The sequence below is a fragment of the Marinobacter sp. genome (assembly GCF_039977835.1).
Taxonomy (GTDB): domain Bacteria; phylum Pseudomonadota; class Gammaproteobacteria; order Pseudomonadales; family Oleiphilaceae; genus Marinobacter.
In genome coordinates, this window is sequence record NZ_JBDWCL010000009.1 from 1 (window position 1) to 57,671 (window position 57,671).

53 protein-coding genes and 1 tRNA gene (1 of these 54 running past the window's edge) are annotated in these 57,671 nt (G+C 57.7%); 36 read left to right on the forward strand and 18 right to left on the reverse strand.

The window, feature by feature from the left end:
- The 5 genes from ABJM11_RS03915 to ABJM11_RS03935 form a co-directional block, all read left to right on the forward strand.
- On the forward strand, positions 1-1,618 hold a 1,618-nt coding region (locus tag ABJM11_RS03915; protein ID WP_348292939.1), incomplete at its 5' end, for a type VI secretion system tip protein TssI/VgrG.
- A complete protein-coding gene (locus ABJM11_RS03920; protein WP_348292941.1) occupies positions 1,611-2,393 on the forward strand; it encodes a DUF4123 domain-containing protein in 783 nt (260 codons plus the stop codon). The genes ABJM11_RS03915 and ABJM11_RS03920, both read left to right, overlap by 8 nt.
- A gap of 14 nt (positions 2,394-2,407) precedes the next feature.
- Positions 2,408-7,255, forward strand: a complete 4,848-nt coding sequence (locus ABJM11_RS03925) for an RHS repeat-associated core domain-containing protein (RefSeq protein WP_348292942.1) — start codon at positions 2,408-2,410, stop codon at positions 7,253-7,255.
- 17 nt (positions 7,256-7,272) lie between these two features.
- On the forward strand, positions 7,273-7,629 hold the full coding sequence (locus tag ABJM11_RS03930) for an SMI1/KNR4 family protein (protein ID WP_348292943.1): 357 nt from the start codon (positions 7,273-7,275) through the stop codon (positions 7,627-7,629).
- 23 nt (positions 7,630-7,652) lie between these two features.
- Entirely contained in the window at positions 7,653-8,021 is a 369-nt protein-coding gene (locus tag ABJM11_RS03935) for a hypothetical protein (protein ID WP_348292944.1), read from the forward strand.
- On the opposite strand, the gene ABJM11_RS03940 is transcribed toward ABJM11_RS03935, so the two are convergent.
- From ABJM11_RS03940 to ABJM11_RS03950, 3 genes are all read right to left on the reverse strand, one after another.
- Positions 8,018-8,581: an RNA 2'-phosphotransferase gene (locus ABJM11_RS03940; RefSeq protein WP_348292946.1), complete on the reverse strand. Its 564-nt coding sequence runs from the start codon at positions 8,579-8,581 to the stop codon at positions 8,018-8,020. The genes ABJM11_RS03935 and ABJM11_RS03940 overlap by 4 nt on opposite strands.
- Positions 8,582-8,882: 301 nt before the next feature.
- A complete protein-coding gene (locus tag ABJM11_RS03945) occupies positions 8,883-9,518 on the reverse strand; it encodes a hypothetical protein (RefSeq protein WP_348292947.1) in 636 nt (211 codons plus the stop codon).
- The gene (locus ABJM11_RS03950; RefSeq protein WP_348292948.1) at positions 9,506-10,270 is read right to left on the reverse strand and encodes a transporter substrate-binding domain-containing protein; all 765 of its coding nucleotides are present in this window, start codon (positions 10,268-10,270) and stop codon (positions 9,506-9,508) included. Before ABJM11_RS03950 ends, ABJM11_RS03945 begins: the two co-directional genes overlap by 13 nt.
- A 170-nt stretch (positions 10,271-10,440) precedes the next feature.
- On the opposite strand from ABJM11_RS03950, the gene ABJM11_RS03955 reads away from it, so the two are divergent.
- Positions 10,441-10,911, forward strand: coding sequence for a hypothetical protein (locus ABJM11_RS03955; protein WP_348292949.1), 471 nt, complete (start codon positions 10,441-10,443; stop codon positions 10,909-10,911).
- A gap of 87 nt (positions 10,912-10,998) precedes the next feature.
- On the opposite strand, the gene ABJM11_RS03960 is transcribed toward ABJM11_RS03955, so the two are convergent.
- Complete coding sequence (locus ABJM11_RS03960) at positions 10,999-11,928, reverse strand: DUF1853 family protein (RefSeq protein ID WP_348292950.1); 930 nt, start codon at positions 11,926-11,928, stop codon at positions 10,999-11,001.
- 31 nt (positions 11,929-11,959) lie between these two features.
- On the opposite strand from ABJM11_RS03960, the gene ABJM11_RS03965 reads away from it, so the two are divergent.
- From ABJM11_RS03965 to ABJM11_RS03980, 4 genes are all read left to right on the forward strand, one after another.
- Complete coding sequence (locus ABJM11_RS03965) at positions 11,960-12,400, forward strand: VOC family protein (RefSeq protein WP_348292951.1); 441 nt, start codon at positions 11,960-11,962, stop codon at positions 12,398-12,400.
- 98 nt (positions 12,401-12,498) lie between these two features.
- Positions 12,499-13,905 (forward strand): mannose-1-phosphate guanylyltransferase/mannose-6-phosphate isomerase, encoded by a 1,407-nt coding sequence (locus ABJM11_RS03970; RefSeq protein WP_348292952.1) that lies wholly within the window; start codon positions 12,499-12,501, stop codon positions 13,903-13,905.
- Between the two features lie 48 nt (positions 13,906-13,953).
- Entirely contained in the window at positions 13,954-15,363 is a 1,410-nt protein-coding gene (locus tag ABJM11_RS03975) for a hypothetical protein (protein WP_348292953.1), read from the forward strand.
- Positions 15,335-15,712, forward strand: a complete 378-nt coding sequence (locus tag ABJM11_RS03980; protein ID WP_348292955.1) for a hypothetical protein — start codon at positions 15,335-15,337, stop codon at positions 15,710-15,712. Before ABJM11_RS03975 ends, ABJM11_RS03980 begins: the two co-directional genes overlap by 29 nt.
- Before the next feature lie 57 nt (positions 15,713-15,769).
- On the opposite strand, the gene ABJM11_RS03985 is transcribed toward ABJM11_RS03980, so the two are convergent.
- Positions 15,770-16,351 carry a cold shock domain-containing protein gene (locus ABJM11_RS03985; protein WP_348292957.1) on the reverse strand — a complete coding sequence of 194 codons (582 nt, stop codon included), beginning with the start codon at positions 16,349-16,351 and terminating at the stop codon, positions 15,770-15,772.
- Positions 16,352-16,537: 186 nt separating this feature from the next.
- Here ABJM11_RS03985 and ABJM11_RS03990 point away from each other — a divergent pair, with 186 nt between their 5' ends.
- A complete protein-coding gene (locus ABJM11_RS03990; protein ID WP_348292959.1) occupies positions 16,538-16,756 on the forward strand; it encodes a SlyX family protein in 219 nt (72 codons plus the stop codon).
- Here ABJM11_RS03990 and dapE read toward each other — a convergent pair whose 3' ends face one another.
- From dapE to map, 6 genes are read right to left on the reverse strand one after another with little or no spacing between them, the layout of a single operon-like run.
- The gene (dapE, locus tag ABJM11_RS03995) at positions 16,757-17,905 is read right to left on the reverse strand and encodes a succinyl-diaminopimelate desuccinylase (RefSeq protein WP_348292960.1); all 1,149 of its coding nucleotides are present in this window, start codon (positions 17,903-17,905) and stop codon (positions 16,757-16,759) included.
- Positions 17,892-18,920, reverse strand: coding sequence for a 2,3,4,5-tetrahydropyridine-2,6-dicarboxylate N-succinyltransferase (dapD, locus tag ABJM11_RS04000; protein WP_348292962.1), 1,029 nt, complete (start codon positions 18,918-18,920; stop codon positions 17,892-17,894). Before dapD ends, dapE begins: the two co-directional genes overlap by 14 nt.
- A gap of 17 nt (positions 18,921-18,937) precedes the next feature.
- Positions 18,938-19,282 (reverse strand): ArsC family reductase, encoded by a 345-nt coding sequence (locus ABJM11_RS04005; RefSeq protein ID WP_348292963.1) that lies wholly within the window; start codon positions 19,280-19,282, stop codon positions 18,938-18,940.
- Entirely contained in the window at positions 19,279-20,481 is a 1,203-nt protein-coding gene (gene dapC, locus ABJM11_RS04010) for a succinyldiaminopimelate transaminase (RefSeq protein ID WP_348292964.1), read from the reverse strand. The genes ABJM11_RS04005 and dapC overlap by 4 nt, the downstream gene beginning before the upstream one ends.
- Entirely contained in the window at positions 20,478-23,123 is a 2,646-nt protein-coding gene (locus tag ABJM11_RS04015; protein ID WP_348292966.1) for a [protein-PII] uridylyltransferase, read from the reverse strand. The genes dapC and ABJM11_RS04015 overlap by 4 nt, the downstream gene beginning before the upstream one ends.
- Positions 23,124-23,894, reverse strand: a complete 771-nt coding sequence (map, locus tag ABJM11_RS04020; RefSeq protein WP_348292967.1) for a type I methionyl aminopeptidase — start codon at positions 23,892-23,894, stop codon at positions 23,124-23,126.
- Positions 23,895-24,177: 283 nt separating this feature from the next.
- On the opposite strand from map, the gene rpsB reads away from it, so the two are divergent.
- The 21 genes from rpsB (at position 24,178) to ABJM11_RS04125 (ending at position 45,950) form a co-directional block, all read left to right on the forward strand.
- Positions 24,178-24,930 carry a 30S ribosomal protein S2 gene (gene rpsB, locus ABJM11_RS04025; RefSeq protein ID WP_348292969.1) on the forward strand — a complete coding sequence of 251 codons (753 nt, stop codon included), beginning with the start codon at positions 24,178-24,180 and terminating at the stop codon, positions 24,928-24,930.
- 95 nt (positions 24,931-25,025) lie between these two features.
- Positions 25,026-25,895: a translation elongation factor Ts gene (gene tsf / locus ABJM11_RS04030; RefSeq protein ID WP_348292970.1), complete on the forward strand. Its 870-nt coding sequence runs from the start codon at positions 25,026-25,028 to the stop codon at positions 25,893-25,895.
- 185 nt (positions 25,896-26,080) lie between these two features.
- On the forward strand, positions 26,081-26,809 hold the full coding sequence (gene pyrH / locus ABJM11_RS04035; protein WP_348292971.1) for a UMP kinase: 729 nt from the start codon (positions 26,081-26,083) through the stop codon (positions 26,807-26,809).
- Positions 26,810-26,851: 42 nt separating this feature from the next.
- Positions 26,852-27,409 (forward strand): ribosome recycling factor, encoded by a 558-nt coding sequence (gene frr, locus ABJM11_RS04040; protein WP_348292973.1) that lies wholly within the window; start codon positions 26,852-26,854, stop codon positions 27,407-27,409.
- 75 nt (positions 27,410-27,484) lie between these two features.
- On the forward strand, positions 27,485-28,255 hold the full coding sequence (uppS, locus tag ABJM11_RS04045; RefSeq protein ID WP_348292974.1) for a polyprenyl diphosphate synthase: 771 nt from the start codon (positions 27,485-27,487) through the stop codon (positions 28,253-28,255).
- Positions 28,256-28,278: 23 nt separating this feature from the next.
- Positions 28,279-29,118 carry a phosphatidate cytidylyltransferase gene (locus tag ABJM11_RS04050; RefSeq protein WP_348292975.1) on the forward strand — a complete coding sequence of 280 codons (840 nt, stop codon included), beginning with the start codon at positions 28,279-28,281 and terminating at the stop codon, positions 29,116-29,118.
- Positions 29,118-30,305, forward strand: coding sequence for a 1-deoxy-D-xylulose-5-phosphate reductoisomerase (ispC, locus tag ABJM11_RS04055; protein WP_348293103.1), 1,188 nt, complete (start codon positions 29,118-29,120; stop codon positions 30,303-30,305). The genes ABJM11_RS04050 and ispC overlap by 1 nt, the downstream gene beginning before the upstream one ends.
- Positions 30,306-30,353: 48 nt before the next feature.
- Positions 30,354-31,703 (forward strand): RIP metalloprotease RseP, encoded by a 1,350-nt coding sequence (gene rseP, locus ABJM11_RS04060; protein WP_348292976.1) that lies wholly within the window; start codon positions 30,354-30,356, stop codon positions 31,701-31,703.
- A gap of 43 nt (positions 31,704-31,746) precedes the next feature.
- Positions 31,747-34,065, forward strand: coding sequence for an outer membrane protein assembly factor BamA (gene bamA / locus ABJM11_RS04065; protein ID WP_348292978.1), 2,319 nt, complete (start codon positions 31,747-31,749; stop codon positions 34,063-34,065).
- A gap of 50 nt (positions 34,066-34,115) precedes the next feature.
- Positions 34,116-34,613: an OmpH family outer membrane protein gene (locus ABJM11_RS04070; protein ID WP_348292980.1), complete on the forward strand. Its 498-nt coding sequence runs from the start codon at positions 34,116-34,118 to the stop codon at positions 34,611-34,613.
- Positions 34,614-34,664: 51 nt separating this feature from the next.
- Entirely contained in the window at positions 34,665-35,690 is a 1,026-nt protein-coding gene (lpxD, locus tag ABJM11_RS04075) for a UDP-3-O-(3-hydroxymyristoyl)glucosamine N-acyltransferase (protein WP_348292982.1), read from the forward strand.
- Positions 35,691-35,701: 11 nt separating this feature from the next.
- On the forward strand, positions 35,702-36,139 hold the full coding sequence (fabZ, locus tag ABJM11_RS04080; protein WP_348292984.1) for a 3-hydroxyacyl-ACP dehydratase FabZ: 438 nt from the start codon (positions 35,702-35,704) through the stop codon (positions 36,137-36,139).
- On the forward strand, positions 36,139-36,930 hold the full coding sequence (lpxA, locus tag ABJM11_RS04085) for an acyl-ACP--UDP-N-acetylglucosamine O-acyltransferase (RefSeq protein WP_348292986.1): 792 nt from the start codon (positions 36,139-36,141) through the stop codon (positions 36,928-36,930). The genes fabZ and lpxA overlap by 1 nt, the downstream gene beginning before the upstream one ends.
- Positions 36,931-36,949: 19 nt before the next feature.
- Entirely contained in the window at positions 36,950-38,134 is a 1,185-nt protein-coding gene (gene lpxB / locus ABJM11_RS04090; protein ID WP_348292988.1) for a lipid-A-disaccharide synthase, read from the forward strand.
- Complete coding sequence (gene rnhB, locus ABJM11_RS04095) at positions 38,131-38,808, forward strand: ribonuclease HII (RefSeq protein ID WP_348292990.1); 678 nt, start codon at positions 38,131-38,133, stop codon at positions 38,806-38,808. The genes lpxB and rnhB overlap by 4 nt, the downstream gene beginning before the upstream one ends.
- Before the next feature lie 70 nt (positions 38,809-38,878).
- Positions 38,879-38,955, forward strand: a tRNA-Met gene (locus ABJM11_RS04100).
- An 84-nt stretch (positions 38,956-39,039) separates the two neighbouring features.
- Positions 39,040-40,791 (forward strand): protein adenylyltransferase SelO family protein, encoded by a 1,752-nt coding sequence (locus tag ABJM11_RS04105; RefSeq protein WP_348292992.1) that lies wholly within the window; start codon positions 39,040-39,042, stop codon positions 40,789-40,791.
- A 162-nt stretch (positions 40,792-40,953) separates the two neighbouring features.
- Positions 40,954-41,703 (forward strand): CLCA_X family protein, encoded by a 750-nt coding sequence (locus ABJM11_RS04110; RefSeq protein ID WP_348292994.1) that lies wholly within the window; start codon positions 40,954-40,956, stop codon positions 41,701-41,703.
- Positions 41,704-41,741: 38 nt separating this feature from the next.
- On the forward strand, positions 41,742-42,863 hold the full coding sequence (locus ABJM11_RS04115) for a DNA repair exonuclease (RefSeq protein ID WP_348292996.1): 1,122 nt from the start codon (positions 41,742-41,744) through the stop codon (positions 42,861-42,863).
- Positions 42,860-45,529, forward strand: coding sequence for an AAA family ATPase (locus ABJM11_RS04120; protein ID WP_348292998.1), 2,670 nt, complete (start codon positions 42,860-42,862; stop codon positions 45,527-45,529). The genes ABJM11_RS04115 and ABJM11_RS04120 overlap by 4 nt, the downstream gene beginning before the upstream one ends.
- Before the next feature lie 37 nt (positions 45,530-45,566).
- Positions 45,567-45,950 (forward strand): gamma-glutamylcyclotransferase family protein, encoded by a 384-nt coding sequence (locus ABJM11_RS04125; RefSeq protein WP_348293000.1) that lies wholly within the window; start codon positions 45,567-45,569, stop codon positions 45,948-45,950.
- Here ABJM11_RS04125 and ABJM11_RS04130 read toward each other — a convergent pair.
- The gene (locus ABJM11_RS04130) at positions 45,928-46,116 is read right to left on the reverse strand and encodes a DUF2892 domain-containing protein (RefSeq protein WP_348293001.1); all 189 of its coding nucleotides are present in this window, start codon (positions 46,114-46,116) and stop codon (positions 45,928-45,930) included. The genes ABJM11_RS04125 and ABJM11_RS04130 overlap by 23 nt on opposite strands.
- A gap of 117 nt (positions 46,117-46,233) precedes the next feature.
- Here ABJM11_RS04130 and ABJM11_RS04135 point away from each other — a divergent pair, with 117 nt between their 5' ends.
- Both ABJM11_RS04135 and ABJM11_RS04140 read left to right on the forward strand, forming a co-directional pair.
- The gene (locus tag ABJM11_RS04135) at positions 46,234-46,854 is read left to right on the forward strand and encodes a Crp/Fnr family transcriptional regulator (RefSeq protein WP_348293002.1); all 621 of its coding nucleotides are present in this window, start codon (positions 46,234-46,236) and stop codon (positions 46,852-46,854) included.
- 240 nt (positions 46,855-47,094) lie between these two features.
- Entirely contained in the window at positions 47,095-47,514 is a 420-nt protein-coding gene (locus ABJM11_RS04140; protein ID WP_348293003.1) for a fibronectin type III domain-containing protein, read from the forward strand.
- Here ABJM11_RS04140 and ABJM11_RS04145 read toward each other — a convergent pair.
- From ABJM11_RS04145 to ABJM11_RS04160, 4 genes are all read right to left on the reverse strand, one after another.
- Positions 47,498-50,074 carry a CHASE2 domain-containing protein gene (locus tag ABJM11_RS04145; protein WP_348293004.1) on the reverse strand — a complete coding sequence of 859 codons (2,577 nt, stop codon included), beginning with the start codon at positions 50,072-50,074 and terminating at the stop codon, positions 47,498-47,500. The genes ABJM11_RS04140 and ABJM11_RS04145 overlap by 17 nt on opposite strands.
- Positions 50,075-50,107: 33 nt before the next feature.
- Positions 50,108-51,745: a FecR domain-containing protein gene (locus ABJM11_RS04150; protein WP_348293005.1), complete on the reverse strand. Its 1,638-nt coding sequence runs from the start codon at positions 51,743-51,745 to the stop codon at positions 50,108-50,110.
- Between the two features lies 1 nt (position 51,746).
- On the reverse strand, positions 51,747-52,472 hold the full coding sequence (locus ABJM11_RS04155) for a response regulator transcription factor (RefSeq protein ID WP_348293006.1): 726 nt from the start codon (positions 52,470-52,472) through the stop codon (positions 51,747-51,749).
- 119 nt (positions 52,473-52,591) lie between these two features.
- Positions 52,592-54,757 carry a DNA topoisomerase III gene (locus ABJM11_RS04160; protein ID WP_348293007.1) on the reverse strand — a complete coding sequence of 722 codons (2,166 nt, stop codon included), beginning with the start codon at positions 54,755-54,757 and terminating at the stop codon, positions 52,592-52,594.
- A 123-nt stretch (positions 54,758-54,880) separates the two neighbouring features.
- Here ABJM11_RS04160 and ABJM11_RS04165 point away from each other — a divergent pair, with 123 nt between their 5' ends.
- Both ABJM11_RS04165 and ABJM11_RS04170 read left to right on the forward strand, forming a co-directional pair.
- Entirely contained in the window at positions 54,881-55,225 is a 345-nt protein-coding gene (locus tag ABJM11_RS04165) for a BolA/IbaG family iron-sulfur metabolism protein (RefSeq protein WP_348293010.1), read from the forward strand.
- Positions 55,222-55,845, forward strand: a complete 624-nt coding sequence (locus ABJM11_RS04170) for an L-threonylcarbamoyladenylate synthase (RefSeq protein WP_348293011.1) — start codon at positions 55,222-55,224, stop codon at positions 55,843-55,845. Before ABJM11_RS04165 ends, ABJM11_RS04170 begins: the two co-directional genes overlap by 4 nt.
- Before the next feature lie 5 nt (positions 55,846-55,850).
- Here ABJM11_RS04170 and ABJM11_RS04175 read toward each other — a convergent pair whose 3' ends face one another.
- Together ABJM11_RS04175 and ABJM11_RS04180 are read right to left on the reverse strand one after the other, a co-directional pair.
- Positions 55,851-56,504, reverse strand: coding sequence for a hypothetical protein (locus ABJM11_RS04175; RefSeq protein ID WP_348293012.1), 654 nt, complete (start codon positions 56,502-56,504; stop codon positions 55,851-55,853).
- Between the two features lie 129 nt (positions 56,505-56,633).
- A protein-coding gene (locus tag ABJM11_RS04180; RefSeq protein ID WP_348293014.1) for a DUF6351 family protein crosses the window boundary here: on the reverse strand, positions 56,634-57,671 show its 3' end. Its footprint extends 1,323 nt past the window's final position; the window shows 1,038 of its 2,361 coding nt (coding positions 1,324-2,361); the start codon falls outside the window, past its right edge; the stop codon is at positions 56,634-56,636.

Consider the following 57,671-nt stretch of genomic DNA (forward strand, 5'->3'; position numbering starts at 1 on the left):
CCGGGAAAGCGACCTGGCTTTTATCGAACGGCTGGCGGCCGAGGAAGGCTGGCACTACCGTTATAGTCACGGTGATGTGGAAGGCAACGACCAACCCGCCCTGATCATCGCCGACCACCACGGCGACGCTCCCAGGCTTGAGCTTGTGGAATACAACGGCAAGGCCGGCGGCAGCAGCCGCCAGAGCGCCGTCTTCCAGTTCAGCTACCGGGAGCGGATCAAGGCCGCCTCCGTGGCCATGAAGGACTACACCTTCAAAAACCCGGCTTACGCATTAATGCATGAACAGCAGGCCGACAAACTGAAAGGCCAGCGCGAAGACTACCAGCACTACGACTACCCCGGCCGCTTCAAACAGGACGCCAGTGGCCAGCCGTTCACCGAAAACCGTCTGGATGCCCTGAGAAACGACGCCACCACCGCCAACGGCCAGAGCAACCGCCCCGACTTCACCGTGGGTGCCAAGGTCGAGCTCACCGAACACGACAACCCGGCCCTGAACCGGGAGTGGCTGTTAACCAGCATCGCCCACACCGGCGAACAACCCCAGGCCCTGGAAGAAGACGGTAACAGTGGCGCTACCACCTACCACAACGCCTTCAATGCCATTCCGGCGGACCGCACCTGGCGCCCCCAGGTGGACCACCGGCCCCTGATGGACGGCCCCCAGATCGCCATCGTTACCGGCCCAGAAGGCGAAGAGATTCACTGCGACGAACACGGGCGGGTCAAAGTGCGGTTCCCCTGGGACCGTTACAGCAAAAACGACGAACACAGCAGCGCCTGGCTCAGAGTCAGCCAGGGCTGGGCGGGCGGCCAGTATGGCTTCATGGCACTCCCCAGAATCGGCAACGAAGTCATCGTCAGCTTCCTGGACGGCGACCCGGATCAGCCCATCATTACCGGAAGAACCTATCACGCCACCAACACACCGCCTTATGCGCTGCCGGAACATAAGACCCGAACCACCCTCAAGACCCAGACCCACAAGGGGGAGGGCAGTAACGAACTGAGATTCGAAGACGAAGCGGACAAGGAACAGATCTACATCCATGCCCAGAAAGACCTGGACCTGCTGACGGAAAACAACCGTACCGAGGTTGTTAAAAACGAAAGCCACCGAACGGTGGACAACAACGATTTCAGTCACATCAAGGGCAATGACCACTGCACCGTGAATGGCGAGAAGCGCGAGACCATCGGCGGCGACTGCAGCGAGAACATCGGCGGCACCTTCCACCAGAAGTCTGCCCAGGGCACCCTCAGCGAAGCCGGCACCGAAGTACACCACAAGGCCGGTGCCAAGGTAGTACTGGACGCCGGCGCCGAACTCACCATTTCCGCCGGCGGCAGCCTGCTGAAACTGGACCCGAGTGGCGTGACGCTGGCGGGCCCGGGCATCAAGATCAATTCCGGTGGGGCGCCCGGCAGTGGCTCGGGGCAGGGTGTTGTGATGGCGGAAATGCCACAGGACCTAGAAGGGCTTATACATGAAGCCGTTCAACCTGCAAGGCTCGCGGAAATGCCTCTTACCGCCCCCCAGTTCAATAACCTGATGTCGGATGCACCGTTCTGCGAAGAGTGTGTGAAGTGTCGTGACGGGGTCTGTGATGTCTGAGCCGTGTGATTTCCGGGCACAGTTGCAGGTTGCCAGCCAGCCAGCGGAAAACCCGAGTTCTGTGTACCTCGTCCTGAGCGGCACCAGTGCAGCCAAACCGGTACAGCACTTCTACGCAACCGATGGCCTGACGGCCCTCCCGCTATTTCAGGGCACCCAATATGCGGGCTGGCACGAAGTGATGCCCTTCCTCGTCCAGGTGACAGACACAAGCGAGTTCCTCGACTGGATTGGCGAAACTGACAGTGTGGATTGGGGATGGGGGCTCGTCAGCGATGCCTCCCTGGAAGAGGTGTTTGGGCATATTCGCAGCCTTACAAAGATTGTGCTGCCGGACGGGAAGGAGGTGTTTTTCCGCTACTGGGACGCCCGCTATCTTGGCGCCATTCTTTCGGGAGTTGACGATATCTGCCGCGCCAGACTGATGGGTCCTGCGCACGCCGTCGTTCTGCCGGACGGCAAGGTGACACATCATCCAGGCACGCCGGACCATTCAACATCACCGCCAGAATTTCCGTGGTTTTCCCTGCCGGCTGAAACCCTGGAGAAGATTGCCGTTCTCTGTTGGGAGTGTCTGGTGGATAACACTATTTCCGCCCTCAGCAAGAAGAAGCACTCCCCGCTGAACCAGTACCCGCAGCCCATCGCCCGCCAGAAAGTCGAGCGCCATTTGCGCCGCCTGACCGGCGGTGAGGTTGTTACCGAGCTCTCTTCGGAGCACGTGCAAACCATACACAATGCCCTGCTGCGTGAGGCACCCAAGGGCGTACACTGATTGAGGATGAATCAATGATCGAGTCACGGACGGCTCTTCAGACTTCAGAACAGACATCCGACGCGCTTCCGGATATCAATGCCATTACCCGCGAGCTGCGGGAATCCCTCACGGCAACCTATGACGAATGGCGTGATGGTTGGTTTTCTTCCGTTTTCATGGGCCATGAGCAGGTTCTGGAGGTAAACGGCGAGGGCAATCGTGAGGATGTCAGTGAGGACGAAGTGGTGTCGTCCACGGTGGCTCCCTGCGAAGAAACCCGCAAGATCAAGATTGCCCACTTCCATGAGAATGTAAGAAAGACCCCGATTCCCTCCACGCGCTTCGAAATCCAGGAAAATACCGGCTGGGTATTCGATAGCTGGGACACCATCCATAGCAGCACCACGGATGAAAACGGCGTCGCGGAAGTGCCGGTGGCACCGGGCAAGGAATACCGGGTTGTGATGTCCCCCGACGTCTCCCAGGCGGACCTGGACGCGCTCTATGATACCTACGAAGGCTTTGTAGAGCGGTGCTGCGCTTTGTTGGAGAACACCTGGAATAACGGCGCCCGCCAGGAATGGGAAAGTTATCTGTCGATGAGTTCCACTGAGCAGTCGCTAGCCGTCTACGGTCGCCTGCAGGAAGGTATCGCGGATGGATTCACAGGGGTACTGGATGATATACGCCGCATCTACGACGTGATTTGTGGTTTGCTGGACTACGACTTCAGTAACCTGCCGGAAGACCTCCAGGAGCAGATGGAAACCCTGAAAAAGGCCGACGACGCCTATCTCAAGGCGTGCCTGGTCGCCAACGACGAGATCTTCCTGTTCCTGGTGATGTACACCGTTCGCCAGTATTTCCGCCTGCTGTCGCCAACCCAGGTGGCAGAAGTGTCCGGTGAGCTGGTAGGGCAGATCCTGTTCGATGTGGTTGTCGGTCTCATCATTACCGGCGGCGCCGGGCTGGCCGCCAAGTATGGCGCGCGCATCGGCAGCAAAGCGGCTGCCAGCGCCATGAACGTGGCGGACAGCGCCCGTACCAGCAAGAACATCCTCGGTGAATTTCTTGGCCAGTTCGCCAAAGAATTCCAGGATTTCATGGAGGATATCAGCACCAATCACCGCACCATCCAGGTTGCCGGAGGCAGTCGCCTGAACCCGTCCAACACCCAGCGCGGCCCGGAGGTTCGCAACCGCAACGCCATGTACCAGCAGATTGCTGATGATGACGAGGTTGTGAACTTACAGTCTGGTGGCCGTGACCATGCCGCAGCCAGCGAGACCAGCAATGCTCCCGTGCGGGACGAGCCGTCGCCCTCTGAAACCGACCAGGGCCGGGTTACCCGGGACAACGAATCCACGGCAAAGGTGGAGGACCCGATAAGCACGGTTACCGGTGAAGAGGTGCTTGAGCTGACGGATGCGCGGCTCAGTGGTCCGTTGCCCTTCGAATTCAAGCGGGTGTACCGCTCCGGCAGCAGTGACCGCCGCCTGGACATGGGATACGGCTGGCGCCACAGCCTGAACCACAGCCTGAGTTTTGATGGCAGCGGCGTTACCTGGCACGACCACGAAGGCAAGAATACCCGCCTGCCAGAGCTCGACAGTGCCCCCTTCGGGACCAATTCCCAGACCGGCATGGCCGCCTGGAAAGAGGGCGAGCAGATTGTTACCTGCGCCGGGGAAAAAGCCCCGCGCTACCACTTCCGCCGGGAGGGCGACCGCGGCGTTCTGGTGCAGATTTCCGACCGCTATGGCAACAAGTTGCAGGTTGGCTATGATCTCCACGGTCAGCTCGAACGAGTAACCAGCGAGGCGGGCGATGCCCTGGCCTTCGAATTTGACGGCCCATATCTCAGGGCCGTTACCCGGCTGCGGCGCACGCTCGCAGACACTGGCTACCAATGGCATACACTTCGGACCGAGGGCCGCTACGAATACGATGACAGCGACGACCTGATTGCGGCTGAGGATGCGGTCGGTGGTATCGAACGCTACGGTTATGACAACCACATGCTGACCAGTCGTCAGCTTGCCGGTGGCTACAGCTTCTATCTGGAATGGGATGAAGCCTCGCCCAAAGGGCGCTGCGTTCACCAATGGGGCGACAGCGCCCAGGTTGATACCCGGTTTGAATGGGATGACGACAATCACACCTGCACCGTTAGCTACGTCGACGGCAGCAAGGAAATCTGGCATTACGATGGTCGCGCCCAACTGCAGGAAAAGATCGACCCGGACGGCGCCAAACACATCAGCGAATACGACGAGAAAGGCCGCCTGCAAGCCACTGTTGACCCCATGGGTGCGCGTACCGAATATCAGTACGACAAGAGTGGCCGGCTTCAGGGCAAAACTGGCCCGGACGGACAGCCCGTCCTGTTCACCTACCGCAAGGGGCGGATCGCGGAAATCCACCGCAATGGCCAGACCTGGGCGTTCGATTACACCCGCCACGGCGACCTTTCCCGCGAGACCGATCCAAAGGGGCGCGTAACCCGCTACAGCTACAACCCCCAGGGCCAGCTCACCCAGGTCCACCTGCCAGACGGACGAACCCACAAATGGGGCTGGAACAGCCACGGCCAGTTGATCGAGGAAACCACGCCCACTGGCGCTTTCTACCAATACCGGTACGACGAATTCGGCCAGCTGTTGGCCAAGAAAGATGCCCGCGGTGCTATTACCCGTTACCAGTACGATGGCCTGGGGCGGGTGACGGACGAAATTCTCTCCGGCAACCGGCGCCGACAGTACCACTACAATCACTACAACAAAGTGACGCGCTTTGTTGACGAGAAGGGTCGGGAAACCCGCTACGAGTACGGCAACAACCTACACCTGCTGACCCGACGCATCAACCCGGACGGCAGCGAACTGCGCTACCGTTATGATCATCACCGCTTCCTGCTCACCCACATCGAGAACGAACGGGGTGAAGAATATGGCATTGATTATTACCCGAACGGTCTGGTCAAACAGGAAACCGCCTTTGACGGCCATCGCACCGCCTACCAGTACGACCTGAACGGCCACCTGATTGAGAAGGCTGAGTACGGAACTGCCAGCGATGTCCTGCAAACCACGGCCTATGAGCGCGACGAACTCGGGCAGTTACTGAAAAAAGTGTTGCCAGACGGCCGTGAAATCCAGTACGGCTACAACGCCGACGGCAAGCTTACTGCCGTGGATGACGGGCACTGGCCGCTGGCTTTCGAGTACGACGAATTTGGGCTGTTGAAGACAGAACACCAGGGCTGGGCAACCCTGCAATATCGTTACGATGACATGGACCGTCTGAGCGGTATGGTCCTGCCCGATGGCCAGGCACTGGCCTACCAGCACGACAAATCCGGCCTGCTATCAGGCATCGACCTGAACGGCCAACCGCTGACCCGCCATCGTATGGCGGCCACCGGCGAGGAAATCGAACGGCAGCAGGGCGACCTGCTGAGCGCCTACGTCTACGACGAAGAAGGCCGCCTGACCCAGCACCGGGTTCACCAGGGCCGTATCAAGGACATCGCCGCCCAGCGGGATTACCAGTACGACCCGAACGGCAACCTCAAAGCCATCCAGGACAGCCGCAAAGGCCTGCGGGAATACGTCTACGACCCCATGGACCGGCTGGTTGGCGTGCGCGGTGACCTGTACGAACAACTGATCCATGACCCGGCCGGCAACCTGCTGGAACAGAGCCAGAGCCCTGCCAGCGGAAGCAGCGCAAATGTACGCGGCAACCGCCTCACCATGCACGGCGACTGTCACTACGAATACGACGACTTCGGCAACCTCACCGAAGAACGCCGGGGTAAGGATCAGAAACTGGTTACCCGCTACAGCTACGATTGCGAACACCGGCTGACCAGCGTCACCAAACCGGACGGCAGCACCTGGCACTACGAATACGACGCCTTCGGCCGCCGCATCTCCAAAACCAACGGCCTGACCCGGACCGAATTCCTCTGGCAGGGCGATCGCCTGATCGCCGAGGAAACCCGCGATCAGTACCGTACCTACATCTACGAGCCAGATACCTTCAAGCCCTTGGCCCTGTTAGATGGCTACGGTCCGGAACAGGCAAACATCTATTACTACCACCTGGACCACCTGGGCACACCCCAGGAACTGACCAACGCCCAGGGCGACCTGGTCTGGTCAGTGACTTACCGCGCCTACGGCAACGTAGTCCGCGCCCTGGTCAACGAAATCGACAACCCGATTCGCTTCCAGGGCCAATACCACGACCCGGAAACCGGCCTCCATTACAACCGCCACCGGTACTACAACCCCAACACCGGCCGCTTCCTGACCCCGGACCCGATCGGGCTTGCGGGTGGGTTGAATAACTACCAGTATGTTCCGAATCCGACGGGGTGGGTGGATCCGTTGGGGCTGGTGTCAGAGCTGAAAAATGGGCCTGATAAATCTATTAGAAACTCCATACAAACTTTTGATCCTAGGGACGTGGCGTTCTCTCAGAATACGGTTTCTTTTCATAAAATCGATAGAAAGACAGGTCAAACTTATACTTTTGATGATTTGGTTGAAAGTATGAGGCTAAATGGCTGGCAAGGGGACCCGGTTGATGTAGTGCGGATGCCCGATGGTGGTATCACTAGCATGGACAATACACGAATTTTGGCAGCGCGTCGGGCAGGTATAGATATACATGCAAGGGTTCGATCACTTAATGAAGAGCTAACACCTGGAGAGGTAATGCGGTTTACTAGAACAAATAGTCCTGAGCCAGCAACTTGGGGAGAGGCGATTCAATATCGTATTGAAGGCCAGGAGGGAGAGTATTATCGAGGAAGTTTCTGGCAAGTATTTCCTCGAGGCTCTCTATATGACCCCGAATTAACATATAAGTGATAATGGGATCTAGTGTTATGTATTTCATTGAAAAAAATGCTGTTAGTAAGGATTTTTCGTACCCGGATGACTATGTAAGCTTCGTTAACTCATGTCGGGAGCTCGAACGTCCGTGGTGGTTGCTTGGTAAACGCCCAAACTTCACAATGCGTTGTTTTAAAATACTAAATGAAGATTTGAGTAGTGAAAAAACTTTAATTCCTTTTGCTAAATCTGATGATAGTGGAGATATAGCCTGTTTTGACGGGGATGATAGCACTGGTAATCCAAAGATTTATTTTTACACTGGAGAGAGTGATCTCCGGTATGTTAATTGGGGCAGTAGGTATTCTATTGATAGTTTCAGTGATTTTTTGTCATCAATTGGTAATTAGTGTGTTTTAAAGATATTTCTCTAATGAATAATTGCAGTCTTGATCAATTGTTTACTCGGTCTGAGTCTCCTGGTTGGTTTCACTACCCGGAACAGTTTTTGCGGATAGTTGACCAAGGGTTATTGGACTTTGATCCTTGGATTATTTTACAAGGTGAAAGGCTTCGCACTCGGTTTAGAGGTATAAAGGAGCGTTATCCGGAAAGGCAGTTGGTACCATTTGCCCGTCGCGAGGACAACGATGATGTCGCTTGTTGGGAAAAGGGTAGAGCTGGTGTTGTTATTATCCATGACTTCGCCAGCCCTGGTTATGAGCTCAAGCAGGAATTGGCTAGCTTTTGGGATTGGCTAAGGAGTGCTTTAGAAGCAACAATAGAGTACGAAGGTAGCTAAAAATCTCCTCTGTTATAAAACCACAAAAATTCTGGCGGAACATGGTCAGTAAGCCATACTTGGTTATCCGAAAGATAGAAACTGTAGCCTTGTTTAAACATGTTTTCAGCATCGATTTTCAAGATAACAGGCTTGCCATACCGTTGGCCTACAGATGTGGCAATGTCGATATCTGTAGACAAATGGACGTGATGCCGTTGGCCTGGTTTTAACCCTTCTTGATTGATCGAATTTAAAAAGCGTGTAGCAGTGCCGTGAAACAGTTCTGGGGGAGGCTCACTCTGTATCAGCTTTAGATCAACTTCAACTGAGTGGCCTTGGTTAGCTCTTATTTTTTGCTCGTCATCTGAAATCTTAAACCGTTGTTTGCCACTAGTTTCAACAACTTTTTTTATCAGTGCCTCCGAAAGGACAATTTGAGGTTTCGCTTTGTTAATTAGCTCTGAGATGGATGCCCAACCATCAGGGTCTAAGAAAACTCCGATATCCTCGGGACAATGGCGAAGAACATAGCTGAGAAATTTACTGGTTCTTTCTAACTCGGACTTGGAAACCCTCATTGGCTCTTCTGTGCCCCTTTTCATATGTATTTGCAGTTCCAGGTTGGAGAAACGTGGCTAGAAACACTGATTTGACTCGTATATTTTCTCATTCTACACACCGCACCCTGCTCCCTTCATCACCTATCGAGCCGGAAAATCCGGAAGCGAGGTTGTAATCAGTTGCCAGATGCCGAAATGAGGCGGGTTATGAATAGCAGGGTAGCGTAAGAGCCGCCCCCTAAATTCGGATCTTGTGTTTCTCAGAGGTATCAGCAAACAGACCCATGAGATTCAAACCGAAGTGCAAAGGGGAGTGGGATCAGACTGTTATAGCACCAAGATGCCACAACAACCGGTCCAGACACCGGGCTCTCACCGCCGGATGCACTTTGGCTTCGGGGTAACACCTCACCAGCTCGATATGAGAGACCGCCTCGGAAGCGGGAAAATCGACGTTTTCGATCAATTGTCCTTCGTCATTCGACCAGACTCTGTTGCGGTCGGATTGCCTGTCGGATCCCAGGGGATCTCCCTCGGCATAAACGTTCAGGCAGCGCTTTACGTTCGCAGGTAGTTTTCGCGGATTCGATCCCCAACGGGTGGGCACCAGTCGGCCCAGTCCGCCGGCCGCAATGGTCACCAGTAGCGGAACCTCAATGCCTTGGCTGGTTAGCTCATGGGCCACTTTGACCGCCTGGAAACCACCCTGGCTGAAGCCAACCACCGCAATGGGCCGGCCGGTTTTGGCTGCACTGGCAAGATCGCTCGCGATCCGGCGGGCAGGATAGACATGGCCATAAACCGTCGTGTCTTCGTACCCGTAAGCTTGCAGAAACTTCGCCAGATGTTTTTCCATCAGCTCACGGGCGAACAGGCCATGAATGGTGGCTATGCGCGGGCCTGAATATTCCGGATGGAGCACCGGATAGCCCGGCTGCTTACCTACTCCCCACACGTTGAACCCTCATCCTCAACCACCAGATACCGAACTGGCAAATCTGGCAGTGAGGAGTCAATTAATGACTCCAGCCGGCCGGATTCGCGCAGCTCGCTCAAGCCGTTATTAAACTCTTTCAGATATCGCTCGTTGTCAGGTACCCGCCGGGACAGAATCAGGTAAAGATAGTCTGACTGCAACGGAGTGGAGTGAAAGGTAATCTTGTCTTCCAAGCCCAGCTCCCGCAGCATTTTGATGCCAACCGCCGGCTCCATGGGAAACAGGTCGATACGGCCTGCGGCCAGCTTGCGGAAGTTGGCTATGTCGGATGTGGTCTTTTCCGCATTAATGGTACCGGCGGCAACCGCTTCCTCGAAGGTTTCACCGTAGTTGTAGTCTTGGGTGAGGCCGATGCGATAGCTTTCCAGGTCCACTACCCGGCCCCAATCAAAGTCCATGCTCGTGCGGTGGAACAGAACATAGTGGTGGGCAACGATGGGGTCGCTGAAAAAGAAACTCCGGATCATTTCCGGGCGACAGGTCCAGGCTACGGAGCCGTCCCAGAGGCCTTTCTCAGCGAGCATCAGGGCCCGGGACCAGGGAAAGAAGCCGTAAGTTACCGGTGTGTCCTGTTTGGCAAAAGCGAGGGTTACTATGCGCGAGATTACCCCGAAGTGGGGTGGGTTGTATTCCATGTACGGCGGCCAGTGCCCAGAGGTGAGCCTGACGACCGTTTCTTTTTCATCGGCGTGAAGGTTGAGGGGGATCATGCAGGCTATTGCAGTGCCAAGTAGTACCCTGCGGAGTTGATTCAGCAACCGTCTGTGAGCGTGCGATCCATGCGGAGACATCTTTTTTTATCCAGAACGGGAACAAATAACAGTTTCGTGTTCAGAGATTAGCATGCGCCCGATTCTTTACAACTGATACGCATTCGCGGGTGCCACGGGAACGACTGACACAGCACAGGTGTTTCCACCTGGCCATCACACTCATCTGGGCTGAAGTGATCATTCACGCAGGTCTCGGCATCGTGCTCATCGGTTGGGAGAGTGGTTTTCACTACTACCTGCTGATGTTCATTCCTGCGCTGTTCGTGAGCATGCAACCGCGAGCAGCGGTAGTGGCGTTGGCAGGGTTATGGAGCTACTACGTTTCGCTCCATCTGTTGATGTGGTTTGTGGAACCGCTGCAGCCCATTGCGCCCGGTGCACTGCTTGGCGTTTACCTGTTCAACCTGAGCGTGGTGTTTGCCATGTTCGGTTATCTCTCGTTCTTCTATCTCACCATGGTGACAGCGGCCAACAGAAAATTACGGCGAATGGCCACAACGGACTCGCTAACCGGCCTCTTCAACCGCCGGCATATGACCTACCTTCAGCGCCGGTGTCAGCGAGTTTCGGGGGACTGACGATCTGAATTCGGCCATCAACAGGGCTGATCGTGCGCTCTATCTCAGCAAGGAACGTGGCCGCAACCGGGTAGAACTGGAAGCCGTCTAGCTCCGGTTCTGGCTGGATGAAGCGGGCCAGCTACCCGGAACAACGAAAACGCGTGATGTTTCCTGCCAGTAACCGTCAATCTGAGATCGCTCCAGCCTGGCAAACAGGCGGGGAATGCCGGCTGATCGGACAACCTCCAGTGCCTGCTCGGTCTGCCGGGCGTCGGGAGCCTGCCTCTGCCGCCACGGACCGAGCCAGTGCGGTTTGGTCAACGGCACCCATCGCTCTGTGCTGTTAGTCATTCCGTCCAGGTCCTCAATGTAGAGCCAGTTTCCCCGGAGGTGGTCCGGTGGTACGTCAGCGGGCGCTAGCAGTGTTTCGGCCAATGGATAGAAAAGGTAGCCGGGCATGAAGACCCGTGGCCGGACCGGTACCTCAATACCCAGTGACGCCAGCAGCTCACGGGTTTCGGGTCTTTGCGTCATCCGGCTCTGATGGTCGATCAGCCGCCGGGTTTTAATATCCAGGCGATCCTTTGAATTGGGCCCGAACCAGAGGGGTGTCTCCTGGCCAGCCCCACGGTGGCCAAGGTAGAACTTCACGGCAATCTCATGGTGTTCAACGGTATCGTTTGCCGGGTTGACGACGAGAAAGTCCAGTTCACCCAGGGTGATGCCGTTGTGTCTGACGGGCTGGTTCTTCAGCAGGATTTGCCATCCCAGCAGGTCTTCCATAAAGCATTGGTACAGGCGCTCGAAATATTGCCCCAGGCGGCGGGCCGGTTGCTCTGTCAGAGCGGCCGGGCCGGTGCCGGGGTTATTGTCCCAGGCCTGTAGTCGCTGCTCTGCATCTTCTGGCAGATGTTTTTCCGGAATAAATCCTGTCGGGGAGCTGATAAGCTGGGGGGTATGGCACATCCACGCCAGGTGGCGCACGGCTGGAACGCGGTATTGAAGATGGGCTGTGGTTTCAGGGCGTTGGCTCATGACGGCAGCATAACCCAACAGGAGACGCAAAATGCAGTATCTTCACACCATGATCCGTGTAAGTAATCTGGAGCAGACCCTACACTTTTTCTGCGGCCTGCTCGGTATGGTTGAAATTAACCGCAAAAGCAGCGAGAAAGGCCGCTTTACCCTGGTCTTCCTGGCAGCCGCTGAAGACGAGGCGCGGGCCAGGGAAGACAAGGCTCCAATGATCGAACTGACCTACAACTGGGACCCCGAAGACTATTCGGGTGGCCGCAATTTCGGGCACCTGGCCTACCGGGTGGACGACATCTATGGGTTGTGCAGTCACCTGCACGCCAACGGCGTTACCATCAACCGTCCGCCCCGCGATGGTCATATGGCTTTTATCCGGTCACCGGACGGCATCTCTATCGAATTACTCCAGAAAGGCGAATCCCTGCCCCCGAAAGAACCCTGGGCGAGCATGGAGAATACCGGCACCTGGTAACCGCTGTAGCCAAGGTGAAACCGGTTTAATTGCCGCCAGCGGGACAACCCGGCGGCCTTTGGGGTAAAATTCGCGAAAATTCAAGACAAGGACGACCTATGCTCGCAGTGATTCTTTCTGGTGGTTCCGGCACCCGCTTATGGCCGCTTTCCCGGGAAGCCTATCCAAAGCAATTTCTGCCGGTAGTCTCTGAAGAGACCCTGCTGGCGGAAACGATTGACCGTGGCCTTGCCATCGATGAAAAAGCCAGGGTAATGGCAATCACCAACGAGGAACATCGATTCGTTGTAGCCGCCCACCTGCAGGCTCAGGCACCAGAGCGCAGCGCCGGTATCATTCTTGAACCGGTCGGACGCAATACGGCGCCGGCAATCGCCCTGGCGGCCCTGGCGGCTGCCGAGGAAAACCCTGAGGAACTGCTGCTGGTAATGCCCTCAGACCACGTGCTTAAGAATCAGAAAGTGTTTCGCCAGGCTGTCAGCCAGGGCGCGGAAGCGGCCCGGGCGGGAAAACTGGTCACTTTCGGTATTGTGCCCAGCGCACCTCACACTGGTTACGGCTATATCAAGGCGGGCCAGGCTCACGGGGGCTTTAATGACGTGGCCGCCTTTGTGGAAAAGCCGGATGAAGAAACCGCCCGCCAGTACCTGGAAGAGGGCGACTATTTCTGGAATAGCGGTATGTTCCTGTTCCGCGCCGACCGTTATCTGCAGGAGCTGGAAAGCCAGCAGCCGGATATGCTCAAGGCCTGCCGGGCAGCCTGGAAAGAACGTAATGCCGACATGGACTTCACCCGGGTGGGGGCAGAGGCCTTCAAGGCATGCCCCGACGACTCTATCGATTATGCCGTGATGGAGAAAACCCATGACGCGGTAGTGGTGCCTCTGGATGCCGGCTGGTCAGATGTCGGTTCCTGGTCTGCGCTCTGGGATATCCAGCCTCACGATGAGAACAATAACGTGTGCCGGGGAGATGTGATCACCGAAGACGTTTCCGGTTCCTACATCCACTCCGAAGGTCGCCTGATTGCCGCGCTGGGCATCACTGACCACGTCATCGTTGAAACTGATGACGTGGTGCTGGTGGCCGACCGTAACCGGGTCCAGGAGGTGAAAAAGCTGGTTGCCCAGGTCAAGGCCCAGGGCCGTCACGAACACCGGTTCCACAAGAAGGTACATCGTCCCTGGGGCACCTACGAGGGCATAGCCATGGGCGAGCGCTTCCAGGTCAAGCGTATTACCGTCAAGCCCGGGGCGTCCCTGTCACTACAGAAGCACCATCACCGTGCTGAACACTGGGTGGTGGTCAAGGGAACGGCAACGGTCAATCGCGGCGACGACGTGTTGCTGCTGACGGAGGACCAGTCCACCTATATACCCCTGGGCGTCACGCACCGGCTGACCAATCCGGGCGTGATTCCCCTGGAGTTGATTGAAGTGCAGACCGGCAGCTACCTCGGAGAGGACGACATCGTGCGTTTTGAGGACACCTACAACCGGGTCTGATCAGATCGGCACCAGGAAGGTGCCATTGATAAACACAAGGAGAAGTGAATGGAAGACTGGCAAGGATGCCTGAGCCCCCTCTGTCAAACCGCACTGCAAAGGGCCCGGGACAGCGTCGCCCAGCGCGGTGGCTACGCCATCACCGTAGAGGATTTCCTGCTGGCGCTGCTGGATGGTGAGCCCGCTATAGGCGATTTCCTCCGTGGTTGTGGCGTCGACCTGGATGAACTGACCCGCACGATTCAGTGTGAACAACCTATTGTCACCGAAGTGGGGGGCGAGGGCCTGTTGGCCTCGCAACTCATATACTGGTTCTCCTGCGCCCGTGAACTGAGTGACGCCCCCTGGCTTGATTGGCCTATCCTGTTGTCGGTACTGACACGCAACACAGAACGTCTGCAGGAAAAAGCCTATGTTGCGGTGCTGGAACTGGTGAGCCGTTGGCCTGCAGCCGATGAAAGCCTGCGCGAGGCTGCCGGCCCCGCCGGCCCCGGCGATTCACCTGTGGTGATCACTGATCTCGAATGGCTGTCTCTGGCCGAGGACGTGGCCATTACCCTGGCCTCGGTTCCCGGTGCGCTGGTGTGGGTCCGTGGTGCAAGGGGCAGTGGCAAAACCAGCTGGTTGCAGGCGCTGTTGCCGTTTCTGGACTCGGGATTTGTCAGGATCGACCTTCGCAATGAAGCGGAAGTGATGACAAACGACAGCCCGTCACTACCCGCCTCTGGCACAGATCGAAGACTCTGTCCCGCGCTGATACTGGATAACATATCGCCGGTGGACCTGGTTGCCATGATGTCGGCAGAACTCAGTCTGGCCCGAAAGCTGGTCACCGGCTACCCGGGCCCCGTCATCCTGCTGGGGCCGGATTCACCAGGTGTTGGGAAAGCTGTTGAGCAGCTGGAACAGGCGCTGGGAAGGGATTTTGATATTTTCGATATGCCCGCTACCAGCCCGGCACAGAAGGCGGCCATTCTTACAGCTCACCAACCTGCCATAGAGCGGCACTGGAACATCGAACTGTCCCAGGCACTTATTCGCCATGCGGCGTCGAGCAGGAGCCAGTTGGTGGGTAATCCGGGTGGTATGCTCCAGTGGGTGGAGCGGGCGGCTGCCAGGCTAAAACTGTTTGCAGAACGCGGCTCCGTTGAAAGCCTGGCTCTTGCGGGGACCACAGACACGTTGAGGCGCCAGGCGCTGGTGGCAATGGCGCGACAGCAGCCACTGGAAGACTTGGAGCAGTCCCTCGAAAGCGCGGCTATTGAGCGGGCAGCGGTGGAAGTGGCGTGGCATGAACGCAAGGCGGAGGGAACGCTTCGCACACTGAAGGTGGAAGACCTTCGCCAGGAACTGGAGCGCTGGGTTGCAGCGCGTCCCGGCCCGGTCCACTATGTTGTCCATTGTGACCAACCGGTGGGAGAAACAGAGGGTGCGGGATCTCGAAATCTATATTCGTGACCTGGAGTCATCAGCCGTATCAGACTGGCTAGCCAATCATCTCGATGAGATTGAGCTCGCAGATGATTCGCAGGGCGACCGGGCAGTGAAGGGCAGGGCGTGGTACCGGGGGCATAGTGTTCGGGTCAGTCTGTACCCGGGTGCCGGCGGCAAACGCTTCACGTCAGTCATTCTGGAAGGGGAAGATTTGCCCTGGGCTTCGGATCTGGACTGCGCGCGCAGTGCGTGGCGTGCCATGGATACCGAGATTCGCTGCAGCCCTGGCGACTGGAAGGAAGGCGAACCGGTAGAAGACGAGCGTTGGTGGCGGCTGGATCAGCGGGGCGAACAGCTGGCAGTCTGGAACTGACCGAACGAAAGAGGGGTAGCCATTGGCTACCCCTCTTTCGATGCAAGGTACCGAAGGTCAGTCGTCGCTCAGGATAGACACATTGTCGGCCTGCAGGCCCTTGTCTGCTTCCACTACGCTGAACCGGACCAGCTGGCCCTGACGCAGTACACGGCGGCCACGGCCGCGAATTGCACGGAAGTGAACGAAGACTTCATCGCCGCTGTCACGAACAATAAAACCAAAGCCTTTTTTGACGTTGAACCACTTCACGGTACCCTCTTCGTCGCCTTCGGGGGTGGTGTCGTCGAAATCATCCTCGTCGTCGTAATCCGGCTCGGCTTGTTGGCGTGATGCTGCCTGACGCGGGGCTGCACTGGCGCGGGAGGTCTGCTGCTTCAGGGCTGACGGTTTTTTGGCTGCCAGAGCCACAGTCAGGAATCCTGCCAGGCCGAAAAGAACAACAGCAATAATATAGGCTGCGATGCCCTGGGCGCTGCCCAATACAAACGTGGTACTGGTTGCGTCCTCGCTAGTACCGGCCTGAGAGAGAATCTGGAAGAGTTCCGGGGTGAAAGTCACCAACAGAAAGCCAAGGATAAACGGTGACGGAATGGCGACCAGGAGAGCAAGAACGATCGCTTTTGCTGGGTTTTGCATGGACTGAAGTTTCTCCATTAATCAAACGCTAACGATAAAGAACCGGATATCGGGTAAAATCGGGTCTCCGGTCGGTGAAAACCGCCAGAATTCCATGAGGCATTGTAAATGCCTTCAAAATTCCCTGGCGGGCAAAAGCGGCATGATACCAGATAACAGGGAGCGCTGACCAAGCGGCATGAGCACATGAGCGATAAAGATGTACAAGCCCGGCTGGACGAGCTGGAAACCCGGCTGGCATTCCAGGACGACGTAATCCACACCCTCAGCGAGCAGGTGGCCCGTCAGGAGCTGGATATCCGGGAACTCTGGGAAGCGAAGAAGCAGCTGAACACACAGCTGAAGGAAGTGTCGTCGTCAAACATCAGAAAGGAGGAGGACGAAACGCCGCCTCCCCATTACTGATCAGGCCAGCAATTCAACAAGAATCTGCTCGTAAATTTCCGATAACGTATCCAGATCTGCGGCCTTCACGCACTCATTCACCTTGTGGATGGTGGCGTTGATGGGGCCGAGCTCCAGGACCTGTGCGCCTGTAGGCGCGATAAAACGTCCGTCCGACGTGCCACCAGAGGTGGACAGCTCGGTTTCCCGGCCGGTGACTGTATGGATGGCATTCTGCGCCGCCGACACCAGCGCGCCCCGGTCCGTAAGGAAGGGGCGGCCACTCAGGTGCCATTGTAGGTCATACTTCAATTCGTGGCGGTCCAGAATGGCCACAACCCGCTCCTCCAGGCTTTCCGCTGTGTTTTCCGTGCAGTAGCGGAAGTTGAAGTGCACCAGGCATTCACCGGGGATGATATTGCTGCCGGTGCCGGCCTCGATTCTGGTTATCTGGAAGGTGGTGGGCGGAAAGAAATCGTTGCCGTTGTCCCAGAATTCCTTCGCCAGGGCATCCAGCGCCGGGGCAACCGTATGTACCGGATTTTCAGCCAGGTGCGGGTAGGCCACATGGCCCTGGGTGCCTTGCACCGTCAGGTACCCGTGTAACGAGCCGCGGCGACCATTCTTGATTACATCGCCCACCTCGCGAGTGCTGGAGGGCTCACCGATCAGGCACCAGTCGATCTTCTCATTCCTGGCTTCCAGTGTTTCCATCACTTTCACGGTGCCATGCTGGGCAGGACCTTCCTCGTCGCTGGTGATCAGCAGGGCGATGGAGCCCCGATGATCCGGATACTTGTCGACGAAACGCTCGCAGGCCGTCACAAACGCCGCCAGGCTGCCTTTCATGTCTGCTGCGCCCCGGCCATGGAGAAAGCCATCATCAATCACCGCATCGAATGGTGGATGACGCCAGTTTTTCTCCGGGCCTGTGGGAACCACATCGGTATGGCCGGCAAAGGCGAGCAGCGGCCCATCCGAGCCCTTGCGGGCCCAGAGGTTGTCGGTGTCACCAAAGCGCAGCGACTCACCCTTGAAGCCGAGCGCCGATAACCGGGACATCATCAGGCCCTGGCAGCCGGCGTCGTCCGGTGTAACGGACGGCCGGCGGATCAGTTCAGCAGCCAGATCGAGGGTAGGTGAAAGGTTGGAGGAATTAGTTGTTGGCATGCAGCTCTTCATTCAGCTCAATGGCAGTCTTGTTGGTTTTGCATTCAACCGCGCCGGTCTGGCTGTTGCGGCGGAACAGCAGGTCTGGCTTGTCGGCCAGGTCCCGTGCCTTGATCACTTCAACCAGTTCGTTGTTGTCATCCAGCAATGCCACCTTGGTGCCAGCGGTAATGTACAGGCCTGCTTCCACCTTGCACCGATCTCCCAACGGGATACCGATGCCGGCGTTGGCGCCGATCAGGCAGTTCTCACCCACCGAAATGATGATGTTGCCGCCACCGGAGAGGGTGCCCATGGTGGAACAGCCGCCGCCAAGGTCCGAGCCTTTGCCAATCATAACGCCGGCGGAGATGCGGCCTTCGATCATGCTGGTGCCTTCGGTGCCGGCGTTGAAGTTGATAAAACCTTCATGCATCACGGTGGTGCCTTCGCCCACATAGGCGCCCAGGCGAACCCGCGCGGTATCGGCAATGCGCACGCCTTTCGGTACCACGTAATCGGTCATCTGTGGGAACTTGTCCACAGACTTCACTTCCAGGGTGCGGCCCTCGATGCGTGCCTTGAGCTGGCGTTCCGGCAGTTCGTTCAGGTCAATGGCGCCTTCACTGGTCCAGGCCAGGTTGGGGAGCAACCCGAAAATGCCGTCGAGTTTCAGTTCATGGGGTCTGGCCTGGCGGCTGGAGATCAGGTGCAGCTTGAGGTAGACCTCTGGAGTGCTGGAGGCGGTGTCGTCGGTGTCCAGCAGGGTAACCACCACCGGGCGCCGGCTGTCAGCGGCCTGTGCAGCCAGAGTCGACTGCTCCATCTGTCCGAGCTGGCGCAAACCGTCCGAAAGCGACTTGAGTTGTTCCGGTGTTACGGACAGTGCCTGATTGCCGCCCTGGTACTCCAGTACGTTACGAGCCACTTCGATGAGGCCGTTATCGGGGGTGATGACCGGCTGCTGGTAAAACACTTCCAGCCACTCGCCCTGCTTGTTCTGGGTGCCGATACCAATTCCGAATGCAAAACTCATTGATGTGCTCCTGGTTTTCAGTGTTTGAATCGTTCGGCCCATTCGTCGGCGTTAAAACCGACGCTGACTGTATCACCGTGCTCAACCACGGGCCGTTTGATGATGGATGGATTCTCCAGCATCAGGCGATGGGCGGATTGGGCGCCAATATTATCACGAACCTCGTCCGGAAGTTTGCGCCAGGTGGTGCCGCGACGGTTCAGCAGGACTTCCCAGCCGGCAGACTGTTCCCATTGGCTGAGCCGGCCGGTATCCAGGCCGTCTTTTTTGAAATCATGGAATTGGTAGTCGATGCCGGCGTCATCCAGCCATTTCCGGGCTTTCCTGACGGTGTCGCAGTTTTTGATGCCGTACAACTTCATGCTTTGTTCGCCTTTACAAATGTGACAATGCGCCTTGCCGCTTCGACGCATTCCTCAATCGGGGCTACCAGGGCCATCCGCACCCGGTTTTCGCCCGGATTATGGCTATCCACCGTGCGGGAGAGGTACCGGCCAGGCAATACATGCACATTCTGCTGCGCAGACAGTTCCCGTGCGAACGTCTCGTCGTCCATTGGGGTTTCCGGCCAGAGGTAGAAACCGGCATCGGGAAAATCCACGTCCATGACTTCACGCAGGATGGGCGCTACCGCTTCGAATTTTTCGCGGTAGGCGGCGCGGTTTTCCCGAACATGGTCTTCATCATTCCAGGCTGCAATGCTCGCCAGCTGGTTATGGATAGGCATGGCGCAGCCGTGGTAGGTGCGGTATTTGAGGTAGCCCTTCAGGATATCCGCATCGCCTGCTACAAACCCGGATCGCAGCCCCGGAAGGTTGCTGCGCTTGGAGAGGCTGTGGAACACAATGCAGCGGGCAAAATCGTCGCGTCCAATCGCGGAGCAGGTCTGCAACAGCCCTTCGGGCGGCCGACTTTCGTCAGGGTAGAGTTCGGAATAGCATTCGTCGGAAGCGACAATAAAATCGTGTTTGTCAGCCAGGTCGATGACCCGTGTCAGGGTTTCCCGCGGTATCACCGAGCCGCTGGGGTTCCCGGGCGAGCACAGGAACAGTACCTGGCAGTCTTTCCAGACTGAGTCCGGTACCTGGTTGAAGTCCGGTATGAAGTTGTTGGCGGCATCGCAGGCCAGGTAATGGGGGGTTGCCCCGGCCAGGAATGCGGCGCCTTCGTAGACCTGATAGAACGGATTCGGGCTCACAACTGTGGCAGGCCGGCTGGAATCCACCACTGCCTGGACCAGCGAGAAGATACCTTCCCGGGTGCCATTGACCGGAACAATGTGATGTTCCGGTCTCAGTGATCCGGGCGCCAGTTCAAATCGCCGGGTAGCCCAGCGCGCAATGGCCTGGCGCAGTTCCTCGGTGCCCTTGGTGGTGGGGTAATTGGCCAGCTTGTCCAGGTTGTCTGCAATGATCTGTTTCACGAATTCCGGGGACGGATGCTTGGGCTCGCCAATCCCCAATGAAATCGGGCTCAGGTCTTGCGGAACACTGATGCCGGCCTTGAGTCTGGCCAGCTTCTCGAACGGGTAGGGGTGGAGTCTGTCCAGGTCCGGGTTCATTGGGTGTCGTCCAGCATTTGGCAAAGGTCCTGCTGCAGAGCCTGGCAAACAGCGGGATCACGGATCTGCTCGCCATGCTCGTCGGTTACAAAGAAAACGTCTTCCACTCGTTCGCCGAGGGTGGCTATTTTGGCGTTGGTCAGGCGAACACGATGCTCCAGTAGTACCTGGCCGACCCGCGCCAGCAGCCCGGGTCGATCCGGGGTGACTACTTCCATCACAGTGCGTTGATTGACAGTGTCATTGGAGAACGTCACCTCTGTCGGGAAAGCGAAGTGCTTGAGCTGCCTGGGCGTGCGGCGGTGGATGATGTCCGGGTAATCCTCCGGGTCGTCCAGTTCTTCAATCAGGCGCCTGCGCACACGATCTTTCCTGGCGGGGTCGATGCCCAAAGGTTTGCCTTTCTCATCCAGCACAATATAGGAGCTGATGGAGAAGGGGCCTTCGCTGGAACTGATGCGGGCATCAACGATGTTCAGGTTGAGCTGTTCCAGCACCGCCGTAGTGGCCGCAAACAGATCGATGCGATCGCTCATGTAAATAATGATCTGCGAATAGCCGTCGGTAGGTCCGCCGCGAGTATCACGGATCAGTACCAGCGGGTCCGGGTCATCTCCGTGACGGATAATGGCGGCAGTCTGCCAGGCAATGTCCACCGTGGAATCCTGCAGGAAGTACTCTTCGTCCAGGGTCTCCCAGATGTTGTTGATCTGCTCGTCCGTCATATTCTGGGCGTGGAGAATTTCACGTGCTTCAGATTGGGTAGCACGCACCCACTCCTGGCGGTCCACCGGTGTTTCCGAGCCGCGTCGGAGCGCCCGTTTGGTTTCGATATACAGCTGGCGCAGCAGTGATGCCCGCCACGTGTTCCAGAGTTTCGGGTTGGTGGCGCTAATGTCACACACGGTCAGCACATACAGGTAATCCAGGTGAATCTGGCTGGGGACGGATTGGGCAAATCCGTGAATGATGTCCGGGTCGGAAATGTCCTTGCGCTGAGCGGTCATCGACATCAACAGGTGATTTTCCACCAGCCACGAAGCCAGTTGGGTATCGCGTTCGCTCAGGTGATGGCGTTCGCAGAAGTCTTCCACATCGATTGCGCCGAGTTCCGAGTGGTCGCCTCCGCGGCCTTTGGCCACGTCATGATAAAGACCGGCGATATACAGTGTTTCGAGTTTCGGTAACCGGTGAATCAGCCTGGATGCCAGGGGGTAGTCGTTGCGTGCTTCGGCACTGTTCAGCCGCACCATGTTGCGGATCACCCGCATGGTATGGGCATCCACCGTGTAAATGTGGAACAGGTCGTGCTGCATCTGGCCGATGATCTGCCCAAACTCCGGCAGATAGCGGCCCAGCACATTGTACTTTTTCATCGCCGACAGGGTCTGGTCCAGGGCGTGTGGGGTTCGCAGTAATTCCATGAACAGGGAAGTAACGGCCAGGTCCCCACGGAAGGCATCGTCGATCAGGTGCCGGTGCGCCCGCAGCGAGCGGATGGTGGTAGCCCGGATCCCCTTGATCTCAGGGTGCTGGGCCATCAGAACGAAGATTTCCATGATGGCATAGGGGGCGTAGGCAAATACTTGGTTGTTCACCGCCTCAATATAGTAATTACGAATCTGGAACCGCTTGTTCAGGGGCAATATGTCATCGTCGCTGCCCGAGCCTAGGATGGCCTCGTCATAATACTGGAGGATCACATCGGCCAGCTCGGCCAGTGCCAGTACCGTGCGGTAATAGGACTGCATCATCAGTTCAACGCCGAGCCGCTTGCCTTCATCGCGGTAACCCAGCATCTCGGCAAGGGCGCGCTGATGATCAAACAGCAGGCGGTTTTCATTCCGGTCAGCAATCAGTTGCAGGCCATATCTCAGTCGCCACAGGAAAGTCTCACCCTGTAGCAGAATCTGGTGCTCTTCTTCGGTCAGGATGCTGAAGCGGGTAAGGTCCGCAATGTTCTGCAGCCCGAAATGACGCTTGGTTATCCAGCCAATGGTCTGAATGTCCCGCAGGGCTCCTGGAGAACCCTTCACGTTAGGCTCCAGGTTGTACTCTGTATCCCCATATTTCGCGTGCCGGCGTTTCTGCTCTTCCCGCTTGGCGATAAAGTAGTCCCGGTCGGAGCTGATGGCGTCGGAATACACCTGTTGGCTGAGTTCGTCCCTCAGTTCATCGGGGCCGGCAATTGTGCGGGTTTCCAGCAGGTTGGTAAGTATGGTGACGTCGTCCCGGGCAGCACTCATGCTTTCTTCAATGCTGCGTACGCTGTGCCCGATATCCAGCTTCAGGTCCCACAGTAATGTTACGAACGCGCCCAGGTCATCCTGCCAGCCTTCATCTATACCATTGCGGGTCAATATCAGCAGGTCGATATCGGAATGGGGGTGGAGTTCGCCCCGACCGTAGCCGCCAACGGCGACCAGGGAAATGTCCGGTGAGGCAGCAAAGGCATAGCGGTTCCAGATCAGTGCCAGAACCGTGTCCAGCGTGGCGGATCTGGAATGCACCAGGGCGCGAACATCGGCCCCCTGCCGGAACGCTTCCGCATCTGCGTTGTAGCGTTCCTTCAGCATCTCCCGTGCTGCTCTCACGGGAGAGACGTCATTACTGACTCTGGCCTCAAGTTCGCTGAAGTCCACCTAGAATGACTCTTCCGTGCGCTTGGTCAGTATTTCGTGGCTGTCGGCTGTCACCAGAATCGTGTGTTCCCATTGTGCCGAGAGTTTGTGGTCCTTGGTGACAACCGTCCAGCCATCCGGCAACAGCTTGGTGTGGTACTTGCCCTGATTGATCATCGGTTCGATGGTAAAGGTCATGCCTTCCTGCAACTCCATGCCGGTGCCGGGCTTGCCGTAATGCATCACCTGAGGATCTTCATGGAAGACCTGGCCAATGCCGTGGCCACAGTAGTCGCGCACCACCGAATAACGGTGCTTTTCGGCATGCTGCTGGATAACATGGCCGATGTCCCCGAGCCGGGTACCCGGCTTCACCAGTTCAATACCTTTATACAAGCATTCCTGGGTGATCTGGATCAGGCGCTCTGTGCCGGGCTTGGGTTTACCGACGATGTACATCTTGCTGGTGTCGCCGTGCCAGCCATCCTTGATGACGGTGACGTCAATATTGAGGATGTCACCGTCCTTTAACACCTTCTTCTCGGAAGGGATGCCATGGCAGACCACGTGGTTCACAGAGGTGCAGATCGACTTCGGAAAACCCTTGTAGTTGAGCGGCGCCGGAATGGTGCCCTGTTCATTCACCATGTAGTCATGGCAGATGTTGTCCAGTTCCTCGGTGGTGACGCCGGGTTTGACGTAATCGCCGATCATTTCGAGAACTTCAGACGCCAGGCGGCCGGCGACACGCATCTTTTCGATTTCTTCCGGAGTCTTGATCGATACCTGCATTGGGTTTCCCGTTGATTTGGATCAAACAGCCATTTTAAGGGGGAGTGTGGCCCGGTACAAGGAAGAGGCGCCGCTCACCCAGTGTGCGGGGTACAAATTAATGGAATCCGCCTATCGATTTATGGTATAAACGCGCCCGCCGGAAACAAATCCGGCAAATTCGCACACACGTCGGCACGTTGTCCCAGGGTGCCTGCTTTCGTTGCTCACATGACAGTCAACGGATTCAGGTTGGGTCAATCGGACGTGTGGAGGACTAACCCGAAGCTAAAAGGTAAATATCATGGCTCAGGTAAATATGCGTGACCTGCTGAAGGCAGGCGCTCACTTCGGTCACCAGACCCGTTACTGGAACCCGAAAATGTCGAAGTTCATCTTCGGCGCCCGTAACAAGATTCATATCATCAACCTTGAGCAGACTGTTCCTGCCATGAACGATGCGTTGAACTTCGTTCATAACCTCGCAGGCAACAAGAACAAGATCCTGTTCGTTGGCACCAAGCGTGCGGCGGCCAAGATCATCAAGGAAGAAGCACTCCGCTCCAACCAGCCTTATGTGAACCATCGCTGGCTCGGCGGCATGCTGACCAACTACAAGACCATCCGCCAGTCGATCCGTCGCTACCGCGATCTGGAAGTGCAGAGCCAGGACGGTACCTTCGACAAGCTGACCAAGAAAGAGGCCCTTGATCGCACCCGCGAAATGGACCGCCTTGAGCGTTCTATTGGCGGTATCAAGGATATGGGCGGCCTGCCGGATGCCATGTTCGTTATCGACGTGGACCACGAGCGTATCGCCATCAAGGAAGCCAACAAGCTGGGTATTCCTGTAATTGGTGTTGTTGATACCAACAGCGATCCGGACGGCGTTGATTACGTTATTCCGGGCAACGACGATGCCATCCGCGCAATCCAGATTTACGTGCAGGCCGTTGCTGATACCTGCCTTGAAGCATCCCAGGCTGGTGCTGCCGGCGCTGACGAATTCGTTGAAGTCAGCGAAGGCGCGGAAGGTGCTGCTCCCGCTGCGGAGTAATACATTCTTCGCAAACGGATTGTAGGGTGTGCCTGTGGTTTAGTGCCAGGCACACCTGTACAGAATTTGGATTGGAACAGTTAAGAGGAATGAACATGGCTGCAATTACTGCTGCAATGGTCAAAGAGCTCCGTGAGCGCACCGGCCTTGGCATGATGGAGTGCAAGAAGGCACTGGTAGAGGCTGACGGAAGCGTTGATGCCGCAATTGAAGAACTGCGCAAGTCTTCAGGCCTGAAGGCTGCCAAGAAAGCGGGCCGTACGGCCGCTGAAGGTGTTTCACTGATCAAGGTGTCTGACGACAACACCGTCGCCTACATCCTCGAAGTGAACTCCGAGACTGACTTCGTTGCCCGTGATGACAACTTCATGAACTTCGCCAATGATGTTCTGAATGTTGCTTTCGATAACGGCAAGACTGACGTTGCCGACCTGATGGAAGGTGATCTGGAAGCCAAGCGTGAGGCGCTGGTTCAGAAGATCGGCGAGAACATCACGGTTCGTCGCATCGTTCGCGTTGAAGGCCCTGTTGTCGGTGCCTACGTTCACAGCACCAACAAGATTGCGTCTGTTGTCGCTCTTACCGCCGGTAGCCCTGAAGTTGCACGCGACGTTGCCATGCACGTTGCCGCTGTTAACCCGCGGGTTGGCAAGCCGGAAGACATGCCTGCCGACGAGCTCGAGAAAGAAAAAGCGGTCATCAAGGCCCAGCCGGATATGGAAGGCAAGCCTGCAGAAATCGTCGAGAAGATGATGGGTGGCCGTATCAAGAAGTTCCTGGCGGAAAACAGCCTGGTCGAGCAGCCGTTCGTCAAGAATCCTGACCAGACTGTCGGTCAGCTGATCAAAGACAACGGCGCCGAGCTGGTGAGCTTTGTTCGCCTGGAAGTCGGCGAAGGTATTGAGAAGGAAGAAGTGGACTTCGCTGCCGAGGTCGCTGCCGCAGCGGGCACCGGCAAGTCCTGATCCTTCTGACAGGTGCTGAAGCGCAAGCTGACGCACCGTTCGAGTCTGCCACGTTGGCTGGAGTACTCCGGCTCTCGTGGCGGGCTTGTATCTGAGATACCCCTTTTTTCGAGGAGTATGTCAGATACAAGCCTGAGAAGCTTGTCCTGCCAGACACCAAGCCAGACACAGAGAAGGGGATCCTCATGCCGAAGTCGTCCAATACCCAGCCCAGATACAAACGTGTACTGCTCAAGCTCAGTGGCGAAGCCCTGGTGGGCGACCATGGTTTCGGGATTGACCCGAAAGTGCTTGATCGTATGGCGCTGGATATTGGCTCCCTGATCGGTATTGGTGTCCAGGTTGCTCTGGTCATCGGTGGTGGCAATCTTTTCCGTGGCGCAGCCCTGAATGCGGCCGGCATGGACAGGGTAACGGGCGACCACATGGGTATGCTGGCAACTGTGATGAACGGGCTGGCCATGCGCGATGCCCTTGAACGCTCCAACATCCGTACCCGGGTTATGTCTGCTATCCCCATGAGTGGTATTGTTGAGCATTACGATCGCCGCCGTGCGGTACGTGATCTGAAAGACGGCGACGTGGTGATATTCTGCGCGGGTACGGGGAATCCGTTTTTCACAACGGATTCAGCGGCTTGTCTTCGCGGTATCGAGATTGAAGCCGACGCCGTATTGAAAGCCACGAAGGTTGATGGTGTTTATTCCGCGGACCCATACAAGGATCCGACGGCGGAAAAGTACGAATACCTCACTTACGATGAAGTGCTGGACAAGAAACTTGGCGTGATGGACCTGACCGCGATCTGCCTTGCCCGGGACCATGGTATGCCCCTTCGTGTCTTCGATATGAACCGGGCTGGCGCGCTGACCCGGATTGTGACCGGGGAAACGGAAGGCACATTAATCGAGTAACCTGATTGAGTAATTCTGAACAACGAATCCGAGGATGCTGCAGTGATTGACGATATTAAAGCTGATGCCGAAAAGAAGATGAAGAAAAGCCTTGAGTCCCTGACCGCGGCTTTTAACAAGATCCGTACAGGTCGTGCCCATCCCTCCATTCTGGATAGCGTAATGGTTGATTATTACGGCCAGGAGACACCGCTGAAGCAGGTGGCGAGTGTGAACGTGGAAGACAACCGTACCTTGGCCGTCTCGCCCTGGGAAAAGCCGCTGCTACCGAAGATCGAAAAGGCCATTATGATGTCGGATCTGGGTCTCAACCCGTCCAATAATGGTGAGGTGATTCGTATTCCCATGCCGATGCTGACCGAAGAAACCCGAAAAGAAATGGTCAAGCAGGCCCGCGCCGATGCGGAGCACGGCAAGGTTTCCGTTCGCAACGCACGTCGTGATGCCAACAACACGCTGAAAGAACTGCTGAAGGAAAAGGAAATCAACGAAGACGAAGAGCGCTACGGTGAGGAGGAAATCCAGAAATTGACCGACCGCTATATCGCCGAGGTCGAGAAGCAGCTAAAGGCCAAGGAAGAGGATCTGATGGCTGTCTGAGCAGCTGGTCAATTTCAGCAACATGATCAGCCAGTGCCAGCGGCGTTGCCGGGCGCTGGCTGAACAGGGGATTGCATGACGGAAAGTGTATCCGCAGAGATTCCGGTATCGGCTGGCAGCCGGCCCCGGCATGTGGCCATCATCATGGATGGAAACAATCGCTGGGCCAAGGCGCGGCGATTGAAAGGCGTTGCCGGCCATAAAGCAGGTGTGAAAGCGGTCAGGTCAGTGGTGGAAACCTGTGCCCGGCAAGGGGTCGAGGTACTGACACTTTTCGCATTCTCCAGTGAGAACTGGCGCCGTCCGGAGGACGAAGTGTCGGCCCTTATGCGCCTGTTCCTGTTTGCCCTGGAGCGGGAAGTAAAAAAACTTCATCGCAATGACATCCGCCTGCGCATCATCGGTGATCGCACGGCGTTCAGTGCGAACCTTCAGGAACACATGGCCCGTGCCGAAGAGCTTACCCGCGACAATACCGGGATGACGCTTGTTATCGCGGCAAACTACGGTGGACACTGGGATATCACCCAGGCCAGCCGCAAAGTCGCTGAGAAAGTGCGTACGGGCGAACTCGCCCCTTCGGACATCACCGATGACCTGATACAGCAACATCTCTCCATTGGCGACCTCCCCATGCCCGACCTGATGATCAGGACGGCCGGAGAGCAGCGTATCAGCAACTTCATGCTCTGGCATCTCGCTTATACCGAGTTGTACTTTTCTCCCGTTTACTGGCCTGATTTCCGGGAACAGGAAATGGGTCTGGCGCTGGAGGCGTATGCTGGCCGGAAACGCCGGTTTGGTCAGACCGATGACCAGATCGCCAACGTTTCGCCGGAACAATAACGACAAAGATAGCGAACGATACCGTGCTCAAAACCCGTATTATTACCGCGCTTATACTGGCACCGCTGGCCATTGGCGGAATCTTTTTTCTGCCGCCTCTGGGCTTCGCCCTGTTTACCGGTGCCATCATCACCCTTGGTGCGTGGGAGTGGGCCAACATGTCGGGCATTGCGGCTCCGGCGGCCCGCGTGGCCTATGCGCTGGTGGTGGCCGCGGTACTCTATGGCCTGTTGAATGTGCCGGCCGTGGCGGTACTCTGGCTGGCACTGTTCTGGTGGGGTCTGTGTTTTCTTCTGGTGCGCAGCTATCCGGCCGGCTCCGAGCGCTGGGGCAGCGTGCCGGCCAGAGCCATAATGGGGCTACTTGTACTGGTTCCTGCCTGGGTGGGGCTCAACCATATTCGCACCGGCGGCTTTGAGTTTGGCGACAGCACCAACAATCTCCTGGTGATTCTCTATGTCTTCTGTGTGGTCTGGGTAGCGGACATTGGCGCCTACTTCGCCGGCCGCGCGTTCGGTAAGGCCAAGCTCGCACCACGTGTCAGCCCGGGTAAGTCCTGGGCCGGTGTATGGGGTGGCCTGGTCGCTGTTGCCGTGTTCGCGGTTATAATCGGCATGCTGGCCTCGGCCACGGTTGCCCAGTCCGTTCTGCTGGTGATTGCCAGCCTGTTCACCGGGCTGGTGTCGGTGTTGGGCGATCTGCTGGAAAGCATGCTCAAGCGTTTTCGCGGCATCAAGGACAGTAGCCAGTTGTTGCCGGGTCACGGTGGCATAATGGACAGAATCGACAGCCTTACCGCAGCCATTCCTGTATTCGCACTGACTATCACGCTGATCGGTTGGCTGACCGCAGGGCAATGGTGATCTCTGTGAAACGTTCCATAACGATACTGGGTGCAACAGGCTCCATAGGTCTGAATACGCTGGACGTCGTCCGCCGACATCCGGATCGTTTTTCTGTACATGCGCTCACCGCCAGTACCAGTGTTGAGAGCATGGCAGAGCTGTGCCATGAATTTCGCCCCCGCTATGCGGTGATGGCAGATCAGAAAGCCGCCGAGACGTTAACGGTGGCACTCTCCAGTCTGCCCTCGGTAACGGTGCTCAGCGGCACTGAAGCGCTGGCCAGCGTAGCTGCTGATGCCGAAGCCGATACAGTGATGGCCGCTATCGTTGGCGCCGCCGGCTTACCTCCCACCCTGGCGGCCGTGCGCGCTGGCAAGCGTGTGCTGCTGGCCAACAAGGAAGCGCTGGTGATGTCCGGCAAGCTGTTCATGGACGCCGTCGCCGCATCTGGCGCCGAGGTGTTGCCGATAGACAGCGAGCACAACGCCATCTTTCAGTGCATGCCTCCGGACAAGATCCGGAATACCAACGGTGCGGGCATCACCCGCATTTTGCTGACGGCCTCCGGTGGGCCATTTCGCACCCATTCCGCCGAAGCCCTCCGCCATGTGTTGCCTGCCGAGGCCTGTGCCCATCCCAACTGGTCCATGGGCCAGAAAATCTCGGTCGACTCGGCAACATTGATGAACAAAGGGCTGGAGCTGATTGAGGCTTGCTGGCTGTTCAATACCACGCCAGACATGATTGAAGTACATGTGCACCCGGAAAGCATTATCCATTCAATGGTTGAATACGCCGATGGCTCGGTACTTGCGCAGCTCGGCAGCCCCGATATGCGCACGCCCATTGCCAATGGCCTGGCCTGGCCAGAACGCATTGATGCCGGGGTGCCTCCACTGGACCTTTTCCGAATCGGGCAGTTCAACTTTGAAAGGCCGGACCTTGATCGCTTTCCCTGTCTTCGGCTCGCTGCCGAGGCTTTTCAGCAGGGGGGGACGGCGCCAGCCGTACTGAATGCGGCCAATGAAGAGGCGGTGGCGGCCTTTCTTGCTGGTAAGCTGGGTTTTGTGGATATTCCCGTTATCATTGAGCGCACTCTGGCGGGCACGGACGTGGTGCCGGCTGACAGTTTCGATACCATCTTTGCCAAGGACGCCGAAGCCCGCTCCCTGGCCCGGGAACAGATCCTCGGGCGGGCTGTCTGATTCAGGCGGGCCCGGCAGTCGGGCTGATCATATTCAACAGAGAACACTATGCAGATAGTTGAAACCATACTGGCGCTGGTACTGACGCTGGGCATTCTGGTCACTCTCCATGAGTTCGGTCACTTCTGGGTGGCACGTCGCTGCGGGGTGAAGGTGCTGCGTTTTTCCGTGGGTTTCGGTAAGCCGTTATTTTCATGGTACGACCGCCAGGGCACAGAATTTGCGGTCGCGGCCATTCCGCTTGGTGGCTATGTAAAAATGCTGGATGAGCGGGAAGGCCCCGTACCTGATGACCAGAAGCACCTGGCTTTTAACGCCAAGCCGCCGTCAAAACGCATTGCCATTGCGGCAGCAGGGCCCGTGGCCAACTTCCTGTTTGCCATCTTCGCTTACTGGTTGCTCAGTGTTGTAGGCTTCACCACCGTTGCGCCCATTGTTGGGGACGTTAACGAGGATAGCGTTGCTGACCGCGTGGGACTGGTCTCTGGTATGGAGATCCATGAAGTTGACGGCCATCGTGTCACTTCCTGGCGAGATGTGAACATGCGTTTGCTGGAACGTACCGGTGAATTCGGGCAGATAACCATCGATGTTTCCAGGGACGGCAGCCGGGGGACGCTGACAGGTTCCCTGGACGGTTGGCGCCTTGACGACGAAAACCCCAACCCTCTGGGTGAATTCGGCGTGACCCCCTGGCGGCCGGATGTTCCGGCGGTATTGGGCGAGATTGTAGCCGGGGGAAGGGCCGAGGCTGCCGGCCTGGAATCCGGCGACAGGGTAGTCGCGGTAGACGGGGAACCGGTGTCTGACTGGTTCGAGCTGGTGTCATTTATTCGTGAAGCCCCCGAAACACCGTTGGAACTTACGGTAGAGCGGGACGGCAGCACCCTCCAGATAGTGGTCACGCCCGCCGAAAACAGGGCGGACGATGGTACGGTTACCGGGCTTGTCGGGGCCGGTGTGAGTGAAGTGACCTGGCCTGACGAAGTGCTCCGGAATGTCAGTTACGGGCCCCTGGCGGCGATTCCAAATGCCATGTCCGAAACCTGGGGCGACACCCGGTTAACCCTGGTTGCCATTAAAAAAATGGTGACCGGGCTGCTCTCTCCCACTAACCTTAGTGGCCCGATTACCATTGCAAGGATAGCCGAAGCCAGTGTAAGTTCCGGCTTTGAAGATTTTGTACGCTTTCTTGCCTACCTCAGTGTCAGTCTTGGGGTGCTGAATCTGTTGCCAGTACCGGTTCTGGATGGTGGGCACATTGTCTATTACACCATCGAAGCCATCCGCAGAAAGCCGCTTTCCGAACAGGCCCAGGCTTTTGGATTACGTATTGGTATGGCAATGATCCTCACATTAATGGTGTTTGCACTTTACAACGACCTGATGCGGTTGTGAGAATTGCGAACTCCTTACGCGCATCAACAGGCGAAATTACTGAATGAGACGTTCTTTTCTGGGTTTAGCTGTAGGCTTGGCAATCGCCACTTCCGCCATGAAACCGGCTCTGGCTGATGAATTCACTGTATCCGACATAGAGGTAGAAGGCCTTCAGCGGGTGTCCGCAGGAACCGTATTCTCTGCATTTCCAGTGTCCATCGGGGAGCCTGTTGATGAGGTAGAGCTGGCTTCCGCCATCAAGGACCTGTTTCGCACCGGATTGTTTACCGATATTGAAGCCAGCCGTGACGGTGGGGTTCTGATTCTGACCGTCAAGGAGCGGCCATCAATCACTTCCATCGACATTGAAGGCAACAAGAATATTGAAACCGATATGCTGATGGATGCGCTGTCCGGTGCCGGTCTGCAGGAAGGCCAGGTGTTTCGCCGTGCCACCCTGGAGCGGCTGGAGCTGGAGATACTCCGGTCCTACATCAGCCAGGGTCGCTATAACGCCCGTGTAAAGGCGACCGCTGAGGATCTCCCGCGTAACCGGGTTGCTATCAGGCTGGATATTAATGAAGGCACAGTGGCCGCCATTCAGCATATCAATATTGTCGGCAATGACGCCTTTAATGATGAAACCCTGCTGGGTCTGTTCGAACTGGAAACCACCAGTTGGTGGAACTCCATCACCAATTCTGACAAATACGCCCGCGAACGCCTGAGTGGCGACCTGGAATCCCTGCGATCCTACTACCTTGATCGCGGCTATATCGACTTCAATGTTGAGTCCAGCCAGGTGTCCATTTCGCCCGACAAAAAACAGGTGTTCATTGCCATCTCACTGAACGAGGGACCCCAGTACACGGTTTCCGATGTCAATCTGCGGGGCGAGCTCATTGTTGATGAGGAAGAGTTGCGAGAGCTCATACCCATTGAAGAGGGCGATGTCTTTTCCCGTTCCCGCATGACAGCGATTTCCGAATCCCTGTCCAGGCGGCTTGGGCGTGAAGGCTATGCCTTTGCCAACGTAAACGCCGTTCCCGAGCCGGGTGAGGATGACACCGCATCAGTGACCTTCTTTGTAGAGCCCGGTAAGCGGGCATACGTCCGGCGCATCAATTTCGACGGCAACGTTTCCACAAGAGACGACGTGCTGCGCCAGGAAATGACCCAGATGGAAGGCGGTGTGGCCTCCACGGACAGAATCGAGTTTTCAAAGACCCGCCTCGAACGGCTCGGTTTCTTCGAAACCGTTGATGTGGAAACGGTTCCTGTTCCCGGCACCGACGATCTGGTGGACGTGAACTATTCCGTGGCGGAGCAGGCCACTGGCAGCCTTTCCGCGTCGGTAGGTTTCTCTCAGGCATCGGGCGTTATCCTCGGGGCCAATGTGTCCGAGAACAATTTCTTTGGCAGCGGTAAGCGGGTGTCCTTTGGTGTGAACGTCAGCGACTCCATCAAGAGCGCTAACTTTTCCTACCTGGACCCTTACTACACAGTGGACGGTGTAAGCCGGGGCTTCAGCGTCTTCGCCCGCGAAACCGATTTTGAAGAGCAGGATATTTCATCCTACCTGCTTGACGAGTACGGCGGCCGGGTTACCTTCGGGTACCCCACAGACAACATCACCCGGTTGAACTTCGGCCTTGGGTACACGCTCTCCAAGGTCAAGGCAGGCTCGTTCACCTCCGAGGAAGTGCGAAACTTCATCGAGGAGGAGGGTAACGATTTCAACAACTACTTCCTGTTTGCTTCCTGGCGCCGCAGCACGTTGAACCGGGGCGTTCTGCCAACCGACGGCTACAGCGTTTCCCTGTCGTCGGACATTGCGGTACCCGGCAGTGATCTCACCTTCTACAAACTGAATCAGAAAACCGAGTTCTATCAGCCGCTTAACGAAAACCAGAGCTGGGTCTTCCGGGCGCGTTCTGAAATCGGCTATGGTGATGGGTACGACGGGCGTTCGGTGATGCCGTTTTACGAGCACTTCTACGCTGGCGGTTATGGTTCGGTGCGTGGTTATGAGGCAAACTCGTTGGGGCCCCTGGCCACAAACGCGCCTAACGACTTCTCCGATCCGGACCCGTTTGGCGGCAGTCTGCTGACGGAGGGCAGCCTGGAGCTGATCTTCCCAACGCCATTCGCTGGCGATACCCGTTCGATGAGAACGGCGTTCTTCATCGATGCGGGGCAGGTATTTGACGCGGACCGCAATTTCGATCCGGCCCTGGATGAAGTCCGGCTGTCGGCTGGTGTAGGATTTCAGTGGATCACCGCGGTTGGTCCGCTGGCTTTCAGCCTTGCCAAGCCTCTGAACGACAAGAGTGGCGACGATACCCAGATATTCCAGTTCTCCCTGGGGCAGACATTCTGATCAGAGAGCGAAGGGAAACGCGGTAAAAAATGAAAAACAGGAGAAACAACATGTTCCGATTGTCCATGGCAGTATTGTTGGCCGCACTGATGGCCAGTACCACGGTTGCAGCTGAAACCCGTATAGGGGTGGTGGATCTGCGCCAGGCACTGTTCTCGTCCAAGGATGCGAGAGAGTTCAGCGCGCAGATGCAGCAGGATTTTTCCGGTGAGGAAGCAAAGGTCAGGGAAGCTCAGGAGGCTGCTCGCAAACTGCAGGAGCGCCTGGAGAAAGATGGCGCCATGATGAACGAGTCCGAGCGCAACAAAATGACGGCCGAGTTCCAGGAGAAGGTCAAGGAGTTCAACTTTCTCAAGCAGCGCCTCGATTCCACAGTGGCAAATCGCAAACAGCAGTTTCTGGAAGATGCCCGCCCGGAAGTGGATGCCGCCGTCATGGAACTGCTGGACGAGCATGACCTCGACATTATCCTGCCCAGTGAGGCCGTGGTGTACGTCAAGCCCGACATGAACCTGACGGAAGAGCTACTGGAGAAGCTGGACCGCTGATCACGGCGGGCCTGATTATGGCCAGTCCGGAAAAACCTTGTGGAGCTGATAATGACTAAGCGTTCATACCGGCTGGGCGACATTGCCTCTGAGCTTGGGGCAGAACTCAGGGGCGACCCCGATACTGACATCGGGGGCCTTGCCACGCTTCAGGCGGCGGCTCCGGGACAGATCGCATTCCTAGCGAATCCTTCCTACGCGCGCTATCTTGCAGACACCAGGGCTTCTGCGGTTATCCTTTCTCCATCTGTCGCTGATCAGTGCTCAACCAACGTCCTGTTACTGGACAACCCCTACCTTGGGTATGCTCGCCTGAGCCACTGGTTTGACCCTTCGCCCGTTTCGGGGGTAGGCGTCCATGAGTCTGCGGTGATCGACCCTTCTGCGCGGATATCACCCAGCGCCAGCATTGGCCCGCAGGCTGTTGTTGAGGCGGAGGCCGTTATTGGTGATAACGTGGTGGTTGGCGCCGGCTGTATCGTGGGTGCTCGTTGCATTCTTGGCGACCAGTCAGTATTGCGCCCGCGGGTAACCCTGGCCCATGACATTGTGCTGGGCAAGCGCTGCCATATCCTGAGCGGCGCGGTTATTGGTTCGGACGGCTTCGGCTTTGCCAATGAAAAGGGCGCGTGGCACCGGATCGCACAACTTGGCCGGGTTGTCCTTGGCGATGATGTTGAAGTCGGGGCGAACACTACCATCGACCGCGGTGCGCTGGACGACACAGTAATAGGCAACGGGGTGAAACTCGACAACCTCATTCAGATTGCACACAACGTCAGTATCGGTGATCACAGTGCCATGGCGGCCATGGTCGGTATTGCAGGCAGTACCCATATTGGTCGCCATTGCGTTTTTGGTGGCGCCTCCGGCGTCGCGGGGCATCTGACGATTGCGGATCAGGTACACCTGACCGGTATGACCCTGGTAACCGGTGATATACGGGAGCCGGGCGTTTATTCGTCGGGAACCAGCGCTGACACCAATCGACAATGGCGCAAGAACGCCGTGCGTTTTCGTCAGCTTGATGCCATGGCGCGTCGGCTAAAAGAACTGGAAAAGAAAATCGAAGGCTGAGGCCACTACAGATGATGTACATCGATGAAATCATGGAATACCTGCCCCATCGTTACCCGTTTTTGCTGGTTGATCGGGTTACGGAGGTGGAGAAGGGGCAATTCATCAAAGGGTACAAGAACATCTCCCTGAATGAGCCGTTTTTCACCGGGCACTTCCCGAACAAGCCGATCATGCCGGGGGTACTGATCATTGAAGCCATGGCACAACTTTCCGGCATTCTCGGTTTCCTGACGGTGGGCCGGAAACCGTCGGATGGCGTGGTACAATATCTGGCTGGTTCCAGCAAGGCGCGCTTCAAGCGCCCCGTAGTGCCCGGAGACAGGCTCAGCATGGAGTCCCGGATGATCTCCGGCAAACGTGGAATCTACAAATTCGAATGCCGCGCTCTGGTAGATGACGAAGTCGTCTGTGTGGCAGAAATACTGACCGCTGAGAGAGAAGTCTGATGGCGACAAAAGAATGGTCGGGAGTCCATCCTCAGGCGATCGTTGATCCGTCTGCCAAACTGGCTGACAACGTAACTGTCGGTCCGTGGAGCTATATTGGCCCTGACGTGGAAATCGGTGAGGGCACCGAAATCATGTCCCATGTGGTGGTCAAGGGCCCCACCAGAATTGGCCGCAACAACCGCATCTTCCAGTTCTCCAGTGTGGGAGAGGAATGTCAGGACAAGAAGTACGCCGGTGAGCCGACCACACTGGTGATCGGTAACGACAACACCATCCGCGAGAACTGCACCATTCACCGGGGTACCGTTCAGGACCGTGGTGAAACCACTATTGGTAGCGGCAATCTGCTGATGGCGTATGTGCACGTGGCGCACGACTGCATCATTGGTGACAACACCATTCTGGCCAACTGCGCCACTCTGGCTGGGCATGTATCGGTAGGCGACTTTGCCATCCTCGGTGGCGGCACCATGGTTCATCAGTTCTGCCACATCGGCACCCACAGTATGAGTGCCGGTGGAAGCATCGTTCTCAAAGACATTCCTGCCTATATCATGGCCAGCGGGCAGTCTGCCCAGCCATTCGGCATGAACGTGGAAGGGCTGCGTCGCCGTGGATTCAGTAAGGAAGTGCTGCTGGTTCTTCGTCGCGCCTACAAGGTTATCTACCGCCAGGGCCTGACAACGGAACAGGCGGTAGTGGAACTGGAAAAAGCCTATTCCGACATCCCCGAAGTGTTGCCATTGATTGAATCCCTTCGCGGCGCAGACCGCGGCATTATCCGCTGACCAGGGAGCGATTACCCCGGTGACGGACCATCCTGAGCACCCTGTTGTCAGCACCCGCAAAGTGACCTTCGCCATCGTGGCCGGAGAGGCCTCCGGCGATATCCTTGGCGCGGGCCTGATTCGCTCGCTCCGGGTGAGGTATCCCAACGCCCGTTTCGTGGGCATCGGTGGAGAGGAAATGGTGGCGGAAGGCTTTCATTCCCTGGTGCCCATGGAGCGGCTTTCGGTGATGGGGCTGGTGGAAGTCCTCGGCCGGATCCGCGAGCTTTTCAGTATTCGGTCCCGCTTGATGGACTATCTGCTGACAACGCCGCCGGAGGTGGTGATTGGCATCGACTCCCCGGATTTTACCCTGGACATAGAACGGCGGTGCCGTGATGCCGGTATGCTCACAGCGCATTATGTCAGTCCGTCTGTGTGGGCCTGGCGCCAGAAGCGGATATTCAAGATTGCCAAATCCGTCAATCTCATGTTGACGCTGTTTCCTTTCGAAGCGCGATTCTATGAAGAGCACAACATTCCGGTGGCCTTCGTGGGTCACCCCCTGGCCGATCGGATTCCGATGACACCGGATACCGCAGGCGCCCGCAAGGCGCTGGGACTTCGCGATAACGCGCCGGTGCTGGCTATCCTGCCCGGCAGTCGGGGCGGGGAAGTGGAGCGTCTCGGCACCTTGTTCCTTGAGGCCGCCCGCTGGATTCAGGGCAAACGCCCCGATCTGCAACTGGTGATTCCCTGCGTCAACCGGGAGCGGGAACAGCAGGTGCGTGGGCTGGTGGACGCGCTGGATGTAAAGCTGGAAGTGACGATAGTACGGGGCCGTTCGCGGGAAGTAATGGCTTCGTCGGACGTGGTATTGCTGGCGTCCGGAACCGCCACCCTGGAAGCCATGTTGCTGAAAAAGCCGATGGTGGTGGGATACCGGCTGAGCAGCATCAGTTTTGCGTTGGTTTCTCGACTGGTAAAGGTGCCCCATGTGGCACTGCCCAACCTGCTTGCGCGAGAACCACTGGTGCCGGAATTACTGCAGGACGATGCCACTCCGGAATCACTGGGGGAGGCCGTTCTCGAGCGGCTGGAAAATGAAAGCGAGCGGGCCCGCCTGACAGAAGCCTTCTCCCGCCTGCATGAGCAGTTACGACAGAATGCCGATGAACAGGCGGCCACTGCGCTTTCGGCACTGATTGAAGGTGAGCGGCCATGAGCAAACGCCCTTTGCCCCCCTTTGAGTGCCGTTACCAGGGCAGGTTACTGGCCGGGGTGGATGAAGTGGGTCGTGGCCCACTGGTCGGCGCCGTGGTGACAGCCGCAGTGATACTGGACCCGGAAAAGCCCATTCCCGGGCTGGCAGATTCCAAGAAACTGACCGAGAAACGCCGTGAAGTCCTGTACGAACAGATTATCGAACAGGCCGCTGCCTGGAGCCTGGGCCGTTGCGAAGCTGACGAGATTGACCGGCTGAACATCTTCCAAGCCACCATGGTGGCTATGGAGCGGGCGGTCTCCGGGCTCCATATCCCGCCAGAATACGTCCTGGTGGACGGCAACCGCTGCCCGGACTGGCACTGGCCATCGGAACCGGTCATCAAGGGCGACAGCCGGGTGGAAGCCATTAGCGCGGCCTCCATACTTGCCAAGGTAACCCGCGACCGGGAGATGGCAATACTCCACGAAACCTACCCGCAATATGGTTTTGCCGGCCACAAGGGTTACCCCACACCCATACACCTCGAAGCACTCGGCAGACTGGGAGCTACAACCCAGCACCGGCGTTCGTTCAGGCCCGTTCAGAAGGCTATCGACGCGGTTGGCATGATCAATACGATCGCCACCGAAGAACTGGCGTATCCTTCCGATCTCTTCGAAAATAACGATTGACAGCTCACCATCAGATCCTTAATATACGCGCACGTTGATCGGGGGTTGCCCCGGAAAACAGCCAGTTTATTGCGGGGTGGAGCAGTCTGGTAGCTCGTCGGGCTCATAACCCGAAGGTCGTAGGTTCGAATCCTGCCCCCGCTACCATATAAAAGAAAGGCAGATCAGTATTATACTGGTCTGCCTTTTTTCGTTTCTGTCTCCGGAACTTTCTGATCAGGAGAAGCCCCGATGGAGTATCGCTCACCGCGCACAACGAGCTTCGAAGTGACCAGCCTTGAAGAGCTGGCGCCGATGGCAGACTACTCGCTGATGGACAACCTGAACTGCGATCCCGATGCCAATCCGGACGGCATTGACCACATGCCCAGGCAGGTCTTTACGGGGCATTATGTGCCAGTCAGGCCGACCCCAATCGAGGCTGCTGAATACGTCTCTCACAGCGAAGGTCTGTTCAGTGAATTAGGCTTTGCTGACAGTCTGGCCCAGTCCACTGACTTTATCCGGATGTTCTCTGGAGACCTTGCGCAGGTTCCGGAACCGATGCGCAAGGTCGGTTGGGCTTGTGGCTATGCACTGTCCATCTACGGCACCGAATTTATCCAGCAATGCCCGTTTCAGACCGGCAATGGCTATGGTGATGGGCGTGCAATTTCGGTACTGGAAGGTGTTTTCAATGGCCGGCGGTGGGAAATGCAGTTGAAAGGTGGCGGCCGGACACCCTACTGCCGTGGGGCCGACGGCCGTGCCGTGCTCAGATCAAGCGTTCGCGAGTTTCTGGCACAGGAACACATGCACGCGCTGGGGGTGCCCACCTCCCGCTCCCTGAGCCTGTACGTATCGAAAACAGAGAAAGTGTGGCGACCCTGGTATTCGGAGGGTTCCCGCATGGCAGACCCGGACCAGATCATTGAGGAGCCGGTCGCGATTTCCACCCGGGTGGCACCGTCGTTCATACGAGTGGGGCAGCTCGAACTTTTCGGTCGTCGTGCCCGGAAACAGGAACATCCCAAAGCAATGGAGGAGCTTGAGCAACTGGTGCTCCATCTGATTGATCGGGAGTACGCTGAGGTCATTGATCAGTCACTCGATACTCCCACAAAAGTAGTGATGCTCGCGCACGAGTTTCGCTGCCGTCTTGCCTCACTGGTTGCGAACTGGGTTCGTGTCGGCTACTGCCAGGGCAACTTTAACAGTGACAACTGCGCCGCTGGCGGTTTCACACTGGATTATGGCCCCTTCGGGTTCTGTGAGGTATTTGATCCCCATTTCCAACCATGGACCGGTGGGGGACAGCACTTCTCCTTCCTGAACCAGCCTGGGGCAGCCGAACAGAACTTCAGAATGTTCTGCCGGGCCCTGCAGCCTCTACTGCGCGCCCATCAGAGGGAACTGGCGCAACTCCAGGAGACTGAAACGGGGTTCCCGGAGGTGATGCAGGCCGAACTGGAAATGATGTGGGCAGAGAAGCTGGGGCTCGACGCGTTTGACGCGGGGATCTTCAGGGAACTTATTGTTCTGATGGCGCAAACGCCCGTGGATTACACCCTCTTTTTCCGCCAACTGTCGTTGATACCTGATGACATTGAGTCACTCAAAAAAAGCTTTTACAGGTCGCCTGTTGAGTCAGGCGCGGCTGACTCCGAAGCGCTGTTCAAGCGCTGGTCACAATGGCTCACTGAATGGAAATCGCGTATCGGGCTCGCCACGAATGGCGCAGATGGCAACGTGTCCCGCTCGCGCGAGGAACTCAGCCGACAGATGAAACTCGTCAATCCCAAATACACCATGCGGGAGTGGCTGGTGGTACCTGCCTATCAGCAGGCAGCCGAGGGTGACTATCTGCCACTCAGAGCGTTGCAGAACGTATTGACCCAACCCTACGCCGAGCAGTCAGAAGCTGCTGAGGAGCAATACTGCAGATTGAAGCCGCCAGAGCTGTTTGATCTTGGTGGAGTTTCCCATTACAGCTGTTCCTCGTAAACAGGCTATCTGGAACAGGATTCTCCACAACGCCATTGCAAATCGATGCCTGAACCCGCTAAAACAGGTTGACCCGCTGCCCGTAGCCATCCAGAATACTGTACATATAAACAGTATTTCGGGTGGCTGGTTTTGCCAGGCATCTGAGCGGGGAGGATGGTCATGTCAGGGCAAAGCCCGGTTTCCTTTATCACGGTAAGGCGCCAGTTCGAGTTCCGTAGTATAGAAGTGGGCCGCTGGGTTACACCCCAGGAGCGTGACAGGGCTGCGGTCCGGTTTTACCAGGCGTTGTGTGATCTCATGACGATTCTCCGCGGCCCGGAAACGCTGATCTCCCTGCGCGGTACCCTGGGGCTGCAGTACGGTATCGGCGGGCAGTTGGGCGTTTCGGCCCACTACATTCCTGCCACCAGACAGCTGGCTCTGGCCAAAAATGCCGGCGCCGGCAGCCTTGCCCATGAATGGTTTCATGCGTTTGATCATTACATGGGCAACAAGGCGTTCCGGAAGCTGGCAAAACACGGCTTTGCCTCCAGCGGCTGGCTGGCCAGCGCCAGCCAGAAAGAGCACCCGCTGAACGAGCGACTGGGGGCCTGCTTTCAGGCCATCGTCCTCAATGAAGACGGCACCGCACCCAGCCCGCTGTTCCACGCCTCACAACAAACCGATGCGAAACTGAACGTGCTTTACTACGCCAGGCCTGAAGAACTCTGTGCCAGGGCTTTTGAAGCCTTTGTTGAGGATTGCCAGCCCAGGAACAGTTTCCTGGTGCGGGGTACGGTCTATTCCGATGAGGCAAAAGCAGGGCTGTATCCGGTAGGCGCTCAACGACAGCGGATAAACGATGCCTTCCAGAGCTATTTCGACGCACTGGGCGCCGCGCTGTTTCGGGAACAGGCCAAAGCCGGCTAAACTTGCCCAGGTTTTCGAAATGATCCGGGGAAGATTGCATGCCAAAGTTTTTACACACGGCAGACTGGCAGATGGGGCGGGCATTCAGCCGCTTCGAAACAGAAGACGGCGCCGCTCTGGTTGAGGCCCGCTTTGAGGCCATTGAAAAACTCGCACGCCTCGCCAACGAGCACCAGTGTGACGCTGTGCTGGTGGCGGGGGATGTTTTTGATGCCCAGACTGTCGCCGACCGGACCATTCGCCGCGTGTTCAACGCCACCAGAGCGTTCACCGGCCCCTGGGTAATGCTTCCGGGCAACCACGATGCCGCCTTGGCGGAGAGCGTGTGGAGCAGAGCCAAGCGCCTTGGTGCGGTGCCTGAGAATGTCCATCTCGCTCTGGAGCCAGGCATTATCAGCCTGGAAGCTCAGGAACTGGCCGTCCTCTGCGCCCCTCTGACGCAACGCAACACCTACAGTGATCTCACCGAAGCCTTCAATACCTTCGATACCCCGCAAGGCCTGGCCCGGGTTGGCCTGGCCCATGGCAGCGTCCAGGGCCTGTTGCCCGACGAGATTGATTCCACCAACCCCATATTGCCAGACCGTGCAGAAACTGCCCGCCTGGACTATCTCGCCCTTGGCGACTGGCATGGCACCAGACAGATTGATGAGCGCACCTGGTACAGCGGTACGCCCGAACCCGAGCGGTTCCGTAACAACGAAGCCGGTTATGCCCTGATCGTGAATATACCCGGGCAGGGGCAGGCGCCGGACGTAACCCCCGTGGAAACCGCCCGTTACCGATGGCATCAGTGGCGGGAAACCCTGACTGTTGAATCCGACCTGGACCAGCTTCTGGAGAGGCTAGAGGCATTGCCCGAGCCATCCGTGGTCGATCTTCGCCTGGAGGGATCCGTTACCCTCGCTGGCGAGGAAAAGCTGATCAACGCATTGTCCGTGGCCGAGGCCAGGTTCCGCAGCATCCAGTGTGATCGCAGCGGCTTACAGCTTGAGCCCACCGATGATGACATTGCCGCCCTCAAGGCCGATGGATACGTAGGGGAGGTCATCGAACATCTCAGAACTCGACAGCAGGACGACGGCGCGGAAGCCGCGCGGGATGCGCTCGCCATTCTGGCCGGTTTACTGAAAGACCGGAAACAGGAGGCCAGCGAATGAAACTCCGTCGCCTACAGGTGGAGCAGCTTCGCCAGTTCCGGCAGCCGTTTGTGCTGGACGACCTGAAGTCGGGGCTCAACCTGATCCATGGCCCCAACGAATCCGGCAAGAGCACCCTGGTGCGAGCCATTCGCGCTGCCTTCTTCGAACGTTATCGCACCAGCTCCGTTGACGATCTTCGCCCCTGGGGCGATTCAGCCGCCGCGCCGACCATCACGCTGGATTTCGAAGCCCGGCAGAAAAGCTGGCACCTGGTAAAAAGCTTTCTCCAGCGCAAACGTTGCGACCTCAAGATTGATTCCGACAGCTACAGCGAAGACGAAGCCGAGGAAAAGCTGGCGGAACTCCTGGGCTTCCAGTTTTCCGCCAAAGGTGTCAGCAAGCCTGAGCACTGGGGCGTACCGGGATTGCTATGGGTAGAACAGGGCACTGGACAGAACATTGAACAGGCGGTGGAGCACGCCGGCGACCACCTCAAATCCGCGCTCAACTCCCTGGTGGGGGAAGTGGCCAGTACCGGTGGTGACGAGCTGATCGAACAGGTCAAAACCCGCTGGGGTGAGCTGTTTACACCCACCGGCAAACCCCGTGGTGATTACCAGAAACTGGAAAAAGAGCGGGAAGAGCACCATCAGGAAATCAATGATCTGCATGCCCGCGTCCAGAAATACCAGGAGCAGGTAGACCGGCTGGGCAAACTCACCCGGGACTATGAGCGTACCCAGCACGAGCGTCCCTGGGAAGAGGCCGAACGGCAGCTGGAACAGGCCAGGGAGCGCTACCGGCAGGTAGAGAAACTGGAGCAACAGCAGGCCCGGGAAAAAGAGATCCTCAACCACCTGCAGAGCAGACAGCAACTGCTGCGGCAGAACCAGGAACAGCTGGAAAGCCTGAACAGAAAACTGGATGTCCGCAAAGCGGAACTGGACAAAGCCCAGCGGGAGCTGGAAAAGGCTGAGGCCCGCAGCCCGTCCATCACCAACAGCGTCCAGGAAGCAAAGGCCGCCTACGATGCCGCCACCAGGCAGGTCCACCAGGCCCGCCTTCACGAAACCCGTTCCCGGCTTGAGCGGGAGATTCATCGCCTGGAACAGCAGAACCAGACGCTGACCCAGAACCTGGAAAGAGCCCGGCAGTGCCGGCAGGAACTCGACCAGGCCAGGGAACAGGCCCGGCAGAACCAGATTGATGGCCAGGCAGTAAAAGCGCTGAAAGCGACAGAGCATCAGTTGAAAGAAGAAACCATCCGCTCCCAGACCATCGCAACCCGATTAACCTGGCAACTGGAGCCGGGCGCGAGACTGGCACTGAATGACGAACCCCTGGAGGGGCAGGGCGAAAAACAGCTGCTCGAGGAAACCAGCCTGGTGGTGCCGGGTGTCGGCACCCTGGGAATCACCCCCGGTGGCGAAGACCTGGCCAGTACCCGGCGCAAGCTATCTACGCTTGAGCAGAGCCTGGGCGAACAGATGAAAACCCTGGGCGTGGATTCCACCGGGCAGGCAGAACATCGCCTGACAGCCTGCGAGGCTGCAGAGCGGACGCTGCAGCATACCCGCGAGCTGCTCAAGTCGCTTGCGCCGGTCGGAATGGAACAGCTGCTGGCGGACCAGAAGGAAACCCAATCCCAACTGCAGAATGCAAAAACCGAACTGCAGAACAGCCCCGCCCCGGAAGCAGACCAGCAGGGCCAGGCAACCGATGTGGTTTCAGCAGAGGCTGCCCGCACCAAAGCCGAAACCCGGCTGGCAGAAGCGGAAGCCGAGGAACGGAAGCACCAGACCGAGTTCCTGACCCGCCGCCAGGCCCGTGACAATGCCAGAGGCGAGTGGCAGCAGCTGCAGGATGAGGTGCAGAACCCGGAGCGGCAGAAACAGCTCAAGAGCCTCGCAACAGAGCTGGCTGAAATCGAAGAAAAACGGGGCCGCCTGGAGGCCAGTCTGCAAGCCCGTGAGCAGGAAATACAGCAGGCCCACCCGACCATCCTGAAGCAGGACATCGAACGCTACCAGCGCAGCATCAGCAACCTGCGCCAGACCCAGGAGGAGCGGCAACGGGAGCTCAGGGATATACAGGTGAGGCTGGAGGCCTGGGGCGCCGAAGGCCTGGAGGAGCAACTGAACGAAAAAGTCGCCGACCTGGAACAGTGCAACCGCCGCTACCAAGAACTGAATCGCCGCGCCCGGGCGCTGGACCTTCTGCTTACCCTGCTGACTGAAAAACGCCAGGCCTTGACCCGGCGCCTGCAGGCCCCCCTGCAGAAACACCTGGACCACTACCTGTCACTACTGTTCCCGCAAGCTACTCTGGAAGTGGACGAACATCTGCGACCAGGCACCTTTACCCGGGGGACCGAACTGGGGCAGATCGCCGAGCTGAGCTTTGGCGCCCGCGAACAGATGGGCCTGATCAGCCGCCTGGCCTACGCAGACCTGCTGCGCGAAGCCGGCAGGCCCACCCTGGTAATACTGGACGACACCCTGGTGCACAGCGACACAGACCGCCTGGACGACATGAAACGCATCCTGTTCGACGCGGCCAACCGCCACCAGATACTGCTGTTTACCTGCCATCCGGAAAAGTGGAGTGACGTGGGAGTGGTGCCGCGGGATATTCTGGCGATGAAGGAGGAGGTGCACCTTGAAGCTCGCGCAAAGGCACCATGATTCGCCTGATCGGGAATATGTTGGCTGGAGAGGGCAAGTGAGTCTCAATCGTGTCGGTGTGTATGGCACTCTCAAGAAAGGCCATTCAAACCACCATTTTATGGCCACAGCCCGATTCGTTGGTCGCTGCAGATTGAAGCAGATCACCCTTTACGACATCGGGCCGTTTCCTGGCGCCAAGCTGCGCCCCAGCCAGGGCATTGATGTTGAAATCTACGACGTCACCAATGAGCTGTTTGCCCGGCTGGATCAGCTTGAGGGGCATAATCCGCGCGCACCCAGGGCCGGCGAGTATGACCGCCGTCAGCTTGAAACGCCTTTCGGCCTAGCCTGGATCTACCTGTACAACCGGGATGTGTCCGGCCTCCCGGCGATTCAAAGGGGTGGATGGCGTATGCCTACCGCTTCTTGCAGGTTTTAATCCCGATCAGCGAGTAAGCGGGACAGTTCCCCATCAACGCTGTTGCCAGCGGGATAATGCCAATCCATCCCCAGGCCGTTTGTGGGCCTACGAATACCAGCGCCAGTAATACTACGCCCACGATTGCCCGAATGGTGCGATCTGCCGTTCCCACGTTTCTCATCATTTCTCGTTCTCCTCTGGTGTTTTCCGGTAATGACTTGATCCTAATCCACTGTCGTCGGCTCCTTCAGTGATAAAGTCACATTCGGCCCACAGTTCCCGCCAGACAGGATCAGGTTTCATGGCCCGGCATAGCATTCTCAACAGTCTGAATGACACTCTCCGCAAGGAAACTCTGGAAAAAAGCCGGGTGATGCAGTTCCCGCCCGGGCAGATTCTGTTCAGCGCGGGCCAGCATTGCCAGGGGCTTCCGTTGGTCATCACGGGCAGGGTCAAGGTGCAGATGACAGGGCTCTCCGGCCACAGCATCGTGCTCTACCGGATGGAGGCGGATGACATCTGTACGCTCTCCATTGGCTGCCTGATGACAGGGCGGGCTTACCGTGCGGAGGCGTTGGTAGAGCAAGAGGCAGAAGCCCTGATGATTCCGCGCGGCGTCTTTGAGCGGTTGATGGACCAGTCAGCGGGGTTCCGGCTGGGCATCATGGAATCCTACGGCCGCCGGCTGGATGATCTGATGCTGCTGGTCGAGGAGGTTGCTTTTCGTCGCATGGACAAGCGGCTTGAAGAGTGGCTGCTGAGCCGGGCCGCCCGCGGGCCGGTGGTTATTACACACCAGGAACTGGCTGTTGAGCTCGGCACCGCCCGGGAGGTGGTAAGCCGACTGCTGAAAGAACTCGAAAGGCGCGAAATGGTCCAGCTGTCCAGAGGAAGGATTGAAGTGACTGGCTTGCTTCGCTGACCTGATCTGCGCTTCATTCCTTCATACTTTCGTCTTTAATTTTCCCTCCTTCCTTTTCTGTGGATTTCCTGCCCAGAAAAGAAATTGCCCCCCCCACCTCAGTATTTCCCACTAATTCGTTACAAACACCAGTCAGTAAATTGACGATTTTGTGATTGTATTAATGACGCTCCTCACATCGATACTCGCCGACGTTTTATATAATTTTACAACTTAGACGATTTATTGGTGGAAAAAAATATGAAACGCGTCATTAAAATGTCAAAGGCATGGATCGCCGCGTTTACAATGGGAATCGTTCTTACAGGGTGTGTAGAGGGTATTTCCGGCACTTCAGCCAGTTCGAGCACTTCAGCCAATTCGGGCACGAGTTATTCCGAGCCTCAACAGTTTTCCGAGCGCTCCGCATCCCTGAGCTGGAATGCGCCCGCCACCCGCGCTAACGGAGAAGGCATCAAGATGGGAGAGTTGTCTGGTTACGTGATCAGCTATGGCCAGAACCCGGAAGAGCTTTCCGAAGCCATTCGCATTGATGATGCCAGTATCATGGACTTCACTATCACCAACCTGGATCACGGTACCTGGTATTTCACCATTCAGGTGGAAGATGTCGACGGCCTGGTAAGTGCGCCTTCAGAACAGGTCAGTAAAACGATCTGATTGGGTGGGTTACCGGCAGTTTCAGGGTGAAGGCAGAGCCTTCCCCCAGGCGGGAATCAACATGAATCTCGCCACGGTGCTTTTCCACTACCACGTTAACAAACGACAGCCCCAGGCCAGTGCCGTGATTGCCGGAAAGTTCGCTGCTTTTCTGGCGCCGGTAGCGGTCAAACAGGTGGGGGAGCTCTTCTCGAGCGATACCTTCACCCTCATCACTGATGGTCAGGCAGGCCTGATGGCCCGCCTGGAATACCTGGATAGTGATGGTGGACTGCGGCGGGCTATACTGCACCGCATTGGTCAAAAGGTTGATCACAGCCCGTTCCAGCAACTCTGCGTTACCTTTTAACCACAAGTCTTCCGTTCCCTGCAGTATCAACTGGATGTCTTTCTCCGCTGCCTGCTCGCTGACACTGTCTCGGGCGTTTTCCACGATGGCCAGGAACTCGCATTCGTAGAAGCGCGTTTCGGTCAGTTGTTCGGCCCTGGCCAGTTGCACGAATTCCTCCGCCAGGTGGTAACTGCGCCGCGCCAGTTTGCCGAGCTGGTCCAGTTGGTCGGGTTCTACCTGGCCGCCGTTTCTTTTCAGTTGTTCGATCAGCGCCAGCTGTGACACCAGCGGGGAGCGTACATCATGAGAGATGAAGTCGATGGCCTCACGGTGCTGGCGTTGTTGCTCCCGCAGCTCAGAGATATCCGAAATGTTGGCAATGATGCCACTCTGGTCGCTGTCCGGCAGGGAAAACGGTGCGAAGTGGATCAGGAAGTCCTTGTTGTGAATGCTCAGATCCACGGTGCGGCTTTGAGCCAGGGTCAGCGTTTCGGATACGGTCTCGTGCCAGGGCGGCGTCTCCCTCGGGTCGTGACCTTCCAGAAGCCGGGCCAGGGGCAGGCCGTTCAGGCTGGGCATGGGCTCGCGGAACCATTCTTCAATATGGCCGTTGGCAAAGCGGATCACGCCCAGTTCATCGGTGACGATGATGCCGTCGGGCATGCGCTCGAAGCTGCGCCGTATGAACTTCTGCATCTGGCTCATGCGCTCGGTGGCAAGCCGTACACGTTCGATGCGGGCTGAGATGTTTTCCCTGGGCCCTGGCCGGCTGGATGGCGTGGTACTGGCTGTCAGCGGCAGCCGGCGAAGGTATCGCTGCGTCGCCTCGCGGCCCAGGTCGTTGGACAGTTTCAGTCCGAGTTTATAGGTAAGGCCGCCGCGGGTCAGGCTGATCCAGCTCTGGCTATCGAGATGAACCCACTCGCCGGGCTTGTCCAGGGCTGGAATATCGGATTCGGTGAGCCCGGAGGCGGTCACAACGTCGTTTCCCTCGGCCAGCAACCAGCCTTCCGGCTGGAACAGCGCCTGGAAGTGGCTGAGTAGCTGGGGGGGGTGCCGGCGTGATGGTTCCTGGAGGGTCATGGTGGGCCCCCTTGCCAGCTCGTCCAGTTGTCGGTTGAGAAAACGGTTGGTCATTGCGAGCCGAAGCGCACTGGACACGGGGAGCGCCAGTAGCGGAATAACAATGGCATGGGAGACCGGCAGCCATAACCGCCCGTAAAACAGCAGCAATGCATGTACGAGGGACAGTACGCCCACCCATGCCAGGCACAGCAGAATATTTCTCGCCGGCCTCATCCGGGGCAGGGCAACGGCCAGAACAAGGATGGTAAAGAGGGCAAGGCCAATGCCCGTGACCCTGGGAACTTTTGCTATCAGTTCATCCTGAACCAGTGCCGAGTAGTTGTTGGCATGGAACTCCACGCCGGGCATGGGTTGATGAAGCCCCGAGAACGGGGTGGGCAGGATGTCGCCAAAGCCCGGGGCCGTTGCACCCACGAAAACGGTTTTGCCCTGGAAGGCTTCGGGCGCCGGGGGGCTCTGCAGTACCTCCGTATACGACCAGGACGGCAGTGTGCCGGCCCCACCGGCCAGGGGCACCGTTCTGTAATGCTGCCTTACGTTTGTGTACGGCGCTATGTCGCCGGATTCTGTGGCCGGCAGTGTTTTCTCGGAGGCGGCAAGGGCCAGGCTGGGCCAGAGCTGGTCCCCAAGCCCGTTCAGCAGGTAAACGCCCCGCGCCAGGCCATCTTCGTCCAGCTCCACATGGGCATGCCCGAGCGCGGATGCAGCGTCCGCCAGTGCCGGCACGGGCAGCTGCTCGCTGATCAGGTAATTGCGGGATGGCGGCGACAGGTGGAGCGGCAGGATTACATCACCATGATTGCGCATGGCTGTTGCCAGTTCGGGGTCGTCCGGAGCCGGTTCCGGAAACAGGATATCGAAAACGATGGTTTTCGCGCCGGCCTGGTGAAGTTTTTCGATAAGCCGGGCGTGGGTGGTGCGTGGCCAGGGCCAGCGGCCAAGACGATCCACACTCTGTTCGTCGATGGCGACAAGTACTACGTCGTCAGATACCTCTGCCGGGTTGGCGGTAATCAGCGCGTCGTAAAGCCAGAAATCCAGCCTTTGGGGAATGGACGTGGCCTGCAGTAACAGCAGTATGGTTAATAGTGGCAGGCCGAGTGTCCACGGGGTCGTTTTTATTGGAAGCCAGTTCCGGGTCATGGGGCCTGCTGTCGGATATTGAAGTGTACTGGATTACTCCAGGAACAATTCCCTCCCTGGTCCCCACCGGCTTTCAAGGGGGCCATCGGAAAGGGCTTTCAGGCGCACAAAATACCGTCTTCCGGGAATCAGGCGCAAGGCCGCCGTGGTATCCGACAGGGTGGCCTCTTTAATAATGTTGTTGAAGCGGGGCTCTTCGGACAGCTGCAGACGGTACTCCACTGCCGTATCCACGTTCTGCCAGAACACTCGTACCTGGCTGTCCACATAGTTCACGCTGATAATGCGCACCGGTGGCAAAGTGCCATTTACCACCAGGGTGCGGGCTTCACTGGTGGCCACGGAATTGCCCCCGGCTTCGGTCACCACGCGCCAGTAATACTGGCCAGGGGAGAGCGGGCGTGACGGCAGTGCGCTCTGGTCTGGTGCCCATTCACTGGTGGCTACCAGGTTGCCGAACTCCTTGTCTGCAGCGATTTCCACCCGTGCCACTTCGTTCTCGCCATGAACCTGCCAGCGGAATTCGGGCATGTCATCGTTCACGGTGGCGCCGGCTTCTGGCTGCTCGAGGGTGGCTGTTCGTGCCTGCAGGTCCACCTCTACGTTCAGAATGCCGGGCATACCTGCGATACCGCGGCTGTCCAGGGCGGCCAGGTGAATGTCGTAGTTGCCGTTGTCCAGCAGATCAATATTGAAGTTGTCTCCCGTTACCCGCCGGCTGTCCATCCAGCGGCCGGACTCCGCATCGAAAATGTCCACCCGATGTGCACTTGCGCCATTGGGCTGCCAGCTCAATTGGGCGGGCAACTGTTTCAGCTGCGGCGGAAGTGGATTGACGGTGGGTGCGGGTGGCAACTGGCGAATGCTCATTCCGCCCACGCCGACGGTGGATACGCTGGCGCTATAGCCGGCAGGAATGCGGCGGGTTTTGCCGGGCGGGCCAAAGGATACTTCTCCTTCGGTAACCCGCAGATCAGTTTTGCCGGGTGAGGTTCTCAGGGTAAACATGGTGCCTCTGACGGCAGCGACCGCGGAAGGTGTTTCGATTTCGAAGCGGGAGCCGCCTTCAATCACCGGTTTTACCTGGGTTTCGATCTCACCGCTGTTGAGGCGCAGCCTGGTGTCCACCATGCCGGATTTTCCGTACTGGGTCAGCCTGTTGAACGCCAGGCGGGAATTCGGGGAAATGCGCACAACCGAGCCGTCCGCCAGTTCCACCGTGGCGGTACCGGAATGAGAGAGTATTTCGTCACCAACCCGCACCAGCATGTCGCTGGTCAGCGGGCGCTTGCTGCTGTCGCTGCCGGAAATAAGCTGTACCTGGCCCGCCACGGAGCGAACGCGCGCAGGGTCTGGCTGGCGCTGAAGCCAGGCCAGAGGGATACGCAGGGTGTCACCACTGCCTACCGTTGCCGGGTTGTCGATGCCGTTATGTTGGAGCAGCCGGTTCGCAGCGACATTTCGTGCGAGGAGGGTGCTGGCGATTTCGTTAAAGTTTTCGCCCGGCCGAACGGTATAAACCCATTCAGGAACCGGAGCGGACTCAGCCATAGAGCTTCCCGGCTGGGAACCACGGGTAACGGACAGCTCAGCGTGTGCCGGAAGCGCAAGCCAGAGGCTACCCAGCAGCAGAATAACGTTCGCCAGAGTGCGGGTGGAGCAATGAATCATTTCAGGCCTGTTCCGTAGCAACTGCGTGTGCATCCGGGCCGGTGGCCTTCATGGCTTCGAGTCGGTAGCCCCGCTGATAGATGGTCTTGATCCGGAACCCGTTCTCGGGGTTGAGGCCAAGCCTGCGCCGCAGACGACTCATATGGGTGTCCACGGTGCGGGTATTGATGTCCCGGGTAAGTCCCCACACCCGCTCCAGCAGCATTTCCCGGGTCAGCAGGCGGCCCTGATTCTGGAACAGGAACAGGGTAAGGTCGAAGTCTTTGTCGGTCAGGGTCAGTACTTCACCGTGAAGCGAAATGGTCCGCAGCTGGGTATTGATCTCGAACGGGCCGTAGACCAGCACTTCTTTCTCGTTGTCCGGGTTGGTGCGGCGAGCCAGGGCGTTGATACGTGCCACCAGTTCCGCTTCCCGGGCCGGCTTGCAGAGGTAGTCATCGGCGCCCGCGTCCAGCGCCCGTACGATGTCGGTTTCGCTGTCGCGCTGGGTCAGGAATACCACTGGTATCTGCCAGTTAAGCTGGGCGCGTACGTGCTCCAGAACTTCAATACCGGTCATGTCGGGGATCTGCCAGTCCATTATCAGCAAGTCATAGCTGCGATGGAGTACCGCGCTCAGAAACGACTGGCCTGATGGAAAGCTGTCACAGTGGTGCCCGCGCTCAGACAGAATGGACTGAATGTGCTGTGCCTGTTCGTGTTCGTCTTCAAGCAAAGCGATACGCATTACACGTCTCCCGACATTTTAAAAAGCACTGTAAAGCCCAGGCCCCGGCTGCGCGCGGGGATAAAATAATTGAATACCGCGTCAAATTATTACAAATCCGCAATTCGGCTTCAGTGTCGTTATGTAGTGTTGCGTAAACGGAGCGCAGGTTTGCCGTTATCGTCATCGACTGTTTGTCGGCAGCCCGGAAAATTACTGCAGCCCCAGAACCAGCCATTTTTGCCTTTTCTGCGCACCAGCGGTGAAAAACAGTGAGGGCAGGGCACCGGCTTGTCGCTGGTACCGTCCTCCGGCGCCCGGTCTTCAAGCTGCCTTGTGCCCTTGCAGTCGGGAAAGCGCACGCAGGCGTGGAAGGTGCCGAACTTGCCGTCCCGCTGGCGCATGGGCGAGCGGCATTTCGGGCAATGGGGCTGGCCATCGGCGTGTGGGGTACGTTTTGCCTCCGGGCTCGGGGCGTTGATGAAGTCGCGGATCTGTTCCTTGAGGTCTGCGATAAACTGCTTCGGGTTGCCCTCGCCCCGGCGAATGCTCTCCAGGGTCGCTTCCCAGGTTGCCGTCATATCCGGCTTGCTGATGGACTCCGGGAGGGAGGCAATCAGGGCCTTGCCCTTGGGGGTGGAGCGGATGTGGCGCTTGTCCCGGTACAGGTAATCGCGGCGAAACAGGGTATCAATGATGGCTGCCCGGGTTGCTTCGGTGCCCAGGCCATCGGTTTCCCGCAGGGTTTTGCGCAGCTCCGGATCAGTCACAAAGCGGGCAATGTTGGTCATTGCCGAGAGCAACGTGGCATCGGTGAAATACTGTGGAGGCTGGGTTTTGCGCTCGGCGATATCCACGGAATCACACAGTATCGAGTCGCCTTTTTCCAAGCGCGGTAGTGGTGGTTTGCTGGCTTCTTGCCGCGCTTCCCGCTGGCGGATTTCCAGGTCTTTCCAGCCCGGCTGCAATACCGCGGTTTCGGTGGCCCGGAAGGCGTGGTCACCAATGGTGACGGCCAGCTTGCCTTCACGGTGGATAGCATCAGCGCTGAACTGCATCAGGTAATACCGGCTGATCAGCTCATGGATTTTCTGCTCCGCTTCACTAAGGCGGCCCGAGGGCGCTTGCCGGGCGGTTGGGATAATGGCGTGGTGGGCATCCACTTTCTTGTCGTTCCAGGCCTCGGTGCGGCGGTTCAGGTCCGCCGCTTCGCAGGAGGGCGCCAGCTCGACGGCCACTTTGCCAATAGCCTGCAGCACCTTCTGGCGCTGGTCGAAGTGCCCTTCTGGCAGGTAGCGGCAATCCGAGCGGGGGTAGGTGATCAGTTGGTGGCGTTCATACAGGCTCTGGGCGGTATCCAATACGTCCTTGGCTCCCATGCGGAAGAGTCGGCCGGCCTCAATCTGAAGGGCAGAAAGCGAGAGCGGAAGCGGTGGGGCTTCGTTTCTGTCCCGGAAGCGTGATTCGGTAACCTTTCCCGGGCGCCCCTCAACGTCGGTGGCAATCTGCCTGGCCACGTCGCCATCCAGCAGGCGGTCTTCCTCATCCAGGTGTTCCTGGTAGTTTTCCGAAGGCTGCCACCGTGCGCCAAAACTCTGCTGGTCGGCGTCTTCGTCCACCCCATGGCAATGCGCCTGAATCCGGAAGAAGGGCTTGGGCTGGAAATGCTCGATGGTATTGTCACGCACCACCACCAGCCCCAGCACCGGTGTTTGTACCCGCCCTACCGAATAGACGCCCTGTTCGCCCTGCTGCTGGTAGGAGAGGGTGTAGAAGCGGGTGAGGTTGATGCCGTACAGCCAGTCTGCGCGCTGGCGGGCCAGTGCGGAATGGGACAGGCGGCGGAATTCCCGGTTGTCTTTCGGTGCATCGATGGCCTTTGCCACGGCTGCCGGGGTCAGGTCGTTGATCAGTATCCGCTGTACCGGGCAGGTGGCGCCCGCGTAGCGAATGACCTCATCGACCAGTAACTGGCCTTCACGGTCCGGGTCGCCGGCATGAATGATGGTATCTGCCTTGCGAATCAGTGATTCCAGCACCTTCAGTTGTTGGCGCACGGTCTCCTTGGGCATAACCTGCCAGCGCCCGGGAAACAGCGGCAGGTCTTCCTGGCGCCACTTTTTCCAGCGCGGATCGTACTGGGCCGGTTCCGCGGGTTCCAGCAGGTGGCCGATGCACCAGCTGACGGTGCAGGCACTGCTTCCCTCGCCACAACGAATCCAGCCCGTTCCCTTTTGATGGGGAGCGGGGAGAGCCGCGGCGATAGCCCGGCCCAGGCTTGGTTTTTCAGCAATATAAAGGCGCATAAGTCGGAAGCAATTTTCAGGTGGGGATGGAAGATGGCGCTTTGCCCCGATCCTGTCAAGGTAACACAGCGCTACGTGTAGTAGACTGTTCCGTAACACATTCAATCAGGAGCAGGCCTGTTTATGTCTTTACAACAAGCCATTGAGCAAAAGCTCACCAACGCGTTCGAAAGTCACCACCTCATGGTTGAAAACGAGAGCCACAAACACAACGTGCCGCCCAACTCCGAAACCCACTTCAAGGTGACCCTGGTGGCCCCGGAGTTCGAGGGGCAGGGTAAAGTAAAGCGGCACCAGTCCATCTATCGCGTGCTGGCAGATGAAATGGCCGGCGGCGTTCACGCACTGGCGCTTCACGTATACTCGCCGAAGGAGTGGGAGGCGGTCGGTCAGGCAGCGCCTGAGTCCCCCAACTGTATGGGGGGCTCGAAGAATGATCCTGCCTTTGCATCCGGGGGTGATCAATGAGCCAGTTTTTCCAGATTCACCCGGTAACGCCGCAGAAACGCCTGATTAAACAGGCTGTGGAGATCCTGCGCAGGGGCGGGGTGATCGTGTACCCCACGGATTCGGCTTATGCCATCGGCTGTCAGTTGGATGACAAGCAGGCGGCAGACCGTGTCAAGCGTATCCGCAAGCTGGACGACAAGCACAATTTCACCCTGATGTGCCGTGACCTTTCGGATATAGGTGTGTTCGCAAAAGTAGATAACACCCACTTCCGTTTGCTCAAGACGTTTACCCCGGGGCCCTACACCTTCATTCTGGACGCCACCAGTGAAGTGCCACGCCGCCTGTTACACCCCAAACGCAAAACCATTGGTATGCGGGTGCCAGACAACGCCATCGTGCAGGCACTCCTGGAAGAGCTGGGTGAACCAATCATGAGCAGTACGTTGATACTGCCCGACGAAGAAAACCCGATGACCGATCCGGAAGACATTCGGGATGCCCTGGAGCACGAACTGGATCTGATCATTGATGGCGGTTTCTGTGGGTTTGAGGCGACCACGGTGGTCAACATGACGGGTCCGGCGCCGGAAGTAACCCGGATCGGCAAGGGCGATCCGGAGCCGTTCCGCGTCTGAGCGGATCAGGCCCGGGTGTTGAGGCTCAGGGCGAATCCCTTGCGGTCAGTATAGCCGGGTGTCTGATCAGTGCTGATGGTGCGGCGCATGCTGTCATAGCGGTGCGCCAGGTCCTGCAGGCCGTTGAATTGCTGGTTTTCGCTGACCAGGGTATCCAGCAGTGAATTGTTCACACCATAAGCCTTGTTGAGCTTCAGGGCGTTGTCGACAAAGTGCAGGGTCGGCTCGCTGGCGCTGAGGCGGCTGAACGCTTCCCGGAAGGGTTTGCTGTTGTTCAGGTCCTGCTCGATCTGGTTGCGGGCCGGTTCGGGTATCCCGCCGCCCAGGCTGATGTTGCCTTCTTCGTTCTTCGATACCTCCACACTGGTTGCCGGGCTGAGTTTGTACTCGGCAAGTTTGTGCCGCAACGTTTCGCGCATGTAGGCAAGGTCCTGCCCGACGGTTTGTTTGTATTCCGCCATCGACAGCTTGGTGGCCTTGAGGCGGCCCGTATCGAACCCCGCCCGTTCCGACATGGTGAAACGGTCATCGGTAGCAGACACCGGAGCTTCAGGCGCCGCAGGCTTTGCCGACGCGTTGCCTGATGCCGGCGGCGAGCGCTTTTCCATGGCTTGCTGGAACTGGGTACTGGCCTTAATCAGCGATGTAAGCAGCGACATGGCTTTATTGCCCTCCCATGGTCACTGAGAAAAAATTGACGGTTATCTTTGCCTAAGCACAAAGTGGGCCATCAGCAAAAAGGGCACCCAAGATGGGTGCCCCTTCGTCAAGGCATTGGAGTGGTTGGTTCAGCGACCGTGTCGGCCCTTACGAGGGGCGCTGTAGTCGCATACTCCGTTCGGGAAGATCTCTTTCAGACGGTTGATTTCCTGTCTGTTGAAGTTGATGCTGCCATAGATGCCACGTGCAAGCGCCGCTGGCACTGGTAGCAATTTGCACTGGAAGACACTTCCCTCAATCGGGCCGCCGGCAACCATGCGGGACGTGGTGTAGGTCGGGAACCGCTCCGTGCAGGTACCGGCCGGGCCATTGTCCAGGATGCCGTCCCAGACGCCATCACCGGAATCGATCAGGTCACCGTTGGTCTCGAAACACGCGTCCCTCGCCAGGCCTGGTCGGTTGTCTGCTATGCTCTGGTCAGGGTTTTGCTGGATGTTGGTAATCCACTCATGCAGTACCTCCAGGGCCATCCAGGTGTGGTTGAATTCTTCCCGGGGTTCCGGCTCCGCAGGGTCCGAATAGTCGGTGGGGCGAGCATCCGTGAACCAGATGACCTGGTTGCCCGCGTTTCCCATCCGGTTGATGATGCGCTGGCGGGTTGAGAAAGACTGATGGCTGTTGTGCATGTTCAGCACTTCCTCCAGGTAATGCCGCCAGTCGATCACCGGCATGTTCAGTTGGCCATCGAACACCTGGCCCGAGGTGTAGGCCGCCTTGATGGCCTTACGGTCGCCCCGGGTCCGTGGAGCCGGAGTATCGCCGCCGTCCGGGCTGAGGTTCATGTTCCGCGAACTCCAGGGGTCGAAGACCGTGGGGTCGGCCATAACGTCGGATACCGACCCGATAAACGGAAAACCTTCCTGAACCATTTCCGAGGGCTGTTTCCAGCCACCCACCCTGGCATTCAGTTTGAGGAATTCAGCCTTGGTCAGGTTGCCGTTCTTCAGGGCTTTCAGGCCATACTGCACGCCAACGTTATCAAACAGGGTGCGCGGTGCGCCGTTGCTGTCCACGCCGTAGATGTTTCTGGCATCCGAGTAGTGGCTCCAGCGCACATCGTTCATGACGCCGTCCGGTTGCATCAACTCCTGGTTATCCGCCATGCC

Bases quoted from the DNA above. Each gene is read 5' to 3' on its own strand.
- ABJM11_RS03920 (WP_348292941.1), top strand. From the start codon at position 1,611: ATGTCTGAGCCGTGTGATTTCCGGGCACAGTTGCAGGTTGCCAGCCAG.
- ABJM11_RS03925 (WP_348292942.1), top strand. From the start codon at position 2,408: ATGATCGAGTCACGGACGGCTCTTCAGACTTCAGAACAGACATCCGAC.
- ABJM11_RS03930 (WP_348292943.1), top strand. From the start codon at position 7,273: ATGTATTTCATTGAAAAAAATGCTGTTAGTAAGGATTTTTCGTACCCG.
- ABJM11_RS03935 (WP_348292944.1), top strand. From the start codon at position 7,653: ATGAATAATTGCAGTCTTGATCAATTGTTTACTCGGTCTGAGTCTCCT.
- ABJM11_RS03940 (WP_348292946.1), bottom strand. From the start codon at position 8,581: ATGAGGGTTTCCAAGTCCGAGTTAGAAAGAACCAGTAAATTTCTCAGC.
- ABJM11_RS03950 (WP_348292948.1), bottom strand. From the start codon at position 10,270: ATGATCCCCCTCAACCTTCACGCCGATGAAAAAGAAACGGTCGTCAGG.
- ABJM11_RS03960 (WP_348292950.1), bottom strand. From the start codon at position 11,928: ATGAGCCAACGCCCTGAAACCACAGCCCATCTTCAATACCGCGTTCCA.
- ABJM11_RS03965 (WP_348292951.1), top strand. From the start codon at position 11,960: ATGCAGTATCTTCACACCATGATCCGTGTAAGTAATCTGGAGCAGACC.
- ABJM11_RS03970 (WP_348292952.1), top strand. From the start codon at position 12,499: ATGCTCGCAGTGATTCTTTCTGGTGGTTCCGGCACCCGCTTATGGCCG.
- ABJM11_RS03975 (WP_348292953.1), top strand. From the start codon at position 13,954: ATGGAAGACTGGCAAGGATGCCTGAGCCCCCTCTGTCAAACCGCACTG.
- ABJM11_RS03985 (WP_348292957.1), bottom strand. From the start codon at position 16,351: ATGCAAAACCCAGCAAAAGCGATCGTTCTTGCTCTCCTGGTCGCCATT.
- ABJM11_RS03990 (WP_348292959.1), top strand. From the start codon at position 16,538: ATGAGCGATAAAGATGTACAAGCCCGGCTGGACGAGCTGGAAACCCGG.
- dapE (WP_348292960.1), bottom strand. From the start codon at position 17,905: ATGCCAACAACTAATTCCTCCAACCTTTCACCTACCCTCGATCTGGCT.
- dapD (WP_348292962.1), bottom strand. From the start codon at position 18,920: ATGAGTTTTGCATTCGGAATTGGTATCGGCACCCAGAACAAGCAGGGC.
- ABJM11_RS04005 (WP_348292963.1), bottom strand. From the start codon at position 19,282: ATGAAGTTGTACGGCATCAAAAACTGCGACACCGTCAGGAAAGCCCGG.
- dapC (WP_348292964.1), bottom strand. From the start codon at position 20,481: ATGAACCCGGACCTGGACAGACTCCACCCCTACCCGTTCGAGAAGCTG.
- map (WP_348292967.1), bottom strand. From the start codon at position 23,894: ATGCAGGTATCGATCAAGACTCCGGAAGAAATCGAAAAGATGCGTGTC.
- rpsB (WP_348292969.1), top strand. From the start codon at position 24,178: ATGGCTCAGGTAAATATGCGTGACCTGCTGAAGGCAGGCGCTCACTTC.
- tsf (WP_348292970.1), top strand. From the start codon at position 25,026: ATGGCTGCAATTACTGCTGCAATGGTCAAAGAGCTCCGTGAGCGCACC.
- pyrH (WP_348292971.1), top strand. From the start codon at position 26,081: ATGCCGAAGTCGTCCAATACCCAGCCCAGATACAAACGTGTACTGCTC.
- uppS (WP_348292974.1), top strand. From the start codon at position 27,485: ATGACGGAAAGTGTATCCGCAGAGATTCCGGTATCGGCTGGCAGCCGG.
- rseP (WP_348292976.1), top strand. From the start codon at position 30,354: ATGCAGATAGTTGAAACCATACTGGCGCTGGTACTGACGCTGGGCATT.
- bamA (WP_348292978.1), top strand. From the start codon at position 31,747: ATGAGACGTTCTTTTCTGGGTTTAGCTGTAGGCTTGGCAATCGCCACT.
- ABJM11_RS04070 (WP_348292980.1), top strand. From the start codon at position 34,116: ATGTTCCGATTGTCCATGGCAGTATTGTTGGCCGCACTGATGGCCAGT.
- lpxD (WP_348292982.1), top strand. From the start codon at position 34,665: ATGACTAAGCGTTCATACCGGCTGGGCGACATTGCCTCTGAGCTTGGG.
- fabZ (WP_348292984.1), top strand. From the start codon at position 35,702: ATGATGTACATCGATGAAATCATGGAATACCTGCCCCATCGTTACCCG.
- lpxA (WP_348292986.1), top strand. From the start codon at position 36,139: ATGGCGACAAAAGAATGGTCGGGAGTCCATCCTCAGGCGATCGTTGAT.
- rnhB (WP_348292990.1), top strand. From the start codon at position 38,131: ATGAGCAAACGCCCTTTGCCCCCCTTTGAGTGCCGTTACCAGGGCAGG.
- ABJM11_RS04105 (WP_348292992.1), top strand. From the start codon at position 39,040: ATGGAGTATCGCTCACCGCGCACAACGAGCTTCGAAGTGACCAGCCTT.
- ABJM11_RS04110 (WP_348292994.1), top strand. From the start codon at position 40,954: ATGTCAGGGCAAAGCCCGGTTTCCTTTATCACGGTAAGGCGCCAGTTC.
- ABJM11_RS04115 (WP_348292996.1), top strand. From the start codon at position 41,742: ATGCCAAAGTTTTTACACACGGCAGACTGGCAGATGGGGCGGGCATTC.
- ABJM11_RS04120 (WP_348292998.1), top strand. From the start codon at position 42,860: ATGAAACTCCGTCGCCTACAGGTGGAGCAGCTTCGCCAGTTCCGGCAG.
- ABJM11_RS04130 (WP_348293001.1), bottom strand. From the start codon at position 46,116: ATGATGAGAAACGTGGGAACGGCAGATCGCACCATTCGGGCAATCGTG.
- ABJM11_RS04135 (WP_348293002.1), top strand. From the start codon at position 46,234: ATGGCCCGGCATAGCATTCTCAACAGTCTGAATGACACTCTCCGCAAG.
- ABJM11_RS04140 (WP_348293003.1), top strand. From the start codon at position 47,095: ATGAAACGCGTCATTAAAATGTCAAAGGCATGGATCGCCGCGTTTACA.
- ABJM11_RS04145 (WP_348293004.1), bottom strand. From the start codon at position 50,074: ATGACCCGGAACTGGCTTCCAATAAAAACGACCCCGTGGACACTCGGC.
- ABJM11_RS04150 (WP_348293005.1), bottom strand. From the start codon at position 51,745: ATGATTCATTGCTCCACCCGCACTCTGGCGAACGTTATTCTGCTGCTG.
- ABJM11_RS04155 (WP_348293006.1), bottom strand. From the start codon at position 52,472: ATGCGTATCGCTTTGCTTGAAGACGAACACGAACAGGCACAGCACATT.
- ABJM11_RS04160 (WP_348293007.1), bottom strand. From the start codon at position 54,757: ATGCGCCTTTATATTGCTGAAAAACCAAGCCTGGGCCGGGCTATCGCC.
- ABJM11_RS04165 (WP_348293010.1), top strand. From the start codon at position 54,881: ATGTCTTTACAACAAGCCATTGAGCAAAAGCTCACCAACGCGTTCGAA.
- ABJM11_RS04170 (WP_348293011.1), top strand. From the start codon at position 55,222: ATGAGCCAGTTTTTCCAGATTCACCCGGTAACGCCGCAGAAACGCCTG.
- ABJM11_RS04175 (WP_348293012.1), bottom strand. From the start codon at position 56,504: ATGTCGCTGCTTACATCGCTGATTAAGGCCAGTACCCAGTTCCAGCAA.